The organism is Pseudonocardia asaccharolytica DSM 44247 = NBRC 16224, assembly GCF_000423625.1.
GTDB classification, from domain to species: Bacteria; Actinomycetota; Actinomycetes; order Mycobacteriales; family Pseudonocardiaceae; genus Pseudonocardia; species Pseudonocardia asaccharolytica.
In genome coordinates this window covers 1-47,977 of record NZ_AUII01000031.1, presented here as the reverse complement: position 1 = coordinate 47,977, position 47,977 = coordinate 1, and the positions used below count along the sequence as shown (strand labels likewise).

General features: G+C 72.1%; 42 protein-coding genes, 1 rRNA gene and 1 pseudogene. 38 read left to right on the top strand and 6 right to left on the bottom strand.

What is annotated here, in order from left to right; genetic code table 11:
* Positions 1–203 (bottom strand): annotated as a pseudogene (locus G567_RS0121495) (IS5/IS1182 family transposase); the annotation flags it as partial.
* A 675-nt stretch (positions 204–878) separates the two neighbouring features.
* A complete protein-coding gene (locus G567_RS0121485; protein ID WP_028931597.1) occupies positions 879–1,553 on the bottom strand; it encodes an MBL fold metallo-hydrolase in 675 nt (224 codons plus the stop codon).
* Between the two features lie 147 nt (positions 1,554–1,700).
* Here G567_RS0121485 and G567_RS30420 point away from each other — a divergent pair, with 147 nt between their 5' ends.
* From G567_RS30420 to uvrA, 8 genes are all read left to right on the top strand, one after another.
* On the top strand, positions 1,701–2,918 hold the full coding sequence (locus G567_RS30420; RefSeq protein WP_051233384.1) for an ABC transporter substrate-binding protein: 1,218 nt from the start codon (positions 1,701–1,703) through the stop codon (positions 2,916–2,918).
* 1 nt (position 2,919) lies between these two features.
* The gene (locus tag G567_RS33520; protein ID WP_028931596.1) at positions 2,920–3,816 is read left to right on the top strand and encodes a branched-chain amino acid ABC transporter permease; all 897 of its coding nucleotides are present in this window, start codon (positions 2,920–2,922) and stop codon (positions 3,814–3,816) included.
* The gene (locus G567_RS33515) at positions 3,813–4,820 is read left to right on the top strand and encodes a branched-chain amino acid ABC transporter permease (protein ID WP_084796335.1); all 1,008 of its coding nucleotides are present in this window, start codon (positions 3,813–3,815) and stop codon (positions 4,818–4,820) included. Before G567_RS33520 ends, G567_RS33515 begins: the two co-directional genes overlap by 4 nt.
* On the top strand, positions 4,817–5,620 hold the full coding sequence (locus G567_RS30410) for an ABC transporter ATP-binding protein (protein WP_084796334.1): 804 nt from the start codon (positions 4,817–4,819) through the stop codon (positions 5,618–5,620). Before G567_RS33515 ends, G567_RS30410 begins: the two co-directional genes overlap by 4 nt.
* Positions 5,601–6,302, top strand: coding sequence for an ABC transporter ATP-binding protein (locus G567_RS0121460; RefSeq protein WP_028931595.1), 702 nt, complete (start codon positions 5,601–5,603; stop codon positions 6,300–6,302). The genes G567_RS30410 and G567_RS0121460 overlap by 20 nt, the downstream gene beginning before the upstream one ends.
* Before the next feature lie 68 nt (positions 6,303–6,370).
* Positions 6,371–6,682, top strand: coding sequence for a TFIIB-type zinc ribbon-containing protein (locus tag G567_RS0121455; protein ID WP_261763887.1), 312 nt, complete (start codon positions 6,371–6,373; stop codon positions 6,680–6,682).
* A gap of 13 nt (positions 6,683–6,695) precedes the next feature.
* Positions 6,696–7,322: an AAA family ATPase gene (locus tag G567_RS0121450; RefSeq protein WP_028931593.1), complete on the top strand. Its 627-nt coding sequence runs from the start codon at positions 6,696–6,698 to the stop codon at positions 7,320–7,322.
* Between the two features lie 87 nt (positions 7,323–7,409).
* Positions 7,410–10,439, top strand: a complete 3,030-nt coding sequence (gene uvrA / locus G567_RS0121445) for an excinuclease ABC subunit UvrA (RefSeq protein ID WP_373865932.1) — start codon at positions 7,410–7,412, stop codon at positions 10,437–10,439.
* A gap of 112 nt (positions 10,440–10,551) precedes the next feature.
* On the opposite strand, the gene G567_RS0121440 is transcribed toward uvrA, so the two are convergent.
* A complete protein-coding gene (locus tag G567_RS0121440) occupies positions 10,552–11,664 on the bottom strand; it encodes a class I SAM-dependent methyltransferase (RefSeq protein ID WP_051233383.1) in 1,113 nt (370 codons plus the stop codon).
* A 181-nt stretch (positions 11,665–11,845) separates the two neighbouring features.
* On the opposite strand from G567_RS0121440, the gene G567_RS0121435 reads away from it, so the two are divergent.
* Positions 11,846–12,448, top strand: a complete 603-nt coding sequence (locus tag G567_RS0121435) for a GNAT family N-acetyltransferase (protein WP_028931590.1) — start codon at positions 11,846–11,848, stop codon at positions 12,446–12,448.
* Between the two features lie 63 nt (positions 12,449–12,511).
* The gene (locus G567_RS0121430; RefSeq protein ID WP_161631735.1) at positions 12,512–15,466 is read left to right on the top strand and encodes an AfsR/SARP family transcriptional regulator; all 2,955 of its coding nucleotides are present in this window, start codon (positions 12,512–12,514) and stop codon (positions 15,464–15,466) included.
* A gap of 30 nt (positions 15,467–15,496) precedes the next feature.
* Here G567_RS0121430 and G567_RS0121425 read toward each other — a convergent pair whose 3' ends face one another.
* Entirely contained in the window at positions 15,497–16,453 is a 957-nt protein-coding gene (locus tag G567_RS0121425; protein ID WP_028931588.1) for an anti-sigma factor RsbA family regulatory protein, read from the bottom strand.
* A 274-nt stretch (positions 16,454–16,727) separates the two neighbouring features.
* On the opposite strand from G567_RS0121425, the gene infC reads away from it, so the two are divergent.
* The 8 genes from infC (at position 16,728) to G567_RS0121385 (ending at position 24,377) form a co-directional block, all read left to right on the top strand.
* Positions 16,728–17,336, top strand: coding sequence for a translation initiation factor IF-3 (gene infC, locus G567_RS0121420; protein ID WP_084796331.1), 609 nt, complete (start codon positions 16,728–16,730; stop codon positions 17,334–17,336).
* Positions 17,337–17,383: 47 nt separating this feature from the next.
* Complete coding sequence (gene rpmI / locus G567_RS0121415; RefSeq protein WP_028931586.1) at positions 17,384–17,578, top strand: 50S ribosomal protein L35; 195 nt, start codon at positions 17,384–17,386, stop codon at positions 17,576–17,578.
* A 73-nt stretch (positions 17,579–17,651) separates the two neighbouring features.
* Positions 17,652–18,038, top strand: a complete 387-nt coding sequence (gene rplT / locus G567_RS0121410; RefSeq protein ID WP_028931585.1) for a 50S ribosomal protein L20 — start codon at positions 17,652–17,654, stop codon at positions 18,036–18,038.
* A gap of 14 nt (positions 18,039–18,052) precedes the next feature.
* Positions 18,053–18,904 carry a TrmH family RNA methyltransferase gene (locus G567_RS0121405; RefSeq protein WP_028931584.1) on the top strand — a complete coding sequence of 284 codons (852 nt, stop codon included), beginning with the start codon at positions 18,053–18,055 and terminating at the stop codon, positions 18,902–18,904.
* 4 nt (positions 18,905–18,908) lie between these two features.
* Positions 18,909–19,964 carry a phenylalanine--tRNA ligase subunit alpha gene (gene pheS / locus G567_RS0121400; RefSeq protein WP_028931583.1) on the top strand — a complete coding sequence of 352 codons (1,056 nt, stop codon included), beginning with the start codon at positions 18,909–18,911 and terminating at the stop codon, positions 19,962–19,964.
* A gap of 25 nt (positions 19,965–19,989) precedes the next feature.
* Entirely contained in the window at positions 19,990–22,494 is a 2,505-nt protein-coding gene (pheT, locus tag G567_RS0121395) for a phenylalanine--tRNA ligase subunit beta (protein ID WP_028931582.1), read from the top strand.
* 85 nt (positions 22,495–22,579) lie between these two features.
* Complete coding sequence (locus G567_RS0121390; protein WP_028931581.1) at positions 22,580–23,635, top strand: MBL fold metallo-hydrolase; 1,056 nt, start codon at positions 22,580–22,582, stop codon at positions 23,633–23,635.
* A 106-nt stretch (positions 23,636–23,741) separates the two neighbouring features.
* Positions 23,742–24,377 (top strand): winged helix DNA-binding protein, encoded by a 636-nt coding sequence (locus G567_RS0121385; protein ID WP_028931580.1) that lies wholly within the window; start codon positions 23,742–23,744, stop codon positions 24,375–24,377.
* Positions 24,378–24,390: 13 nt separating this feature from the next.
* Here the strand turns inward: G567_RS0121385 and G567_RS0121380 are convergent, their stop codons facing one another.
* A complete protein-coding gene (locus tag G567_RS0121380; protein WP_028931579.1) occupies positions 24,391–25,110 on the bottom strand; it encodes a FadR/GntR family transcriptional regulator in 720 nt (239 codons plus the stop codon).
* Between the two features lie 723 nt (positions 25,111–25,833).
* On the opposite strand from G567_RS0121380, the gene G567_RS0121375 reads away from it, so the two are divergent.
* Genes G567_RS0121375 through G567_RS0121340 form a run of 7 tightly spaced genes read left to right on the top strand, consistent with a single transcriptional unit; the run spans position 25,834 to position 34,486 of the window.
* Positions 25,834–27,021 carry a Rieske 2Fe-2S domain-containing protein gene (locus G567_RS0121375; RefSeq protein ID WP_028931578.1) on the top strand — a complete coding sequence of 396 codons (1,188 nt, stop codon included), beginning with the start codon at positions 25,834–25,836 and terminating at the stop codon, positions 27,019–27,021.
* A gap of 9 nt (positions 27,022–27,030) precedes the next feature.
* Positions 27,031–28,092 carry an FAD-binding oxidoreductase gene (locus tag G567_RS0121370; RefSeq protein ID WP_211224002.1) on the top strand — a complete coding sequence of 354 codons (1,062 nt, stop codon included), beginning with the start codon at positions 27,031–27,033 and terminating at the stop codon, positions 28,090–28,092.
* A gap of 32 nt (positions 28,093–28,124) precedes the next feature.
* Positions 28,125–28,997: a VOC family protein gene (locus G567_RS0121365; protein WP_028931576.1), complete on the top strand. Its 873-nt coding sequence runs from the start codon at positions 28,125–28,127 to the stop codon at positions 28,995–28,997.
* Between the two features lie 5 nt (positions 28,998–29,002).
* Entirely contained in the window at positions 29,003–30,277 is a 1,275-nt protein-coding gene (locus tag G567_RS30405; protein ID WP_051233381.1) for an amidase, read from the top strand.
* A complete protein-coding gene (locus tag G567_RS35685; RefSeq protein ID WP_211224001.1) occupies positions 30,277–32,373 on the top strand; it encodes an aspartate/glutamate racemase family protein in 2,097 nt (698 codons plus the stop codon). The genes G567_RS30405 and G567_RS35685 overlap by 1 nt, the downstream gene beginning before the upstream one ends.
* Positions 32,370–33,254 (top strand): alpha/beta fold hydrolase, encoded by an 885-nt coding sequence (locus G567_RS0121345; protein WP_037057827.1) that lies wholly within the window; start codon positions 32,370–32,372, stop codon positions 33,252–33,254. Before G567_RS35685 ends, G567_RS0121345 begins: the two co-directional genes overlap by 4 nt.
* On the top strand, positions 33,251–34,486 hold the full coding sequence (locus G567_RS0121340) for a CaiB/BaiF CoA transferase family protein (protein ID WP_037057826.1): 1,236 nt from the start codon (positions 33,251–33,253) through the stop codon (positions 34,484–34,486). Before G567_RS0121345 ends, G567_RS0121340 begins: the two co-directional genes overlap by 4 nt.
* 62 nt (positions 34,487–34,548) lie before the next feature.
* On the opposite strand, the gene rfbC is transcribed toward G567_RS0121340, so the two are convergent.
* Positions 34,549–35,124 (bottom strand): dTDP-4-dehydrorhamnose 3,5-epimerase, encoded by a 576-nt coding sequence (gene rfbC / locus G567_RS30395; RefSeq protein WP_037057825.1) that lies wholly within the window; start codon positions 35,122–35,124, stop codon positions 34,549–34,551.
* Between the two features lie 151 nt (positions 35,125–35,275).
* Here rfbC and G567_RS0121330 point away from each other — a divergent pair, with 151 nt between their 5' ends.
* From G567_RS0121330 to G567_RS0121270, 13 genes are all read left to right on the top strand, one after another.
* Positions 35,276–35,746, top strand: coding sequence for a MerR family transcriptional regulator (locus tag G567_RS0121330; RefSeq protein WP_307724159.1), 471 nt, complete (start codon positions 35,276–35,278; stop codon positions 35,744–35,746).
* A gap of 80 nt (positions 35,747–35,826) precedes the next feature.
* Positions 35,827–36,846, top strand: a complete 1,020-nt coding sequence (gene argC, locus G567_RS0121325) for an N-acetyl-gamma-glutamyl-phosphate reductase (RefSeq protein ID WP_037057824.1) — start codon at positions 35,827–35,829, stop codon at positions 36,844–36,846.
* Positions 36,843–38,006, top strand: coding sequence for a bifunctional glutamate N-acetyltransferase/amino-acid acetyltransferase ArgJ (argJ, locus tag G567_RS0121320; protein WP_028931570.1), 1,164 nt, complete (start codon positions 36,843–36,845; stop codon positions 38,004–38,006). The genes argC and argJ overlap by 4 nt, the downstream gene beginning before the upstream one ends.
* A gap of 28 nt (positions 38,007–38,034) precedes the next feature.
* Complete coding sequence (gene argB, locus G567_RS0121315) at positions 38,035–38,907, top strand: acetylglutamate kinase (protein WP_028931569.1); 873 nt, start codon at positions 38,035–38,037, stop codon at positions 38,905–38,907.
* Positions 38,908–38,988: 81 nt separating this feature from the next.
* Positions 38,989–40,143, top strand: a complete 1,155-nt coding sequence (locus G567_RS0121310) for an RNA-guided endonuclease InsQ/TnpB family protein (RefSeq protein WP_211224000.1) — start codon at positions 38,989–38,991, stop codon at positions 40,141–40,143.
* 85 nt (positions 40,144–40,228) lie between these two features.
* Positions 40,229–41,374, top strand: a complete 1,146-nt coding sequence (locus G567_RS0121305; RefSeq protein WP_028931567.1) for an acetylornithine transaminase — start codon at positions 40,229–40,231, stop codon at positions 41,372–41,374.
* A complete protein-coding gene (gene argF, locus G567_RS0121300; RefSeq protein ID WP_028931566.1) occupies positions 41,367–42,287 on the top strand; it encodes an ornithine carbamoyltransferase in 921 nt (306 codons plus the stop codon). The genes G567_RS0121305 and argF overlap by 8 nt, the downstream gene beginning before the upstream one ends.
* A complete protein-coding gene (locus G567_RS0121295) occupies positions 42,284–42,790 on the top strand; it encodes an arginine repressor (protein ID WP_028931565.1) in 507 nt (168 codons plus the stop codon). Before argF ends, G567_RS0121295 begins: the two co-directional genes overlap by 4 nt.
* 57 nt (positions 42,791–42,847) lie before the next feature.
* Positions 42,848–44,059 (top strand): argininosuccinate synthase, encoded by a 1,212-nt coding sequence (locus tag G567_RS0121290; RefSeq protein WP_028931564.1) that lies wholly within the window; start codon positions 42,848–42,850, stop codon positions 44,057–44,059.
* Positions 44,056–45,462 carry an argininosuccinate lyase gene (gene argH / locus G567_RS36355; RefSeq protein WP_028931563.1) on the top strand — a complete coding sequence of 469 codons (1,407 nt, stop codon included), beginning with the start codon at positions 44,056–44,058 and terminating at the stop codon, positions 45,460–45,462. Before G567_RS0121290 ends, argH begins: the two co-directional genes overlap by 4 nt.
* The gene (locus tag G567_RS0121280) at positions 45,462–46,064 is read left to right on the top strand and encodes a DNA-3-methyladenine glycosylase (protein ID WP_028931562.1); all 603 of its coding nucleotides are present in this window, start codon (positions 45,462–45,464) and stop codon (positions 46,062–46,064) included. Before argH ends, G567_RS0121280 begins: the two co-directional genes overlap by 1 nt.
* Before the next feature lie 44 nt (positions 46,065–46,108).
* Positions 46,109–47,389 carry a tyrosine--tRNA ligase gene (gene tyrS, locus G567_RS0121275; protein ID WP_028931561.1) on the top strand — a complete coding sequence of 427 codons (1,281 nt, stop codon included), beginning with the start codon at positions 46,109–46,111 and terminating at the stop codon, positions 47,387–47,389.
* Between the two features lie 404 nt (positions 47,390–47,793).
* Positions 47,794–47,977: ribosomal RNA gene (locus G567_RS0121270) — 16S ribosomal RNA — on the top strand; the annotation flags it as partial.

The following is a 47,977-nucleotide window of genomic DNA, read 5'->3' as shown; positions in this document are numbered from 1 at the left end:
TGGTTGTCGAGCGCGAGTGGCGCGACCCGGGTGCCGTCGAGAAACCAGCGCAGCACCAGCACGGCCTGGCGCCACGGGCCCAACGCGCGCCGGCCCGTGCGGGTGCGGCGGTCGCGGCGCGCACCAGCCAGAAGCTGGGCCAGGTGGACGGCGGTGTGCTCCCCGAGCGGGAGCGTGCCGGTGTAGGTGACAGGATCAGACACGCGGGACCCCAGGTGCGGCAGTCGATCTTTGAGCGGACCGACTCTTCTACCCGGGTCCCGCACCCGTTCGTGGTCATCTACGGATCTTCGGCGTGTCGCGGCCGCCGACCACTGCTACTGGCAAAGGCTCAGTGTCCCCAACGGTTGTATCGTCCCGTGAGCTCGCCGAAGCCATCGCCTCCCGGCTGCAGGGCGTAGCGCCCGAGGGGATCAGCATTCGGGCGAGTGGGGAGCAGATCAGGGTGATTCGGGGTGGTTCGGTCGTCGGCGGGTCGTCCGCGCCCGGTATCCTGGGCAGCAGGGATGACAGACCTGACGATCGGCAGGTCGAGACGGCTGCCCGCTCTGCGATCAGCGCGATCCAGGACGTCCTCGCCGAAGAGCTGCGGACGCCCTGGCCTGCACCGACTGGTTCGATGCCGGGTCCCTGCGCCCGCGTCGAGGGTACGACGCTCATCATCTGGTTCGGTGCCGAGGACGACCCTTACCTCGCCCTGCCTCCGATCGAGCTTCCGCAGCGGTAGCCGCGGATTTCGAGCGCCACCGGCTCAACGCGCTGAGCTTCCTCACCGAGGCGTCGCGGGTGTGTCTCCTGAACGGGCCACGTCGTGCTGCCCGCGACAGGCCCCGGGGCCGCCTACGAGTGCAGGCGGCCCCGGGGCGGGCAGGCTCGGCTCACCAGCCGCGGTCGCGCCACTCCGGCAGCGACCCGCGCTGCTCGCCGAGGGTCGAGTCGTCGCCGTGGCCCGGGTAGAACCAGGTCTCGTCGCCCAGCCGGTCGAAGATGCGCCGCTCGACGTCGTCGATGAGCTGGGTGAACTCCTCCGGGCCCGGGGTCTTGCCGACCCCGCCGGGGAACAGCGAGTCGCCGGTGAACAGGTGCGGGCGGTCGCCGCCGCGGTAGAGCAGCGCGATCGAGCCGGGCGTATGCCCGCGCAGGTGGATGACCTCGAGCTCGATCTCGCCGAAGCGCACCGTGTCGCCGTGCTCGACCAGCACGTCGGTCGGGATCGGCAGCTCGGGTGCGTCGATCGGGTGCGCGATCTGGCGGGTCTGGAACATTCCCGCCACCGCGCCGAGCGCCTGCCAGTGGTCGAAGTGACGGTGGGTGGTCACGATGTGCCGCAGCTCGGGGCGGTCGTCGCCGGAGCCGACCAGGTCGGCGATCCGGTCGGGCTCGTTCGCCGCGTCCACGAGCAGCGCCTCGTTGGTCGCCTTGCACACCAGCAGATAGGCGTTATTGTCCATCGGGCCGACGGACACCTTGGTGATCGTCAGCGCGTCCAGATCGCGGCGGATCGCGGCGCCGCCGGGGTCGGTGTGACCGGTGTACTCATCCAGGACGTCCACGCCGACAGCGTAGGCCAGCCACGGCGAGTCACAGTCGGGTTGCAAGGGCGCGTCCGGATCACCCGAATTGTTGACATTTGGATCTCCCCTCGACAACTATCTGTCGCACTCACGATCCGACCGGCCTGTTCGACGAGGAGCGGCGAGATGGCGGAACACCAGTTGATCACCCGTCGGCGACTTCTGGGCCTCTTCGGGGCCGCGGCGACGCTGCCGGTCCTTTCGGCCTGCGGAAGCAGCGTGGGCGGCGGAGGCGGCGGTGGCGGCGCCGGGGGCGGCACGGTGAAGATCGGCCTGGTCGTCCCGCAGTCAGGGGTGTATGCCGCGCTGGGCACCGACATGCAGCGCGGCTGGGAGCTGTGGCTGGAGCAGCACAACCAGAAGCTCGGGGACTACTCCGTGCAGACCGTGATCGCCGACGAGGGCGAGACCCCGCAGACCGGGGTGCCGGCCGTGCAGAAGGTGCTGCAGAGCGACGGGGTCGACGTCGTCGTCGGGATCGTCAACTCGGCCACCGCGCTGGGCGTGGCCAACCTGCTCGCCGAGTCCAAGAAGCTGCTCATCGTTGCGAACGCGGGCGCCGCCGACATCACCGGGAAGGCGCGCACCCCGCACATCTGGCGCACGTCGTTCACCAACGCCCAGATCTCGGCGGCCATGGGCACGCACCTCGCGCGGTCCGGATTCTCCGACGCCGTGTACGCGATCGCGCCCGACTACGCGGCGGGCACCGAGGTGATCACCGGGTTCACCAAGGCGTTCGAGACCGGTGGCGGCAAGGTCATCGGGCAGGCCAAGACCCCGTTCGGCAAGACCTCGGACTTCCAGCCCTTCCTGTCCGGCATCCAGGCCTCCGGCGCCAAGGCGACGTTCTGTTTCTACTCCGGGTCGGAGGCGATCACGTTCGTTCGACAGTACACCCAGTTCGGGTTGGCCTCGAGCATCCCGCTGTACGGATCCGGCTTCCTCACCGAGGGCAATGTGCTGCCGCAGCAGGGCGACGCGGCCCTGGGGGTGCAGACGACCCTGCACTACAGCGACCAGCTCGACACCCCGGTCAACAAGGACTTCGTACAGGCCTACCAGGCCAAGCACGGCGAGGCACCGAGCTGTTTCGCGGTCCAGACCTATGACGCCGGGAACGTGCTCAACAGGGCGCTGCGCACCGCGTCCGGGCTGGACGGGGACGCGGTCGCAGCCGCGCTCGAGGGGGTCGGGACGATCGACGACAGCCCGCGCGGCCCGTGGTCCTTCGACGGCCAGAGCCCGCGGCAGTCCATCTACCTGCGCAAGGTCGAGAAGGTCGACGGCACGCTCGTCAACGCCGTCGTCGAGGACCTCGGCCAGCAGAGTCAACCCGTCTGACATGTCCGCCGTACTCGAGGCCGGCCTGGTCAGCGTCCTGAACGGGTTCGCGATCGGGTTCCTGCTGTTCATCCTGGCGATCGGGCTGTCGCTCGTGTTCGGGATGATGGACGTGCTCAACCTCGCGCACGGCGCGCTGTTCCTCGGCGGGGCCTACCTGGGCACGGCGTTCGTCGGCGCCCGCCCGAGCTGGGGTGCCTTCCTCGCGGCACTGGCCGTCGCCGCGGTCGCCGGGCTGGCGGCGGGCGGGGCGCTCTCGCTGATGACCGAGCCCCTGCGCAAACGCTCGCACCTCGACCAGGCGCTGCTCACGCTCGGGGTGGCGCTGGTGGTGGCCGAGCTGCTGACCATCGTGTTCGGGGACGACCCGCTGACGATCGCCGCCCCGCCGGGGCTGAACGGGTCGATCGGCATCCTCGGCATCACCTATCCGGCCTACCGGCTCGCCCTGATCGGGGTCGGGGCAGTGCTCGCGCTCGTCGTGTACCTGGTGGTGGACCGGACCCGTGTCGGCGCGCTGATCCGCGCCACCGTCGCGGACCGGGAGATGGTGGCCACCCTCGGGGTGGACAACCGGCTGGTCAAGGCCGCGGTGTTCGCGGTCGGCTCGCTGCTGGCGACGACGGCGGGCGTGCTCGGCGGCCCGGTCTACGGCGCGCGGCCCGGCCTGGACGCCGCGGTGCTGATCCTCGCGCTCGTCGTGGTGGTGATCGGCGGGCTCGGCTCGGCACGCGGCGCCCTCGTCGGCGCGTTGATCATCGGCCAGGTCGACACCCTCGGGCGGGCCCTGCTGCCCGATCTGGCGTCGTTCATCCTGTTCGGTGCGCTGGCTCTGGTGCTGGTGCTGCGCCCGCAGGGGCTGTTCGGTGGCGCGCACGGGACGGTGCCGGCCCGATGAGAACGCTCAGCGCCTTGACCGCCGCCCCGACCCGGTCCGGCGGATCCGCGCCGACCGCGCGGCGCCCGCGCAGGTGGGGCGCACTGACCGGCGCGCTCGTGGTCGTCGTGCTGGCCACCGCGCCGCTGTTCCTGGCGCCGTTCGCCACCACGACCCTGACCCGGATCCTCGTTTTCGCGCTGTTCGCGGTGAGCCTCGACCTGCTCGTCGGGGTCACCGGGCTGCCCTCGCTCGGCCACGCGGGCTACTTCGGCGCCGGGGCCTACGCCGCGGGATGGGTGTCGCTGAACGTGACGGCCGAGATGCCGGTTCCGTTGCTGGCCGGCGCCGCGGTCGGGGCGCTCGCCGCCGCGCTCACCGGCTGGATCACCGTGCGCAGCCGGGGCGTCTTCTTCCTCATGCTCACCCTCGCCATCGGCGAGACACTGCAGCAGGTGGCCGAGACGTGGCAGTCGGTCACCGGCGGCGCCAACGGGCTCACCGGCATCCCCTCCACCCGCATCGCCGGGCAGCCGCTGACCAACGCGGGGTTCGTGCACTGGTACGTGCTGGTGTTCTTCCTCGCCGGGTTCGGGCTGGTGTGGATGGTGGCCCGGTCGCGGTTCGGCGCGGCGCTGCGCGGCATCCGGGACAACGAGCCGCGGATGCGCGCGCTGGGCTACCCGACGGCGCTGTACAAGTACGCGACGTTCGTGCTGGCCGGCGGGGTCGCCGGGATCGCCGGTGCGCTGCTCGTCGCTCAGCAGCGCCTGGTGACCCCGGCCGACCTCGGATTCACCACCGCGGCGTTCGCCCTGCTCGCCGTCATCATCGGGGGCGCCGGGTCGCTGTGGGGGGCATGCGTCGGCGCGGCGCTGGTGATCGTGATCCGGGACGCGCTCGGGCCCAGCCTCGGCGGGCACGGCACCCTGGTGCTCGGCATCGTGTTCGTGGTCGTCGTCTACGGGCTGCCCCGGGGGGTGGCCGGGTTGCGACGGCTGCGACGGAACGGGACGGACCGATGACCCCGGTTCTACGATGCGCCGGCCTCACCCGCTCGTTCGGTGCGCTGCGCGCCGTCGCGGGTGTGGACCTGACGATTGCCCCGGGCGCCCGGCACGCGCTGATCGGACCGAACGGAGCCGGCAAGTCCACCCTGTTCAAGCTGGTCACCGGCACGATGCAGGCGGACGAGGGCAGGGTCGAGCTGGCGGGCCGCGACGTCACCGGCCTCTCCGAGGTGCGGCGTTGCCGGATGGGGATGAGCCAGACGCTGCAGCACTCCAGCCTGTTCGGGTCGATGACCGCGGCCGAGACCGTCGAGCTGGCCGTGCAACGGCACAACGCCTCCCGGATCTCGCCGGTGCGCTCCACCCGGCCCGCGACCCGCGAACGGGCCGAGGCACTGCTCGCCGACGTAGGCCTCGGCGGGCGCGGTGGGGTGCTCGTGCCCGCGCTCTCGCACGGGGAACGCAAGCAGCTGGAGGTCGCGCTGGCCCTCGCGTGCCGTCCGCGGCTGCTGCTGCTCGACGAGCCCGCGGCGGGGATGTCGCCCGCGGAGAGCTCCCGGCTGGTCGAGCTGCTGGCCGGGCTGCCGTCGGAGATCACCGTGCTGTTCGTCGAGCACGATCTCGACCTGGTCTTCTCCCTCGCCGACGCCGTCACCGTGCTGCACCTCGGCCAGGTGCTGCTGTCCGGGACGCCGGACGAGGTGCGCGCCAGCGAGGCGGTCCGGGAGGCCTACCTGGGCACGGGCCGGCGCTCGGAGTTGTTCGGCCCGGCCGCCGAGACGTCCGGAGGAAGCGATGTTCCTGCAGGTTCGTGAGCTCGTCTCCGGCTACGACCGCAGCACGGTACTCAACGGGGTGGACCTCGAGTTGGCCGCGGGAGCGACGCTCGGGCTGCTGGGGCGCAACGGCGTGGGCAAGTCCACTCTGATCATGACCCTGATGGGGCTGGTGCCGGTGACGTCGGGCTCGATCCGGGTCGAGGGGACCGAGCTCGCGGGACGCCGCCCCGACGTCGTGGCCAAGGCCGGGGTCGCGCTGGTGCCGCAGGGGCGGCGGGTGTGGGCGAGCCTGACCGTCGACGAGCACCTCGCGCTCGCGAGCCGCGGCCGGCGCGGCGGCGCCTGGACCGTCGACGGCGTGTTCGACCTGCTGCCCCGGCTGGCCGAGCGGCGCCGCCAGTACGCCGGGCAGCTCTCCGGCGGGGAGCAGCAGATGCTGGCCGTGGCCAGGGCCGTGCTCACCAACCCGCGGCTCGTTCTGCTCGACGAGCCCTCCGACGGGCTGGCCCCGGCGATCGTCGACCAGGTCGCCGGCATGATCACGACGATGCGGGCGGCGGGGGTGGCGGTGCTGCTCGTCGAGCAGGACCTGCACCTCGCGTTCGCCGTGAGCGACGAGATCGCGGTGATGGAGAAGGGACGGATCGTGCACCGGGTGCCGACCGCGGAGTTCCGCCGCGACCCTGGTACCGCGCAGCGCCTGCTCGGCGTCGCCTGAACGGTCCGCCCATGCGCGGCGTCAACTGGATCTCGTCGGCGCGGCGCGGATCGGCCTATGCTGATGTGGTGATCTGTCCCAAGTGTCAGGGCCGGCTGCGGACCGTGGACCGGCAGGGAGTGCACATCGAGCAGTGCGAGCGCTGCCGGGGCATCTTCCTGGATCACGGTGAGCTGGAGCAGATGCTGCGGGCCGAGCAGCACTACTACGGAGCGCCGCCGTACCGGGGCCGGCCCGACTCGCCGCGGCCGTACCGCGGGCATGCCGACTCGCCCCCGCCCTACGGCGCCGGCCGGTCCGGCCGGTATCCGGACTCGCCAGGCCCGTACGGGCCCGGCGGCCATCGCCGGCACAGCTTCCTGGGCGACCTGTTCGGCTGACGACACCTGGACCGTGCACCCGCTGATCTGCGCCGCCTGCGGGGAACGCGCCGACGCGGTCCGGGTCGCCGAGCCGGGACTGCTGGTGTGCTCTCGATGCGGGCACGGTGAGCCGTTCGCGCGGCTGCCGTTGTTCTGCCTGACCGGACCGAGCGGCACGGGCAAGTCCACTATGGCCCGGTTACTCGTCCCGCGGCTCGCCGGGCGGGTCGTGCTGCTCGAGCAGGACCTGCTGTGGCAGCCCGGGCTGGACGACCCCACCGACGAGCACCGGCTGTTTCGCTCCACCTGGCTGCGGCTCGCCGCGGCGATCGGGCAGAGTGGCCGGCCGGTGCTGCTGTGCGGCACCGTGGTACCCCCCGAGCTGGAGGTGCTGCCCGAGCGCGCCCTGTTCACCCGGATCCACTACCTCGCGCTCACCTGCGAAGCCGGCGCGCTCGCCGCCCGGCTGTGGGCCCGGCCGGCATGGCGACGGTGGGACGAGCCGCGCATCGCGGAGATGCTGGACCACGCGGCCTGGCTCACCGCGACGGCGTCGCGGCTGGAACCGCCGGTCGAGCTGCTCGACACCACCGATCTCCCGCCTGCCGAGGTTGCCGAGCGGGTCGAGACCTGGCTGGGTTGCCTGTCGCTGCGGTGACGGGCGCACCCGGTCGCACCGGGTCGAACGTGTGTGCGATTCTGGTCGGCGGCGGCCCACCGGGTCCTGTCGGGGGGCGCGCCTAGCATGAACGCCGGGGTCGGGCCGCCCCGATCCCGTCCCGCCGAGTCCCAGGAGGCGCACACCGTGGCCGACCGCAGCGCCGATGGACGTTCCGCTGGCGCTTCCCGCCGAGCCGATGAGCGTTCCGCTGGCGCGTCACGCCTTGTGGTGCGTGGTGCCCGGGAGCACAACCTGCAGGGGGTCGATCTCGACCTGCCGCGCGACAGCCTGATCGTGTTCACCGGGCTGTCCGGTTCCGGCAAGTCCAGCCTGGCGTTCGACACGATCTTCGCCGAGGGTCAGCGGCGGTATGTCGAGTCGTTGTCGGCCTATGCCCGGCAGTTCCTCGGCCAGATGGACAAGCCCGACGTCGATTTCATCGAGGGGCTCTCGCCGGCGGTCTCGATCGACCAGAAGTCCACGAACCGCAACCCGCGCTCGACCGTCGGCACCATCACCGAGGTCTACGACTATCTCCGGTTGCTCTACGCGCGCGCCGGCGTCCCGCACTGTCCGGCGTGCGGGCACGTGATCGAGAGGCAGACGCCGCAGCAGATCGTCGACCAGGTGCTCGCGATGGCCCCGGGCAGCCGGTTCCAGGTACTGGCGCCGGTCGTGCGCACCCGCAAGGGCGAGTTCGCCGACCTGTTCGTCAACCTGCAGGCGCAGGGCTACTCGCGGGTGTTGGTCGACGGCTCGCTGCACCCGCTCACCGACCCGCCGAAGCTGCGCAAGCAGGAGAAGCACGACATCGCGGTCGTGGTCGACCGGCTCGCGGTCAAGGAGTCCGCCAAGCAGCGGCTCACCGATTCGGTGGAGACCGCGCTGCGGCTGGCCGACGGGCTCGTCGTGCTCGACTTCGTCGATCTCCCCGACGACGACCCGCACCGTGAACGGCGCTTCTCGGAGCGGATGGCCTGTCCCAACGGCCATCCGCTGAGCCTCGACGAGCTCGAGCCACGCACCTTCTCGTTCAACTCGCCCTACGGAGCGTGCCCGGAATGCCACGGCATCGGTATCAAGAAGGAGGTCGATCCGGAGCTGGTCGTCCCCGACCCCGAGCTGAGCCTGGCCGAGGGCGCCATCGCCCCGTGGTCGACCGGCCTGACCTCGGAGTACTTCGGCAGACTGCTGTCCGGGCTGGCCGGGGCGATCGGGTTCCGGATGGACACCCCGTGGCGCAAGCTCGGCGCAGTGGCCCAGAAGGCGGTGCTGCACGGGACGGACGACCAGGTCCACGTCCGCTACCGCAACCGGTACGGGCGCGAGCGCGCGTACTACGCCAACTTCGAGGGCGTCATCCCGTTCCTCGAACGGCGGCTCGACCAGACCGAGTCGGAGTCGCAGCGCGAGCGCTACGAGGGCTATATGCGCGACGTGCCGTGCCCCGCCTGCAAGGGTGCCCGCCTGCGGCCCGAGGTGCTGGCGGTGACCCTGGAGCACCGCGAACACGGCGCGCGCTCGATCGCCGAGGTGGCGGCGATGTCGGTGGCCGAATGTTCGACGTTCCTCGACGGCATGGTGCTCAACCCGCGGCAGGCGATGATCGCCGGGCGGGTGCTCAAGGAGGTGCAGGCCCGGCTGGGCTTCCTGCTCGACGTCGGGCTCGACTATCTCTCGCTCGACCGCGCTGCGGGCACGCTCTCCGGCGGCGAGGCGCAGCGGATCCGGCTTGCGACCCAGATCGGATCCGGCCTGGTCGGGGTGCTCTATGTGCTCGATGAGCCCTCGATCGGGCTGCACCAGCGCGACAACCGGCGGCTGGTCGACACCCTGACCCGGTTGCGGGACCTCGGCAATACGCTGATCGTCGTCGAGCACGACGAGGACACCATCCGCTCCGCCGACTGGGCGGTCGACATCGGCCCCGGGGCGGGGGAGCACGGCGGGCGGATCGTGCACAGCGGCCCGGTCGCCGGGCTCGAATCGCACGATACGTCGCTCACCGGGGCCTACTTGTCCGGGCGGCGCTCGATTCCGGTGCCCGCTCAGCGCCGGCCGGTCGACCCGAAGCGCCGGCTCTCGGTGGTCGGGGCGCGCGAGCACAACCTGCGCGGCATCGACGTCGACATTCCGCTCGGCGTGCTGGTCTCGGTGACCGGCGTGTCGGGGTCGGGCAAGTCCACGCTGATCAACGACATTCTCGCCACCGTGCTGGCGAACCGGCTCAACGGCGCGCGGCAGGTGCCCGGCAGGCACACCCGGATCAACGGGGTCGACAACCTGGACAAGCTGGTCAGGGTGGACCAGTCCCCGATCGGTCGCACGCCGCGTTCCAACCCGGCCACCTACACCGGGGTGTGGGACCACGTCCGGAAGCTCTTCGCGGCGACCACCGAGGCGAAGGTGCGCGGTTACCAGCCGGGCCGGTTCTCGTTCAACGTCAAGGGCGGGCGCTGCGAGGCGTGCTCCGGCGACGGCACGATCAAGATCGAGATGAACTTCCTGCCCGACGTCTACGTTCCGTGCGAGGTGTGCCGGGGCGCCCGGTACAACCGGGAGACCCTCGAGGTGCACTACAAGGGCAAAACGGTGGCCGACGTCCTGGACATGCCCATCGAGGAGGCGGCGGAGTTCTTCGGGCCGATCAACTCGATCAGCCGGTACCTGCGCACGCTCGTCGACGTGGGGCTCGGCTATGTGCGGCTCGGCCAGCCGGCGCCGACGCTCTCCGGCGGCGAGGCGCAGCGGGTCAAGCTGGCCAGCGAGCTGCAGAAGCGGTCGAACGGGCGGACGATCTACGTTCTCGACGAGCCGACCACCGGCCTGCACTTCGAGGACATCCGCAAACTGCTCGTGGTGATCAACGGGTTGGTCGACAAGGGCAACACGGTGGTCGTCATCGAGCACAACCTCGATGTGATCAAGACGTCCGACTGGGTCATCGACATGGGTCCGGAGGGCGGCTCGGGCGGTGGCACGGTCGTCGTCGAGGGCACGCCGGAGCAGGTCGCGGCGCACCCCACCAGCTACACCGGCCGGTTCCTGGAGCGCCTCGTCACCCCCACCGCGGCACCGGCACGGCCCGCCCCCAGGAGTAAGGCCGCGGGGTGATGCGCTCGCCCGCCGCACAAGCGTTCTCGCGCCCGCACATCCGTCCGGACGCGTGTGCCGACACCGGAACGCCTGTGCGGTGGCCGGCGGGCCGCCGGCGGGGGAGACCCGGTCAGCGGAGCCGGTAGAACCGGAAGAACTCGTCCTCGATGGGCAGTACCTCGATCCCGCCGAACCCGGCGTCGACTGCGTACCGGCGCAGGGTCTCCGGGCGCATCACAGTCCCCGTGCCGACCGACCCCTCGTGCGAGAGCCCGTCCGGGAGGCAGCAGGTGATGCTGTAGCCGTACATCACCTGCTCGACCTCGTTGCCGGGCGCGGTGAACGTCTCGGCCACGTTCTCGTCCATCACCAGCACGACGCCGTCCGGCGCGGCGAGGCGGTGCATGGTCGCGAGCACCGACACCGGATCGGGCATGTCGTGGACGCACTCGAACGCCGCGACCAGGTCGTAGCGGCCGGTGGCGGTGGCGGCGTCGGCGAGGTGGAAGCGCACGCGGTCGGCGACCCCGGCCTCGACGGCGTTCGCCCGGGCCGCCGCGACCGACGGCGCGTCCACGTCGTAGCCGTCGACGGTCACCCCGGGATGGGCCAGCGCGATCCCGATCGCCGACCAGCCGCGCCCGCACCCGATGTCGGCTACCCGGCCGCCGTCGCGCAGCGCGGCGGCGACGTCCGGCACCGACGGCAGGTACTCGCGCGGCATCGCCCCGAGGAACAGCGGACGGTTCGCAGCCGCCTGCCCCTCGCGGGCGTCCGCCCCGAACTCGCCCCAGCCGACCCCGCCGCCGCCGCGGTACGCGGCGACCAGCGCGTCGAGGTGCAGGCCCAGACCCGCCACGATGCGCGCGATCGGCAGCACGTGGGCCGGGCTCACGACGTCGGTGAGGACCTCGGCGGGCCCGGCGGGCAGGGTGAACCGCCGGGCCGCCGGCTCGGCCGTGACGTCGTCGACGGCGAGCACGCCGCAGACCGCCTGGTGCTCCAGCCACTCGCGGGCGTACCGCTCGGCGGTGCCGGTGCGCGTGGCGAGCTCGGTCGAGGTCAGCGCCCCGTCGCCGGCCAGCGCCCGGTAGTAGCCGAGCCGGTCGCCGAGGTAGGCGGCCTGGACGAACTGGGCCCCGAGAATGGCGCCGAACAGCCGCTCGGCGAACTCGTCCGCACTCGGGGCGGTCGCGGCGCCGCTGTCGGTGGTGGTGGTCGTCGTGGGGATCGGGGTGGGCATGGCTCCTCCTCCGGGGTGGACGGGTGCCGACGCTAGGGAGGCCCGCTGTCGGCTCGCCGTCGTCGCGCTGTCACGGGCCCGCCGGTGCTGACAGCGGGCCGCCAGCGCGCCGACCGCGGGACGGGCGAGGGTCGTCGTCGCCCGACCGCCGTCCGGCGGCACGGGGACGACTGGAGGCAGCATGACCACCACGACGACCATGCCCGTCCGCCCGGCGGACCCGGCCGACGTCGCCACGATCGCCGACGTCCTCAGCGCGGCGTTCTTCGACGACCCCGTGTTCCGGTGGATGTTTCCCGACCCGACCCGCCGTGCGCGGGCGCTCCCACCGAGCTTCGCGCTGTTCGCCCGGGCCTACCAGCCGCTGGGGGCGAGCCACGTCAGCCCGGCCGGGGGCGCCGCGCTCTGGGCCCCGCCCGGCGTCGAGGCCTTCCCCGACGAGGAGGAGCTCGCGGCGGACATCGGCGCGATCGCCGGACCCGATGCGGGGCGCGTGTTCATCGTTCTGGAGCTGCTCGGTGAGCGGCACCCGGCCGACCCGGCGCACTATCTGAACCTGCTCGGTGTCCGGCCCGACCGCCAGGGCCACGGCATCGGATCGAGCCTGCTGCGCGCCGCGACGCGCCGCTGCGACGAGGCCGGGGAACCCGCGTACCTCGAGGCGACCAGCGAGCGCAACCGCGCCCTGTACGAGCGGCACGGGTTCGTCGTCGTCGGGGAGATAGCCCTGCCCGACGGGCCCTCGTTGTGGCCCATGTGGCGGGAGGCCGCGACCGGCCGTTAACCCCGGCGGCCACGGCCGGCGTTCCGGCTACCGAGGGCGGTGACCCGCTGTCACGATGGCGTGGTGACGGCGATCGGTGTCCTCGGGCCGCTGGAGCTGCACGGCCCCGACGGGCCGATCCGGGCCGGGTCCGCGCGGCAACGACGGCTGTTGGCCGCCCTCGCCGCCCACGCCGATACCGCGGTGAGCACCGGTGTGCTCGCCGAGCTCGTGTGGGACGAGCCGCCCGCCCACCCTGTCGGGGGCGTGCAGACCGTCGTGGCCCGGCTGCGCCGGCTGCTGCCGCCGCAGGTCGGGATCGCCACCACACCCGAGGGCTACCGGCTCACGGCGGCGCGCGCCGACATCGACGCGACGGCGTTCGCCGATCATCTTGCGGCCGCCGCGGCGGCGGGCGACGCGACCGAGCGGCTGCGGCTGCTCGAGGCGGCGCTGCGACTCTGGCGCGGTCGGCCCTACCCCGAGCTGGACCACCCGTCGGTCGAGCCGGAGGTCGCGCGGCTCGCCGAGCTGCGGTCGGCGGCGGCCGAGCAGCACGTGGCGGCGTTGCTGTCGACCGGGCGCGCCGGGGAGGCCGTCGCCGCGGGCGAGGCGCTCGTCCGCGCCGAGCCCCTGCGCGAGTCGGCCGTGGCGCTGCTGGCGCGCGTACTGGTCGCGGCGGGCCGACAGAGCGACGCGCTGGCGTGCCTCACCCGGCTGCGCAGTCGGCTGGCCGAGGACTTGGGTCTGGACCCGGCACCCGAGCTGCGGTCGCTGGAGCAGCAGGTGCTCCGCCAGGAGCTCGAGCCGGTGGCCAGGGACGCGGCGCCGCAGGCCGGACGGCCGGTGCGGGTGCCGGCGAGCGCGTTCATCGGCCGCGACGACGACGTCGCACGCGTCGCCGCGCTGCTCGGCGACCGCCGGATCGTCACGCTCTGCGGCGCGGGCGGGGTGGGCAAGACGCGGCTCGCAACCCACGTCGCCGCGGAGGTGGCGGGCCGGTACGCGGACGGCGTCGTGGTCGTGGCGCTCGGGGACGGCGGCCCGAGCGATGTGGCGCCCGCCCTCGCCGCGGCGCTCCGCCTCGCCGACGACGGCGGCGCGGGTTCCGCGGTCGTCGACCGCGCGGTGCGGATGCTCGCCGTGCGCGCGCAGCTGCTCGTGCTGGACAACTGCGAGCACGTCGCCGACGAGGTGGCGGCACTCGTCGAAGCGGTGGTCACCGGCACCGACGGGGTGGACGTGCTCGCGACGAGCCGCGAGCCGCTGCGGGTCGACGCCGAGTTCGTGGTGCCGGTCCAGCCGCTGGATCCGCCCGCGGCGGCGGAGCTGCTGATCGACCGGATGCGCGCCGCCGGAGCGGGCGTCGACGGGCCGACGGAGCTGGTCACCGCGCTGTGCCGGCGCCTCGACGGCCTTCCGCTCGCGCTGGAGCTGGCCGCCGCGCGCGCCCCGGCCCTCGGGCTGGCGGGGCTGATGGAGGCCATGGACCGTCCGTTCGAGGTGCTCCGCGGCGGGCAGCGGACCGCGTCGGCGCGACATCGCTCGCTGCGCGACGTCGTCGCGTGGTCCTATGGCCTGCTCGACGACGTGCAGCGGCTGCTGTTCGACCGCCTCGCGGTGTTCGTTGGGCCGGTGGAGCACGCTGCGATCGCGGCCGTCTGCGGCCCGACCGATGCCCTGCCCGACCTGGTGGACCGCTCGCTGGTGGTCCGGGTGCCCGGGGAGCCCGCCCGGTTCGGGATGCTGGAGACGTTGCGCGCGTTCGGCCGGTCCCGGCTGGCCGCCGATCCGGCCGGGACCGAGCTGCGGGCCCGGCACGCCGCCTGGGCGCTGCGGCTGGTCGAGGAGGTGATGGCCGACCGTCAGGGCCGGGACGAGCCCGCCGCCGTCGGCCGGTTCGATGCGCACCTCGCCGACCTGCGCCGCGCGCACGCCTGGCTCTGCGAGTCCGGCCCGGTGGATGACCTGCTCCGGCTCACCGTGCCGTTCGGCCGGCTCGGCTACCTGCGCGCCCGGGCCGACCTGATGCTGGTGGTGGAGCGGACGCTCGACGAGGTGGGCGCGCTGGGACCGGCGCCGCCCGTGACCGCCCACCCGCTGGTGGCGCGGCTGCTCGGGCAGCTCGCCACGGCGCGGTGGCGGCGCGGCGACATGGCCGACGCCGAGGCCGTGGCGGGGCGGGCGGTCGCCGTCGCGGGGGCGGCTGGCAACCCGACCGCCGCCCGCGACGCCCACTGGGCGCTGAGCGAGGTCTGCAGCTTCCGCGGCGACCTCGCCGCGGGGCTCCGGCACGCGCGGCGGGCCTGCGAGCTCGCGGCGCGGGCCGGCGACCGCGAGACGCTGGTGATGGCGGCGGTCGATCCGGTGCTCGAGTCCGCGTACGCCGGCGACGACGCCGCCGCCGAGCACGAGTCCGCGCTCGCCGACCTCGCGGGCCACAGCGAGGCCCCGACGGTGCGGGCCTGGCTGGCGTACGCGCGGGGCGAGCGACGAGCTGCGACGGGGGACGCCCGGGCGGTGCGGTACCTGAAGGAGGCGGTCGCCCTCGCCGAGGAGGCCGGTTCGGACTTCGTCGCTGGGCTTGCGCGGCACACCCTGCTCACGACCGCCGCCCGCGCCGGGGACGATCCGGTCGCCGCGCTCACCGCGTTCGGTCCGCTGATCGACCACTGGCACGCGCACGGCGCGTGGGCCCAGCTGTGGATCGCGATGCGCGCGCTGGTGGAGGCGCTGTCCCGGCTGGGTCGACACCGCGACGTCGCGGTGCTCCTGGGCGCGAGCCGGGCGAGCCCGCTGGCCCCGCAGGCGTACGGGGCGGACTTCGCGCGGGTGCGCTCCGCGGAACGCGCGGCGCGCGCCGCGCTCGGCCCGGCGTTCACCGAGGCGGTGGCCGAGGGCGCCGCGCTCGGCGACGCGGGGGCGGTGACGTACGCGCGGCGGCTCACGGCCCCGATCAGGTCATCGACGGGCTGGTCGACAACGGCAAGGAGCAGGTCGCGGCGGCACTCGCCAGCTACACCGCCAGTTCCTCCGTGACCATCCGCCGCGGCGAGCTGACCGGGCGGCTCAGAGCCGCAGGTATGCCCGCGTCGTCGTGCCGTCCGGGCCGGTGTGCGTCCGGACGAGGTCGGCCAGGTGGTGGACCATGAGCAGCCCTCGCCCGCTGAGCTGCCGGGGGGTTGCCGGTCGCCGGCCCGCGAGGGGGTCCGCCAGCCGGCCCGCGTCCCGGACCTCGCCGACGAGCAGCCCGTGCTCGATCCACACCCGCAACCTCCCGCTCCCACCTCCGTGCCGGATGCTGTTGGCGGTCAGCTCGCCGATCGCCAGGGTGAAGTCGTCGGTGCGGGCCACGGTCAGCCCGGCGCGCCGGGCCGCGTCCGCGGCGAAGCGGCGCGCGAGGTGCAACCGCGGCAGGTCGAACGTGAACTCCTGCGCGGCGGCGGGTTCGGGCAGTGGTCTGTTCGTCCGGGCGATGGTGCGGGCGGGGGCGTAGCGGTGACTGTCGCGCCGTTGGCCCTCCTCGATCAGCACGGGATGGGTCTGCGCGGCGTCCGCCAGGTGCGCCGAGGGGAGGTTGGCCGCGTCGTAGGGGCACAGGATGGTGGCCCGGCGGCCCCGGAACGACAGATTGATCAGCGCCTCGTGCCGGGCGCAGGCGGGGCGTTCCAGCTCGGTCCGGCCGGGCCACACCGGCTCGCCGATGATGCGCACGTGCCGGCCCGGGTGGCGATCGGCCGCCGCGTGCAGCACCCCGACCAGGATCCGCCCGGGGTTGCGTCCCACCTCGGTCATGTCGAGCAGCCGCACCTGTTCGGCCGCGGAGCCGAGCTCGGCCCGCAGCAGCCTCAGGTTCCACCGGGGCACGGCCACCGTGACCGGCTCGCCGGCCGCAAGCCCGTCGAGGATGAACGGGACGGTCCCGCCGAGATAGTCCGCGTCGCCCCGGTAGAACAGGGCCGAATGCGCGAACAGGGACGGATGGGCGAACGGGCCGTCGGCCCGTTCGGCCACCATTCCGCTCATCGCCGCCGTCCTGCTCGGATTCCGTCCACCGGGTGAGGCTAGTGCAGCTGCGGCTTCCGGGCTGGGTGAGCGGACGCTGGGGCCACCAGCTGCCCGTACGGGTGTCACGGCCCGCGCGGAGACGACCGGCGATCGTGTACCCTGCGGAATGCGACCACCCTGTCGTGCGTTGTCCCTACGCCAGGGCGATCAAGTGGAGCCCCGCTCCCACCCGCAGCCACCAGCGGTGGCCGGGTCCGGTCCGACGTCGAGGCGATGCCTCGGCGCCGTATCAATGGGTCTCGCTTGTCGTCGCCGAAGACAGACGTCTATACGAGGAGACCCCATCAGCACTGAGACGCGCATCAACGACCGCATCCGCGTTCCCGAGGTCCGACTTGTCGGCCCGAACGGCGAGCAGGTCGGCATCGTGCGTATCGAGGACGCACTGCGGCTGGCGCAGGAAGCCGAGCTCGACCTCGTCGAGGTCGCCGCTGCGGCTCGCCCGCCCGTCTGCAAACTCATGGACTACGGCAAGTTCAAGTACGAGAGCGCGCAGAAGGCCCGCGAGTCCCGCCGGAACCAGCAGCTCACCGTGATCAAAGAGCAGAAGCTCCGGCCGAAGATCGACACCCACGACTACGAGACGAAGAAGCGCAATGTCGTGCGCTTCCTCGAGGGTGGTAACAAGGTCAAGGTCACGATCATGTTCCGCGGCCGCGAGCAGTCCCGGCCCGAACTCGGGTTCCGGTTGCTGCAGCGCCTCGCCGACGATGTGGCCGAGCTGGGTACGGTCGAGGCCGCACCGAAGCAGGACGGCCGCAACATGACGATGGTGCTCGCTCCGAACAAGAAGGCGGCCAAACCCCGTGCCGCGGCCCCCGCGCGGGAGCGGGAGGCCTGAGCCGGGTCCCAGCCCGGAACGTATCGCACGACACGAACGGATCAGTCATGCCCAAGAACAAAACCCACAGCGGGACCGCGAAGCGGGTCCGGATCACCGGCACCGGCAAGCTCCGCCGCCAACAGGCCGGTCTGCGCCACCGCCTCGAGGTGAAGTCCAGCAAGGAGAAGCGCGACCTGTCCGGCACCGTCCCGGTGGCGAAGGCGGACGTCAAGCGCGTGAAGAAGTTGCTCGGACGCTGAGCCCTCCCACCCGCTGACCCCGGCCGGTCGGTGACCGATCCGACGTGGCCGCACGAGAGACAGGATCACTGCCATGGCACGCGTGAAGCGCGCGGTCAACACCCACAAGAAGCGCCGGACCACCCTCGAGCTGGCGAGCGGCTACCGCGGCCAGCGGTCCCGGCTGTACCGCAAGGCGAAGGAGCAGGTGCTCCACTCGCTGAACTACGCCTACCGTGACCGCCGCGCGCGCAAGGGCGACTTCCGGCAGCTGTGGATCACTCGCATCAACGCCGCCGCCCGTGGCAACGGCATCACCTACAACCGCTTCATCCAGGGCCTCAAGGCCGCGGGTGTGGAGGTCGACCGCAAGAACCTCGCCGAGCTCGCGGTCTCCGACCCCGCCGCGTTCGCCGCGCTCGCCGAACTGGCCAAGGCCAACGTGCCCACCCAGGCGTCGCAGAACGGGAACGCTGCCTGACCGGCTCCGGCCGAATGCTCACTGTGCCCGTATCGGAACGAACGCCGCGCGTCGTGACAGCTCGAAAGCTGCTGCGGCGCGCGGGTCGTGAGCGAGCCGGTCGTTTCCTCGTCGAGGGGGCCCAGGCCGTCCGCGAGGCGCTCGTGTCGGGCAGGCCCGTACGCGAGCTGTTCGTCACCCCGGCCGCCGCGGCCCGCAACCCCGATCTCGTCGACCTGGCCGCCACCGCGGGCGCGCGGATCAGCGAGATCACCGACGGCGCGGCCGCGAGTCTCTCGGACACCGTGACCCCGCAGGGTCTCGTCGCGGTGTGCGACCTGCTCGACGTTCCTCTCGCCGCCGCGCTGGGCCGGGCGCCGGCGCTGGTGGCGGTGCTCGCCGGCATCGCCGACCCGGGAAACGCGGGCACCGTGACGCGGGCGGCCGACGCCGCGGGCGCCGAAGCCGTGCTCTTCGCGGGGGACACCGTCGACCCGCACAACCCGAAGGCGGTGCGGGCCTCCACCGGCAGCGTGTTCCACCTGCCGATCGCACGGGACCGGGACGCGCCCGCGGTGCTGTCCGCGTGCCGGGACGCCGGGCTGATGCTGCTGGCCGCCGACGCCCACGGCGAGCTCGACCTGCACGAGCCCGCCGCCGCCGACGCGCTCGCCCGGCCCGCGGCGTGGATATTCGGTGGCGAGGCGCACGGCCTGCCGGCGAGGGTGGCCGAGCAGGCCGACCGTCGCGTCCGGGTCCCGATCTACGGCCGGGCCGAAAGCCTGAACCTCGCCGCCGCCGCGGCGATCTGCCTGTACGCGAGCGCCGCGGCGCAGCGCTCTACGATCTCCACCAGTCCGATCCATCCGAAGGTGAAGGCCCGCTAAGGCGATGACCGAGACAGTCGACCTGCTGGATCCGTCGGCGCTGGAACGCGCCGTCGTCGCGGCGGAGAAGGCCTTCGCCGACGCCGCCGACCTGGCCGCACTGGCCGCGGTCAAGCCCGCCCACCTCGGCGACAAGGCCCCGCTGCAGCTCGCCCGCCGTCAGCTCGGCTCGCTGTCGCGCGACGAGCGCGCCGATGCGGGCCGCCGGGTCAACGCCGCCCGGACGCGGGCTCAGGATGCCTTCGACGGGCGCCGCGTCGCGCTCGTCGCCGAGCGCGACGCGCGGGTGCTGGCCGAGGAGTCCGTCGACGTCACACTGCCCTGGGGCCGGCACCCGCGGGGCGCCCGCCATCCCATCAGCCAGATCGCCGACCGGATCGCCGACGTGTTCGTCGCGATGGGCTACGAGGTGGCCGAGGGTCCGGAGGTCGAGGCGTCCTGGCTGAACTTCGACGCGCTGAACTTCGGCAAGGACCACCCGGCCCGCACCATGCAGGACACGTTCTACCTCGCCGGAACGGCCGGAGGGGACTCACCGGACTCAGGGATGGTGCTGCGCACCCACACCTCGCCGGTGCAGGTGCGGGCACTACTGGACCGCGAGCCTCCGGTGTATGTCGTGTGCCCGGGGCGGACGTTTCGCACCGACGAACTCGACGCCACCCACACCCCGGTGTTCCATCAGGTGGAGGGCCTCGCCGTCGACAAGGGCATCACGATGGCGCATCTGAAGGGGACCCTCGACGCGTTCGCCCGCGCGATGTTCGGCGCCGCGTCGCGGACCCGGCTGCGCCCGTCGTTCTTCCCGTTCACCGAGCCGTCCGCCGAAGTGGACGTGTGGTTCCCGGAGCGCAAGGGCGGCGCGGGCTGGGTCGAGTGGGGCGGCTGCGGCATGGTCGACCCGAACGTGCTGCGCGCCTGCGGCGTCGACCCCGGCGTCTATTCGGGCTTCGCGTTCGGCATGGGCCTCGAACGCACCCTGCAGTTCCGAAACGGCCTGCCCGACATGCGGGACATGGTCGAGGGCGACGTCCGGTTCAGCCGCGCCTTCGGCGTCTGACCACCTGCGCAGAAGAGGAGTTGGCGTGCGCGTTCCCGTGTCCTGGGTGGCTGACCACCTCGACCTGCCCTCGACCGACCCGGACGAGATCGCCGAGGCGTTCGTCCGGGTCGGCCTCGAGGTCGAGGACGTCCACCGCGCCCCGGAGCTGACCGGTCCGTTGGTCGTCGGCCGAGTCCAGGAGATCGAGGAGCTCACCGAGTTCAAGAAGCCGATCCGGTTCTGCCAGGTCGAGGTCGGCGCCACGGACGGTGGCGTGCGCGGCATCGTCTGCGGGGCCCGCAACTTCGTCGCGGGCGACCTCGTCGTCGTCGCGCTCCCGGGATCGGTGCTGCCCGGCGGCTTCGCGATCTCGGCGCGCAAGACCTACGGCCGCATCTCCGACGGCATGATCGCCTCGGCGCGGGAGCTGGGCATCGGCAGCGAGCACGCGGGCATCCTCGTGCTGCCGCCGGGGACCGCAGAGCCCGGTGCCGACGCGCAGGCGCTGCTCGGCCTCGACGACGCGGTGATCGAGCTCGCGGTCACTCCGGACCGGGGATACTGCTTCGCCATCCGCGGCCTGGCCCGCGAGCTCGCCGCCTCGTTCGACGTCGACGCCCCGGATTTCGCCGACCCGGCCGCCCGGGTCGAGGTGCCGCACGCAGACCGTCCGTCCTGGCCGGTGCGCATCGACGACGCGGCGGGCTGTCTGCGCTACGTCGCCCGGCGGGTGTCCGGGGTGGACCCGGCGGCACCGACCCCGTGGTGGATGCAGCGCAGGCTGCTCGCGGCGGGGATGCGGCCGATCTCGCTGACCGTCGACGTGACCAACTATGTGATGCTCGAGCTCGGCCAGCCGCTGCATGCCTTCGACGCCACCCGGCTCACCGGTGAGATCGCCGTGCGGCGGGCGGCGGCGGGGGAGAAGCTGCGCACGCTCGACGACGTCGAACGCGTCCTCGATCCCGACGACCTGCTCATCACCGACGACTCGGGTCCGATTGCGCTGGCCGGCGTGATGGGTGGGGCCTCGACGGAGATTCCCGAGACGCACGAACCCGGCAGCACGGCCGACGTGCTCATCGAGGCCGCGCACTTCGACCCGGCGACCATCGCGCGCGCCGCGCGCCGCCACCGGCTGCCCAGCGAGGCGTCGAAGCGGTTCGAGCGTTCCGTCGACCCGCAGCTGCCGCCGATCGCGGCCGAACGCGCGGCCGCGCTGCTCGTCGAGTACGGCGGCGGCATGATCGAGCCCGGCCGGACCGATGTCGGCACCGCGCCGGAGCCGCGGCCGGTCCGGATGCCGCTCGACCTGCCCGACCGCATCGCGGGCGTCCGCTACGAACGCGGCGTGACGGTGCGCAGGCTCCGGCAGATCGGCGCCACGGTGGAGCTGGAGACCGGGGACGACGGCAAGGGGCTCGTCGTCACCACCCCGCCGTCGTGGCGGCCGGACCTCGCCGCGCCCGCCGACCTGGTCGAGGAGGTGCTGCGGCTCGAGGGCTACGACGCGATCCCGTCGGTCCTGCCCGCGGCTCCCGCGGGCCGCGGGCTGACCGCGGCGCAGCGGCGGCGGCGGGCGGTGTCGCGGGCGCTGGCCGAGGCCGGGCACGTCGAGGTGCTGCCGTTCCCGTTCGTTGGTGACGAGGTGTGGGACGGTTTCGGGCTCGCCGCCGACGACGCGCGCAGGCGCACCGTGGGGGTGCTCAACCCGATCGACGCCGATCGCAACCGGCTCGCCACCACGCTGCTGCCGGGGCTGCTCGACGCGCTGGTGCGCAACCGGGCGCGGGGCCTGGAGGACGTCGCGCTCTATCACATCGGGCAGGTCGTGCTGCCGCATGCGGAGCCGGTCGCGATGCCCGAGGTCGGCGTGGCGCAGCGGCCGAGCGACGCGGAGATGGCGCAGATCGAGGCCGCGCTGCCGGCCCAGCCGGTGCATGTCGGCGTGGTGCTGGCCGGAGATCGCGAGCCGCGCGGCTGGTGGGGGCCGGGGCGCCCGGCGGGCTGGGCGGATGCGGTGGAGGCCGGGCGGCTGGTCGGGACGGCGTGCGGGGTCGAGCTGCGGGTGACCAAGGCCGAGCCGGCGCCGTTCCATCCGGGGCGGTGCGCGGCGCTGCGGGTCGGCGACTGGGTCGTCGGCCACGCCGGGGAGCTGCATCCCAAGGTCGTCGATGCGCTCGGGTTGCCGCCGCGCACGGTCGCCATGGAGCTGGATCTCGACGCGATCCCGCTGACCGAGGCGCGCCCGGTGCCGCGGGTGTCGCCGTACCCGCCGATCTCGGTCGACGTCGCGCTGGTGCTGGCCGAGGACGTGCCGGCCGCCGAGGTGGCCGAGGCGCTGATCGACGGCGGCGGCGAGCTGCTCGAGCAGGTCCGGCTGTTCGACGTCTACACCGGCGAGCAGGTCGAGGCGGGGCGCCGGTCGCTGGCGTTCTCGTTGCGGCTGCGCGCCGATGAGCGGACGCTGACCAACGAAGAGGCCAACGCCGCCCGCGACGCCGCCGTCGCCGTGGCCGCCGAACGCTTCGGTGCCGTCCTGCGCTGACGCGCCCGTGAGTGCGTAACAGTGTTCTAACACTGTTACGCACTCACGGGCCTTGCTGATCAGGGAATACGGCTACCGTGGCGCCATGTGCGACGCTGCTCCCGGCCCGGCCGATGTCGTTGCGGCGACGCCGCGCCCCGCGCCCGGCCCCGCCGTCGACCCGATCGCGCTCGAGCCGGTCGACGAGGTGATGGTCACGACCCTCGTCGACAACGTCTACGACGCGCTGCTGCCCGGTGACGAGCGCACCCGGCGCGCCGGGTTCGATACCGGCCACGCCGCCGCTCCCCAGTTCGAGGGCGGGAAGACGGCGACCGGGCTCGTCGCCGAGCACGGGTTCGCCGCGCTCGTCAGCGTGCGTCGCGGCGACACCACGACGACGCTGCTGTTCGACACCGGGCTGTCGCCGGACGCGATGATCACGAACGCCGACCGGCTCGGGGTGGATCTGAGCGGGATCCACGGCGTCGTGCTCAGCCACGGGCATTTCGACCACGTCGGTGGCCTCGCCGGGCTGGCCGGTCGTCGCGGCGCCCGGACCCTGCCGATGGTCGTGCACCCGCTGGTCTGGACGCGGCGGCGGCTCGCCGTCCCCGGCCAGGACATGTTCGAGTTGCCGACACTGAGCAAGCGGGCCCTGAACGGTGAGGGGTTCGAGGTCATCGAACGGCGCCATCCCTCGCTGCTGGTCGACGGCTGCGTTCTGATCACCGGCGAGATCGACCGGACCACGGAGTTCGAGCGCGGCATGCCACCCGCACACCAGGCGTGGACCGGATCGGGATGGGAGCATGACCCACTGGTGATCGACGACCAGGCCCTGGTCGTGCACGTCCGCGACCGCGGCCTGCTGGTGCTCACCGGATGCGGCCACGCCGGTGCGGTGAACATCGTCCGGCACGCTCAGCGGCTCACCGGGGTCGGCCGGCTGCTCGCGCTGCTCGGCGGGCTGCATCTGGGCGGACCGGCCTTCGAGCCGGTCATCCCGCCAACCATCGAGGCACTCACGGCCATGGCCCCCGAACTGGTCGTGCCGGGGCACTGCACCGGCTGGCGCGCGCAGCACGCGCTGGCCGCGGCGCTGCCCGAGGCGTGGGTCCAGGGCAGCAGCGGTACCACCTATCGGCTGAGCGCGGCGTAACCTCGCGGCGACGCCGTCGCGGCGGCTGGCATGATCGCGGGGCGCGACGCGGCCGCCGGTGCCGGGCGGCGGCCCCGCGAGATCCGAACGATGACACGGTTGGTGGATGACGGTGGCTGAGAACTCCTCGGACGAGACGTCGGAGCTGGATCCGACGCGTCGCTGGCATATGGCGCAGACCCCGCACGAGGAGGCCCTGACCGCGTTCGAGTTCACGCTGCTGCAGGTCGAGGAGGCCTTCCGGCGCTGGTGTGTCCAGGCGTCCCGGCTCGTGCACGGAACGGATCTCAGCTTCAACGAGATCATCGTGCTGCACGTCATCCGCATGCAGGAACGCCCCAAGGACACCGCGACGATCGCGAAGCTGGTCAACCGCGACGACGTCGCCAACGTCCAGTACAACCTGCGCAAGCTCGCCGGCGCCAGCCTGATCGAGAAGGGCAGGCTCGGGTCGACGACGGTCTTCGAGGTCACCGAGAAGGGCCGTGAGGTGACCGACCGCTACGCCGAGCTACGCCAGAGCCTGCTCATGTCGGCGACTCGCGAGCTGGTCGACATCGACACCAAGCTCGCGATGGGCACCCGTTTCATGAAGATGATGACGGGCATCTATGACGGTGCGGCGCGCGGCACGGCCACGATCAACCCGACGGCATTGTTCGCCGGTGAGGCCGGCCCGCCGGAGCCTGCGGATGGCGTCGCCGCCCCGCGGGCCAAGGCGAGCCGCTCCCGCAAGCGCTGAAACCCGGTCGATCCTACTCGTCGTCGACGTGCGGCGATCTCGACGGATCGGACGCCCAGATCAGGTCCCTGTGGTGCAGGACGAGGATCTTGTCCAGGGCGACCGCGTCCTGGTCACGGATCGCCGCGGCCATGTTGGCGTGGACCTCGAGGTTGTGCCGCATCATCTCCTCGTGCTGGTCCGAGGCGTAGGACGCCCGCACCAGCGTGGCCCCGAGAACGGTGATGATCGACTCGTAGAACCCGATCAGCACCTCGATCCGCGACGCGCGGGCGATCGCCAGGTGGAAGCGCATGGTCGCCTCCAGGAAGCTGCGCGGGTCGCCGGAGACCGCGCGCATCTCCTCGAGCGCCCACTGCATCGCGCGGATGTCCTCCGGGGTCGCCCGGGTGAGGGCGACCGTGGCGAAGAGGTCCTCGAGGTAGACCCGCGCCTCGAACAGGTGCTTCGGGTCGAGCCTCAGCTGCCGGAACCAGAGGTCGAGGTTGCCGAGGCGAACCTGCGCGGCGGGGTTGGCGACGAACACCCCGCCGTGGGCACCGGGTTTGACGGTGACCAGGTCGCGGTCGCGCAGGATCCGCAGCGCCTCGTTCATCACCGACGGGCTGACCTCGAAGCGGCGGATGAGCTCGGTGCGCAGCCCGATGCGGGCGCCGGCGGGAGCGCCGGAGGTCAGCAGCTCGTCCTCGATCTCGTCGGCCACCTGCTGCGCCCGTGAGCTGTTCGCTGCCACCTGTGGGAACCCTTCGTCGACCGGACTGCCGGAGGAGCCCCCACACGGGGCAAGCGGACCTCCGTTCCTAGCACCAAGATATCGCAGTTTGAACATCCAGACCGGCCGATACGACTACACATCACAACATTGACCTTGTATTGTTCATGAATAATCGACTAGTCTCCATCCTGCGGTGGTTCAGGACCGGCGTCGGGCTCGCCGCCGGTGCTTCATCCTCGACGACGGGGAGGTCGAGCGTGCCCTGATCCCCGGCGCGCCTCGTCGTGCCCCGCCCGGCCGCGGCGACTCGCCGTGTCCCGGCCCCGCGCCGCCACGGCGGGCGTCCCGTCGTCGCCGTTCAGTGTTTGCCGAACTCTTCAGTACTTTGCCGGCATACGCATCCGCGTTACAGGACGATGGATTCTCGAGATCGTCGATCTCCTGCCGCCGTCGCCCCTCTGGCCGGGCACGACCCCGGTCCTGCGCCGCCGCTGCGCCCGGTGCGCAGCCGTCGGCCGCGTCCGACCGCGCCCACGCGGTGCTGAGCAGTACATCGATAATTCATCGAATATCGATGGAAATTATATTGACTCTTCAGTGTGAGACGGCGTACCGTCCAGGCATCGGCGGGCAGGAGCTCCAGACCGGCCAGGCGGGTCCTCGCCCGCAGCGCCCGCCGATCGTCCGCGATGCGGTGCACGCAGACCCGAACTGTGCAGATCCCACCTGACGGGGTCATGGATGACCACGCAGAATGCTGTCGGCAACTCGTTCGCGGTTGTCCGGCAGTACGCCCCCTATGTCCAGGCGAACTGGGGCTACGCGAATCACTGGTACCCGGCGTTGTTCTCCGAAGAGCTGGCGGAGGACGGCGTCAAGGGTGTGACCATCGGCGGCCACGACCTCGCGCTGCGCCGGTCGCAGGGAAAGACATATGCGGTTTCCGACCGGTGCGTGCACCGGGGTGTGAAGCTCTCCGGAAAGCCGATGTGCCTGGCCGACGGCACCATCACCTGCTGGTACCACGGTTTCACCTACGACCTGTCGGACGGAAATCTGACGACGATCGTGGGCAACCCCGACGACGCGCTCATCGGGAATGTGCGCATCCGCACCTATCCCGTTCAGGAACGCAACGGGATGATCTACGTCTTCGTCGGGGACGAGGACTTCTCACCGGTGCCGGATCTGTCCACCGACCTGCCGATGAAGGTCACCGACGACGCGAACCCGGTCGCGCACCTGCTGGGTGAGCACACCGTCGTCAAGGGGATCCACCGCAGGCTCGTCGGCAACTGGCGGCTCGCCGCGGAGAACGGCCTCGACCCGGGTCATCTGCTGGTGCACTGGGACAACCAGCTCGTCGTCGCCCTCGACCGGGCGCTGCCGCTCGGGCTGCAGGCGCTCAGCGAGGACGCCACCGAGATGATCGACATCCCGGACGGGCCCAAGGGCGTCATGAACCGCTACGACAAGCCCGAGCTCTACCGTCCGGTGCTGGAGAACCCGAAGGTCAACATGACCGCGCGGGGCACCGTCCCGCACTATTTCCGGGTCTCGCTGTGGGTCCCGGGCGTGCTGATGGTCGAGCACTGGCCGATCTCGAACTTCGTGCAGTACGAGTTCTACGTGCCGATCGACGACCATCACCACGAGTACTGGGAGGTCATCGCCTACCGCGCGGAGACCGAGGAGGAGCGCAAAGAGTTCGAGTTCAAGTTCGACAACTTCCTGCTCCCGCTCGGCCTGTTGGACTTCAACAACCGCGACGTATTCGCCCGGGAGGCCACCGAGGAGCACTACACACGCTTCGACGGCTGGACCAACGAGGTCCTCTGTGATATGGACTTCTCGGTCGTCTCATGGCGTAAGCAGGCCTCCCGCCACCTGCGCGGCTACTTCTCCTCGCCGTACCACGACGAGGACTGACGAGCTCCGGTGACCACAGTGATGCCCGAGCCGTCGTCGCAGACCGTGGCCGCCGAGCCGGCCGCGGTCCGGCGGATCCAGCTCCGGTTCGCCGACGGAGCGACCCGCGAGATCCTCGTTCCCGACGACTCGACGGTCCTGGACGCGGCTCGTGCGGCCGGTGTCGACCTGGTCAGCCAGTGCCAGGTCGGCACCTGCTGTTCGTGCGTGGGACGAGTCGTCTCCGGCGGACTGGAGATGCCCGTCGCCCGCACCTACCCGCTGCGTCGCGAGGAGCTGGCCGAGGGACAACGGCTGCTCTGCCAGTCGTCGGCCACCGCCGACAGCGAGGTCGCGCTCGACTACCCGGTGAGCGTGATCGAGGGGCGGACCCCCGTCCGCACGACGGCCAAGGTGATGGCGGTGCACCGGCTCGGCGCCACCGCCGTCCAGCTCGATCTGCGGCTGCCCAAGGGACAGGATCTCGCTTTCACTCCTGGCCAGTACGCCCGTCTGCGGGTGCCCGGCACCGAGGAATGGCGGTCCTACTCGATGGCCTCGGGCGAACGCTCCCGCCGGAAGCTGTCCTTCCTCGTGCGGCTGCTGCCGGGCGGGGCGATGTCGACCTACCTGACCCGGGCCCGGCCCGGCGACGGGGTGGAGATCGAGGCGCCGTTCGGCGGGTTCGTCCTGCAGCCGCGGAGCGAGCCGCACGTCCTCGTGGCCGGTGGCACCGGGCTGGCCCCGATGCTCTCGATGCTGGAGACGCTGCAGCTGCACCGGCCGGCCCCGCCGATCCTGCTGGTGTTCGGCTGCCGCCGCGGCGAGGACCTGTTCCACCTCGACGAGCTGGCCGCCCGCGCCTCGTTCATGCCCACCCTCACGGTGCGCGTCACCTGCGACGAGGAGTGCGCCGAACCCGGTGTCCTGCACTCCGATCCAGTTGCCGCGCTTCGTCCCGAGGACGTCTCGGCGGCGACCGTCGGCTACCTGTGCGGCCCGCCCGGAATGGTCGACGCGGCCCGCGCCCGGCTCACCGAGCTCGAGGTGCCCGCGGCACGCATCCACTCCGAACAGTTTCTGGCCAGCTGAGCTGGCCCACCCAGTCCCTGGAGTTGACCACAATGGGAATCTCCCGTCTCGGATCCGTCGCGTTCGACTGCGTCGATGTCGCCGCCGTCGCCCACGTCCTCGTCGACCTGTTCGGCCTGGAGCCGTTGCCGCGCAACGATGCCGCCGACCCGCTGTACCTCAGGCTCGACGAGCACCACCACCGCATCGCCCTGCACCCCGCACCCACCGACGGCATCCACGCGATCGCCTGGGAGGTCGACACCCCCGAGGAGCTCGGGCGCCTGCGGGCCCGCCTTCTCGATCGCGGGATCGCCGTCGAGGAGGTTCCGCAACCGGACGCCGAGCAGCGGCACGTCGTCGCGGCGATCCGGTTCCACGACCCCGAAGGGTTCCCGACCGAGATCGTCTACGGCCCCACCATCGACCACCGGCCGGTGCGGCTCACCGGTCCGATCGGCGGCTTCGTCACCGGCGAGCTCGGCCTCGGCCACGTGGTGTACATGTGCAAGGACTATCCGGACGCGGTGGACTTCTACGTCCACACGCTCGGGTTCTCCCTGTCCGACTACATCGTGTGGGCCGGCGCGGACGCCACCTTCCTGCACTGCAATCCGCGCCATCACAGCCTGGCACTGATGAACGAGTGCTTCGACTTCACCGGCGGCGACTTCAACCACCTCATGCTCGAGGTCCGCGACATCGACGACGTGGGACGCGCCTACGAGATCGCCAAGGCCGAGGGGCTGCCGTTCATCATGGATTACGGCCGACACACCAACGACGAGGTGACCAGCTTCTACGTCACGCTGCCCGGTGGTTTCGGCCTGGAGATCGGGGCCGGCGGGCTGCTCGTCGACGAGGAGAAGTGGCAGGTCCGTTCGTACACCTCACCCTCGCGGTGGGGTCACCAGCTGGTCGGATGAGCGGCATGACGGCACCCGGTCCGGCCACCCGCGCCGTCGAGCGCTGCGCCCGGCGCATCGCCGCCCGCGACGACGACGTACGGGCCTGGGCGCATCTCGATCTCGACGGTGCGCGGGCGCAGGCGGCGCGGCTCGACGCGGTCGCCGGCCCCGCGGCACCGCTGCACGGGGTGACGCTCGGGGTGAAGGACATCATCGACACCGCCGGCCTGCCCACCACCTACGGGTCGGCCGCCTTCGCCGACCGCCGGCCCACCGAGGAAGCCCACGTCGTCGCCGCGTTGCGGACGGCGGGCGCGGTGCTGCTCGGCAAGACGGTCACCACCGAGCTGGCGACCTACGAGCCCGGGGTGACGTGCAACCCGCGCAACACCGGGCACACCCCGGGCGGGTCCTCCAGCGGGTCGGCGGCCGCCGTCGCCGACGGGCAGGTCGACCTTGCGCTGGGCACCCAGACCGCGGGCTCGGCGATCCGGCCCGCGTCGTTCTGCGGGGTGTTCGCGCTCAAGCCGACCTACGCCCGCTGGAGCGTGCACGGGGTCCTGCCGGTGGCCCTGACCTTCGACACCGTCGGCGCGCTGAGCCGTGACCCCGCCCTGCTGCGAGTGACCGACGAGGTCCTGGCCGGTCCGGACGAGCCGCAGCGGGGGCTGCCCCCGCTGTCCGCGCTGCGGGTCGGGGTGCTGCGCGGCCCCTGGTGGGAGCGGGCCACGCCGTCGATACGCCAACTCGTCGAGACGGCTGCCGGCGAGCTGGGCGCGCACGTCGCCCGCGTCGTCGACCTGGACGCCCCGTCGTGGCTGGCCGACACCGAGGAGGCGCATCGACTGCTCATGGCCATCGAGGCCGCGACGGCGCTGCGGCCGCACGCCGAACTGGCCGGGGACATGATCAGCGAGCGGCTGCGGACCATGCTCGCCGAGGGCGCGGCGGCGGGCACCGTCCGGACCCAGTGGTGCCGTCGGGTCCTGAGCCGGGCGACCGATCAGGTCCGGCGGTGGTTCGACGAGGTCGATGTGCTGCTGGCACCCGCGGCGCCGGGTGAGGCGCCCGAGGGGCTCGACTCGACCGGCGATCCCGTCTTCACCCGGCTGTTCAGCGCGGCTGGCACGCCCGAGGTGGCGCTGCCGGTCGGGCTGGGCGACCACGGCCTGCCGCTCGGCCTGCAACTGGTCGGACCACCCGACAGCGACCGGGCGCTGGTCGATCACGGCGTCGCGGTGGCCGGCCTGCTCGGCTGTACCGCGACGGTCATCCCGCTGACGAAGGAGGTGAGCTGATGCGCCCCCCGGCAGACCCGACCATCGCGGCGCCGCTGAGCGCCGAGCAGCAGAAGTGGTATGACGCCGCCGCCAGGCTCGACCCCGACCGGATGCGCGAGCTGCTCGTGCGGCTGGTGAACATCCCCAGCCCCACCGGCGGCGAGCGCGCCGCCGCCGAGTTCCTCGCCGACCACCTGTGCGAGCGGGTCGGGCTGGCCGCGGCCTACCAGCCGGTCTCCGGGCTCACCGGCAACGCCCACGGCGTCCACCGCGGCGACGGGGACGGGGCGAACCTGCTGCTGTACGCCCCGCTGGACACCCATATCGAGCCCGACCGGGACCGGCGCTGGGTCGGGCGCGAGCTGCGTCCCGATATGGTCGCCGAGGCTCACATCGACGGCGACCTCGTCATTGGGCTCGGCGCGTCGAACCCGAAGTGCATGATCGCCGGGCTGGTCGAGGTGGCCCACGCGACCGTGGAGGCCGGCGTTCCGCTGCGTGGCGATCTCGCGCTCGGCTTCGCCGGCGGCGGAATGCCGGTGATCACCCCGCACCGCGACCACTACGGCTGCGGGACCGGCGTCCACCACCTGCTGAACCGGGGGCTCTACCCGGACATGGCGGTGATCATGAAGCCGTGGTTCGAGGTGTTCCCGGAGGAGCCGGGAATGGCCTGGTTCACGGTGACGGTGCGCGGCACCTACGGCTATGCCGGCACCCCGGGCTTCCGCTCCTCGATCGTGCCGGCGGCCACCGTCATCCAGGCGATCGAGGCCTGGCTGCCGCGCTACGCCGAGGCCAACACCAGCGGCTGGGTCCGGCCGGACGGCTGGATCTCCGCGGTGCGGGCCGGCGACCCCGGCACCCCCGCCTTCCCCTCCGCCGCCACCGAGATCTACCTGGACTGCCGCATCAACCCGCGCACGACGCCGGGGGAGGTGCGCCACCAGTTCGCCCGGCTGATCGCGGCGATCCGGGCCCGGCACCCCGAGATCGAGCTGGACTGGGAGATGTACGGCTCCATGCCGGGCGGCGCCACCGACCCCCGGCACTGGATCGTCCAGTCCTGCCGGCGCGGCTGGGAGCAGGTCGCGGGCCGTCCCTACGTCCCCGGCCAGCTGCTCGGCGGGCAGACCGACGGAACGGTGCTGCGCCAGGCTCGGCGTCCCGACCGCGCGCATCGGCTACCCGTGGCCGCCCGAGAACGCCCCCGCGGAGCTTCGCGAGGGCCTCGGCGGCATGGGCGTGGCGTCGATCCCCGACGTGATGCTCGCCGTGCGGGCCGTCCTCTACGCCGCCATCGACACCCTCACCCGTCCCCGATCGGAGCTCGGTCTGTGATGCGCATCCTCAACATCGTCCCGGTGCCGATGCCGCCCGCAGCGCTCGCCGCGTTCGAGGCCCAGCTCGACGGCGGCGTGCTGACTCCGGGCGTGCAGACCCGGTTCCTCGCGGCCCGCGCGGGCGCCACCACCATCGACAGCCCGTACGAGCAGACCCTCGCCGACGCATTCGTCCTCGACGCGGGATGCCGCGCCGAGGACGAGGGCTACGACGCCGTCTGCATCAACTCGGTCAGCGACTCCGCGCTCGCCGCGCTGCGCTCGCGGCTGAGCATCCCTGTCGTCGGGGCCGGTCAGGCCGCCATGCTGCTGGCCTGCCAACTGGGCAGCCGATTCTCGGTCGTCACCATGTGGCCGCAGTGGCACGCCCTCTACACCAAGACCGTCACCGAACACGGCCTGGCGCATCGGCTGGCCTCGATCCACGATATCGGGGTCCGCCCCGACACCGCGGAGCTGCTCGCCGGCAAGGAGGAGGTCGTCTTCGCCGCGCTCGAGCGCGCGGCTCGCGCCGCGATCGACGAGGACGGCGCCGACGTGATCGTCCTGGGCTCCACGACGATGCACCAGAGCCACGCCCATCTCGCCGAGCGGCTCGACGTTCCGGTCATCAACCCGGGGGTTGTCGCCAACACGCTGTGCGAGCTGCTGGTGCGGACCGGGCTCAGCCACAGCAAACGCGCCTACCCCGCACCCGAACGCCCGCAGGACGACCTGCTCTCCGCCGTCCCCACCGTTTTCGACCCGATCGAGGAAATCGCGACCCGATGACCGATACGACCGTGACCAGCCCGTCCACCGCCGGCAACGCCGAGATCGGGCAGTTCGTCCAGACCGGTGGCTACCGCACCAACGTCCACGATGTCGGTTCCGGTGCGCCGGTACTGCTCCTCCACGGCTCCGGGGCGGGGGTGTCGGGCTGGGCCAACTGGCGCGGCCTGCTGCCGGTGCTCGCCGAGCGGTTCCGCGTCCTGGTCCCCGACCTGGTCGGCTTCGGCTATACCGAGGTGCCCGACGGGCTGGAGTTCCGCATCTTCGACACCTGGATCGACCAGGTGCTGGCGCTGCTCGACGCCGTGGGCCTGGAGCGGGTGAACCTGGTGGGCAACTCGTTCGGTGGCGGCCTCTCGCTGCATCTGGCCACCAGGCATCCCGACCGGGTCGGCCGGATCGTGCTGATGGGCGCGGGTGGCGTGCAGATGCCCGTCTCGCCGGAGCTGGAGGAGCTGTGGGGTTACACCCCGTCGGTGGCGAACATGAAGCGGGTCATGGACATCATGGCCTACGACCGGTCGCTGGTGACCGACGAACTGGCCGCGCTGCGCTACCAGGCGACGATCCGCCCCGGCGCTCAGGAGGTCTTCGAGAAGATCTTCCCGCCGCCGCGGCAGCGCTGGCTGGATGCCCAGGTGGTGCCCGACGACGTGCTGGCCCGGATGCCGCACCACACGCTGATCCTGCACGGCCGGGAGGATCGCGTCGTCCCGATGGACGCCTCGCTGCACATGTTCCGCACGATCCCCGACGCGCAACTGCACGTCTTCGGCAAATGCGGGCACTGGACGCAGATCGAGCACGCCGCGCGCTTCCACCGCCTCGTCGAGGACTTCTTCCTCGAGGACGTCCTCGATGACCTGCGGAACCCGGCATGACCGGGGAGCGCAACGGCCATTCCGCCACCGTGGCGGGGCCGCTGGCCGGCTACCTCGTCGTCGACCTATCCCGCGCGCTGGCGGGCCCGCACGCGGCGATGATGCTCGGCGACCTCGGCGCCCGGGTGGTGAAGCTGGAGCAGCCCGGCACCGGCGACGAGTCCCGCACCTGGGGTCCGCCGTTCGTCGGGGAGCGGGACTCGACGTACTTCCTCGCCTGCAACCGCAACAAGGAATCGGTCGTCCTGGATCTGAAGTCCGCGCAGGACCGTGACACCCTCGACGCCCTCGTCGCCCGCGCCGATGTGCTCATCGAGAACTTCCGCCCCGGGGTGCTCGACCGCCTCGGCTTCGGGACCGAGGAGCTGCGCGTGCTCAACCCCGGCCTCGTCGTGCTGTCCATCAGCGGGTTCGGGCACGACGGCCCGGAGCGCGCCAGGCCCGGCTACGACCAGATCGCCCAGGGCGAGGCGGGGCTGATGAGCCTCACCGGCCCGCCCGACCGGCCGATGCGGGTCGGGGTGCCGATCGGTGACCTGCTCGCCGGCATCTACGGGGCCTTCGGCGTCGTCGCCGCCCTCGCCGAGCGGGAACGCACCGGCGAGGGCCGGATGGTGCGGACGTCGCTGCTGTCGGGGATCGTCGGGGCCCACGCTTTCCAGGGCACCCGCGCCACGGTGGCGGGCGAGGTGCCGTCCGGCAGCGGCAACCACCATCCGACGATCGCGCCCTACGGGGCCTTCCAGTGCGCCGACGGCTACGTCCAGGTCGCCGTCGGCAACGAGGGGCAGTGGCGGGTGTTCGCCTCGGCTGTCGGGCTCGACCCCGACGACGAGCGATTCGCCGGCAACGCCGACCGGCTCGCCAACCACGACCTGCTCGTCGACGCGGTGGAGCGGGCCTGGTCGGACCTGACCCGCGACGCCTGTCTGGAGCGGCTCACCGAGCTGGGCGTTCCCAGCGGCCGGGTCCGCACCCTCGACGAGGTGTACGCGTGGGCGCAGACCCGCAGCCAGGGGCTGCTGCTGGAGCTCACCCACCGCACGGCGGGGCCGATCACCCTGCCCGGGCCCGCCGTGCGCATGGAGGACCTGCACGAACGCAACGTCCTGCGCCGCGAGCACCTGCCGCCGCCCACACTGGGCGAGCACACCGGGCGGGTGCTGGAATGGCTCAGCGATCCGACCGCGGATCGCCGGTGTGCGGTTCCCGCTGACTTTACCTCAACGTAAGAGTTTGGCCGACCGGTCACCGCATTCGGAGGCCTTGATCGCAGCCGCGTCCGGCCGGTCGACTACACCGGGCCCGACACTGTCGCGGAGGCATCGCGAAGTTGTGCGCGCAGCGCGGACCAGCTTGCCGCCCGGCGGTCCTTGTCGCTGACGAGGGTCACCTCCAGCGGCCACCGGATGCCGAGCTCGGGGTCGTCGAAGCGCACCGCGACGTCCTGGGTCGGGTCGTGGTGCGCGTCGATGCGATAGCAGGTGTCGGCGATGCTGGTCAGCGCCTGGAAGCCGTGGAGGCAGCCGCGTGGGATGTAGAGCGAAGCCAGGTTCGTGTCGTCGAGTGTGAAGGCCTCCCAACGCCCGAAGGTCGGTGAGTCCGGGCGGGCGTCGACCACCACGTCGTGGATGGCGCCGTGCGCGCACCGGACGAGCTTGGCCTCGCCGGTGCCGCGGCGTCCGTGGAGGCCACGGATCACGCCGAGCAGGCTGCGCGACTGCGAATCCTGCACGAAGCCGGTGGGGTCGATCCCGGCGTCGGCGACCGACGCCGCGTCGAACGTGCGGCTGAACCAGCCACGCTCGTCGGTGTGGGGTGTGGGTTCGAAGAGCAGGACTCCGGAAAGCCGGGTCTGGCGAACATGCATGCTGGTCCTCCCAGCGCGTCGTGCGAGGCGATATCTTACCGAGAGAACTCTACATTGACGATAGAGTAGAGTTGCCGGCGATAGGACGGACCGCGAAACGGCGGGGGTGTCAGGACGAGGCTTCCGTGAAGGACGCACCGAATAGACTCCGGTGATCGAGACGCGATCCACGGCGGCGATCGTCGACAGGGCGTGGGGATGGTTGTTGACGTTGATGCAGATCGGTGAGGTCGCCAACCGGGTCGGGTTGTCGCTGCGGACGATCCGGCACTACCACGAGGTCGGATTGGTCGTGCCCTCGGAGCGCTCGGCAGGCGGGTTTCGCCTGTACACCGAGGCCGATGTGGAGCGGCTGGCCCTGATCAAGACGCTCAAGCCCCTCGACTTCACGCTCGAGCAGATGCGTGAACTGCTGGCCACCGTGGACGCGGTGCGCGGCGACCCGGGCGATGACGAGGAGCGGACCGCGGCGCTGCTGGGCCGGTTGGCGATGTTCCGGGCCGCGGCCGACGGCCGCATCGACGCGCTGCGCGCCCAGGTTCACGGATTGGAGACCCTGTCCCGGGAACTCAAGTCACTCGCGGCGAACAGCAGACGGCGCACGTCCGGGCAGAACAGGTGAGCGGGCCACTGGACGCCCACCGCTGCGGTGGATGCCGAGGATTGTTGCATTGGATTTCGTGACAGTGCATAATCATTCACGTGTTGACGGCAGCGGTGGCAGGAGCGAGCGGGTACGCCGGTGGAGAGCTGCTACGGCTGCTCCTGGCGCACCCCGACGTCGAGATCGGTGCGGTGACCGCCGGGGGGAACGCGGGGACGAGGCTGGGTGAACACCAGCCCCATCTGCTCCCGTTGGCCGACCGGGTGCTGCAGAACACCACCCCGGAGGTGCTCGCCGGGCACGACGTGGTCTTCCTGGCGCTGCCGCACGGCAAGTCCGCGGAGCTCGCCGCCGGGCTCGGCGAGCAGACCCTCGTCATCGACTGCGGCGCCGACCACCGGCTGTCCGACGCGGCGGCGTGGGAGCGCTGGTACGGCGGCGGGCACGCGGGCCACTGGCCCTACGGGCTGCCCGAGCTGCCCGGCGCCCGCGACGCGCTACGCGGAGCCAAGCGGGTCGCCGTCCCCGGCTGCTATCCGACGGCGGCGAGCCTGGCGCTGTTCCCGGCGCTGGCCGCGGGCCTGGCCGGCCCGGAGGTGGTGATCACGGCGGTCACCGGAACCTCCGGCGCCGGCAAGTCGCTCAAGCCGCATCTGCTGGGTGCCGAGGTCATGGGATCGCTGTCGGCCTATGGGGTCGGCGGCGTCCACCGGCACACCCCCGAGATCGTGCAGAACCTGTCGAAGGCCTGCGGGACACCGGTGAACGTGAGTTTCACGCCGGTGCTGGCGCCGCTGCCGCGGGGGATCCTCGCCTCCTGCTCGGCGCCGCTGTCCGGTGACGCCGCCGCGCTGCGCGAGGCCTACGCCAAGGCCTACGCCGACGAGCCGTTCGTGCAGCTGCTGCCGGAGGGCAGCTGGCCCACCACCGCGGCTACGCTCGGTTCGAACACCGCGCACCTGCAGGTCACGGTCGATCCGGACGCCCGGCGGCTGATCGCGATCGCCGCGATCGACAATCTCACCAAGGGCACTTCGGGCGGTGCCGTGCAGTGCATGAACCTCGCGCTGGGGCTGCCCGAGACCGCCGGCCTGCCGTTCACCGGGGTGGCGCCGTGACGACCGTCGTGACCCCGAAGGGTTTCCGGGCGGCCGGCCTCGCCGCGGGGATCAAGGCCAACGGCAATCCCGATCTCGCGCTCGTCGTCAACGACGGACCGGAGTACGGCGCGGCCGGGGTGTTCACCCGCAACAAGGTCAAGGCCGCGCCGGTGCTGTGGTCGCAGCAGGTGTTGACCACCGGCCGGTTGCGCGCCGTCGTGCTCAACTCCGGTGGCGCCAACGCCTGTACCGGCCCCGAGGGCTTCCAGACCGCGCACGCCACCGCTGAGAAGGCGGCGCAGCTGCTGGGCTGCGGGGCGATCGAGGTCGCGGTGTGCTCCACCGGACTGATCGGGGCGCAGCTGCCGCGCGAGATCGTCCTGGCCGGGGTGGAGAAGGCCGTCGCGGCGCTGGACGCGAGCCCGCAGGCCGGGCTCGCCGCCGCCACCGCGATCATGACCACCGACACCGTCGCCAAACAGGCCGCGCACACCGATGCGGCGGGCTGGTGCATCGGCGGGCTCACCAAGGGCGCCGGCATGATCGCGCCGTCGATGGCGACGATGCTCGCGGTGCTCACCACCGACGCCGTGCTCGACCCGGTTCTGCTCGAACCCGCCCTGCGGGCGGCTGTGCGGGTCAGCTTCGACCGGCTGGACATCGACGGCTCGATGTCCACCAACGACACCGTGCTGCTGCTGTCCTCCGGCGCGTCGGGCGTGACGCCCCAGCCCGAGGTGTTCACCGCCGCGCTCCGGGAGGTCTGCACCGATCTCGCGGGGCAGATGCAGGCCGACGCCGAGGGCGTCACCAAACGGATCGTCGTGCGGGTCAGCGGCGCGGTGAGCGAGGACGAGGCGGTGACCGTCGCCCGGACCGTCGCCCGCGACAGCCTGGTCAAGACGGCGATCTTCGGCGCCGACGCCAACTGGGGCCGGATCGCGGCCGCCGTCGGCTACTCCGACGCCACCGTCGAGCCCGACCGGCTGGACATCGCGATCAACGGAGTGCCGCTGTGCCGCGGCGGCGTCGCGGCGGGCGGCCGGACCGACGCCGATCTGTCCGGCCCGGACGTCCTGATCGCGATCGGCCTCGGCCTCAGCGACGGGGCCGCGGAGATCCGCACGACCGACCTCTCGCTCGCCTACGTGGAGGAGAACAGTGCCTACCCCTCGTGAGAGCGCCCCCCGGGAGAACGCCGGTCCGGTGCGGCTCAAGCGGGCGAGCGAGAAGGCGGGCGTGCTCGCCGAGGCGCTGCCCTGGCTGCAGCGCTTCCACTCGAAGGTCGTCGTCGTCAAGTACGGCGGCAACGCCATGATCGACGAAGGGCTCAAACAGGCGTTCGCGCAGGACATGGTGTTCCTGCGGCTGGCCGGCATCCACCCCGTCGTGGTGCACGGCGGCGGCCCGCAGATCACCGCGATGCTCGATCGGCTCGGGCTGCCCGGGGAGTTCCGCGGCGGGCTGCGGGTCACCACGCCCGAGACCATCGACGTGATCCGGATGGTGCTGGTCGGGCAGGTCGGCCGCGAGCTGGTCGGGTTGATCAACCAGCACGGGCCGTACGCGGTCGGGCTCTCCGGCGAGGACGCGCACCTGTTCACCGCGGAGAAGCGCACCGCGCTGGTCGGCGGCGAGCAGGTCGACATCGGCCTGGTCGGCGACGTCGTCACCGTCAACCCGGACGCGGTGCTCGACATCGTGCGCGCCGGGCGCATCCCGGTCGTCGCCGGGGTCGCCCCCGACCTCGACGGCACCGTCTACAACATCAACGCCGACAGCGCCGCCGCCGCACTGGCGGGCGCCCTCGACGCCGCGAAGCTCGTGGTGCTCACCGACGTCGAGGGCTTGCACGCGAACTACCCCGACCCCGATTCGGTGATCAGCGAGCTGACCGCCGACCAGCTGGAGCTCATGCTGCCGGAGCTGGAGAGCGGGATGGCACCGAAGATGGAGGCCTGCCTGCGGGCGGTGCGCGCCGGGGTCGGCCAGGCACATGTGATCGACGGGCGGATGCCGCACTCGGTGCTGCTCGAGGTGTTCACGTCCGAGGGAGTCGGAACGATGGTGATCCCGTGACCGTGAGACGTAGCGCGCAGGCTCCGGCCTTCGGGCCGGTGAGAGCGCATCAACACCTGCGGAACAGGATCACCTGCTACCATGTCGAACATAGGTTCGAAGATGGTGTGGCGGGCGTACCGCTACCGCTTCTACCCCACCGACGAGCAGGCACAGCAGCTCGCCCGCACCTTCGGCTGCGTCCGCTACGTCGACAACCGCGCCCTGGCCGAACGGTCCCGGGCCCGGATCCAGGAACACCGGCGGGTCACCCACGCCGAGACCGACAGGTGGCTCACCGGCTGGAAGCGCGACCCGGCCACGGTATGGCTGGCCGAGCCGTCCAAGGGGCCCTTGCAGGCTGCGCTGCGGCACCTGCAGGCCGCCTACGTCAGCTTCTGGGCCAAACGGGCCAAGTACCCGACGTTCAAGAAGAAGGGCAGGACGACCGAGTCGGCCACCTACTTCCGCAACTGCTTCTCCTATCGGGACGGCCGGCTCACCCTGGCCAAGCAGGACGCCCCGCTGCGGATCGTGTGGTCTCGTCCGCTGCCCGAGGGTGCGGTGCCCTCGCAGGTCACCGTCTCACGGAACGCCCGCGGGCAGTTCCATGTGTCGATCCTGGTCGAGGAGATCGTGTCAGATGGTCCGCCGAGCGACGCGATCGTGGGGGTCGATGCCGGGATCACCAGCCTGGTCACCCTGTCCACCGGGGAGAAGGTCCTCAACCCGCTGCACGAGCGCCGGGACCGGGCGAAGCTGGCCCGCGCGCAACGCAGGCTGTCCCGGAAGGCGAGGGGCTCGGCGAACCGGGCCAAGGCCCGCGCCCGGGTGGCAAAGATCCACGGTCGTATCCGCGACCGCAGGCGGGACCATCTGCACAAGCTGTCCACGAGGATCCTCCGCGAGAACCAAACGGTGGTCCTCGAGGACCTGGCCGTCCGCAACCTGGTGCGCAACCACTCTCTCGCGCGTGCGATCTCCGACGCGGCCTGGGCGGAACTGCGCCGGATGCTGGAGTACAAGGCGGCCTGGTACGGCCGCACCGTGATCGCGATCGACCGCCGGTACCCGAGCAGCAAGACCTGCTCGGGGTGCGGCCGGATCGCCGACGCGCTGCCGCTTGCTGTCCGGTCGTGGTCCTGCTCCGGGTGCGGGGTGGTGCACGACCGGGACGTGAACGCGGCGAAGGTCATTCTGGCGGCCGGGCTGGCCGTGTCTGCCTGTGGAGACGGAGTGAGACCGCCTCGCTCCTGAAGCGAGGAGGCATCCGTTGGTGAAGCAGGAATCTCCCGCCGTCAGGCGGGAGAGCGTCAAATACCCGACGCGGTGGCAGGCCGCGATGATGAACAACTACGGCACCCCGCCGCTCACGCTGGTGCGCGGCCGCGGGGCCGAGGTCTGGGACGCCGACGGCCGCCGCTACCTCGACCTGCTCGGCGGGATCGCGGTCAACGCGCTCGGCCACGCGCACCCGGCGGTCGTCGAGGCCGTCACCGGCCAGATCTCCACGCTGGGCCACACCTCGAACCTCTACATCACCGAGCCGCCGCTGGCACTGGCCGAGAAGCTGCTCGAACTGCTGGCGGCCCCGGACGCGCGGGTGCTGTTCTGCAACTCCGGCGCCGAGGCCAACGAGGCTGCGTTCAAGATCGCCCGCCGGACGGGACGGCCGCACGTGGTCGCGTGCGAGAACGCCTTCCACGGCCGCACGATGGGCGCGCTGGCGCTCACCGGCCAGCCGGGCAAGCGGACCCCGTTCGAACCGCTCGTCCCGGGCGTGACACACGTGCCGTTCGGCGACGTCGACGCGCTCGACGCGGCGGTCACCGAGCAGACCGCGGCGGTGTTCCTCGAGCCGATCCTCGGCGAGGCCGGCGTGATCGTGCCGCCGGAGGGCTACCTGCGGGCGGCCAGACAGATCACGGCGGCGCGCGGCGCGCTGCTGGTCCTCGACGAGATCCAGACCGGCATCGGGCGGACCGGCGCATGGTTCGCCCACCAGGCGTCCGGGATCGTCCCGGACGTCGTGACGCTGGCCAAGGGACTGGGCGGCGGGCTGCCCATCGGCGCCTGCATCGGGATCGGCGCGGCGGCCTCGCTGCTCGAACCGGGCCAGCACGGCACGACGTTCGGCGGCAATCCGGTGGCCTGCGCGGCCGCGCTCGCGGTGCTGCGCACGATCGCCGACGACGGGCTGCTGGCCCACGTCACACAGGTCGGCAAGGAGATCGTCACCGCGGTCGAGGCGCTGGGCCACCCGCTCATCTCGGGGATCAGCGGGATCGGGCTGCACATCGGGGTCGGGCTGACCAAGCCGGTGTCGGCCGCGGTCGCCGCCGTCGCCCGCGACCGAGGGTTCCTGGTCAACAACGCCGTCCCGGACCGGGTGCGGCTCGCGCCCCCGTTGGTGCTCACCTCCGCGCAGGCCGAGGAGTTCGCGACCGGGCTTCCGGGCATCCTCGACGAGGTGTCCGTCGATGGTTAGGCACCTGCTCCGCGACGACGACCTCACCCCCGACGAGCAGCGCGAGGTCCTCGATCTCGCCGACGCGATGAAGGCCGACCGGTTCGCCCACCGCCCGCTGGCCGGCCCGAAGTCCGTCGCGGTGATCTTCGACAAGGCCTCGACGAGGACCCGGGTCTCGTTCGAGGTCGGCATCACCGAGCTCGGCGGCAACCCGTTGATCATCGACGGGTCGGCGAGCCAGCTCGGGCGCGGCGAGACGATCGGCGACACCGCGCGCGTGCTGTCCCGGTTCGTCGACGCCGTGGTGTGGCGGACCGGCGCGCAGGACCGGATCGCAGAGATGGCCGCGGCGGCCTCCGTTCCGGTGATCAACGCGCTCACCGACGAGTTCCATCCCTGTCAGGTGCTCGCCGATCTGCAGACCATCCGGGAGCGGTTCGGGCGGCTGGCCGGGCTCACCCTGACCTACCTCGGCGACGGCGCGAACAACATGGCGCATTCGCTGCTGCTCGGCGGTGCGACGGCCGGGCTGCAGGTGCGGGTGGCCGCGCCGGAGGGCTTCACCCCAGACCCTGACGTGCTCGCCACCGCCACCAAGCGCGCCGCGGACACCGGTGGCGGCGTCGAACTGATCGCCGACCCGCACGCCGCCGTCGACGGCGCCGACGTGCTGGTCACCGACACCTGGATCTCGATGGGGCAGGAGAGTGACGGTCTCGACCGGGTGGCGCCGTTCCGGCCGCTCCAGCTCAACGCCGAGCTGCTGGCCATGGCAGGCAGCGACGCGATCGTGCTGCACTGCCTTCCCGCGCACCGGGGCGACGAGATCACCGACGAGGTGATCGACGGGCCGGCCAGCGCGGTATGGGACGAGGCGGAGAACCGGCTGCACGCCCAGAAGGCGCTGCTGGCCTGGCTCCTGGACCGATGACGGGCTCCCGATCCGACGGTACGGCCCGCAACGGGGCGGCGAGCCGGGTGGCTCGGCAGGCCCGGATCGTCGAGATCATCACCCGCCGGGCGGTGCGCAGCCAGGGCGAGCTGCTGGCCCTGCTCGAGGCCGAAGGGATCGAGACCACCCAGGCCACGCTCTCGCGCGACCTCGACGAGCTGGGGGCGGTCAAGCTGCGCGGAGCCGACGGCGGCGCCCCGGTCTATGTCATCCCGGAGGACGGCAGCCCGGTCCGCGGCATGGAGGGCGGCACGGCCCGGCTGTCGCGGTTGCTGGGGGAGCTGCTCGTGTCCGCGGACGCGAGTGGGAACCTTGCCGTGCTCCGAACCCCGCCCGGTGCGGCGCACTATCTGGCCAGTGCGCTGGACCGGGCCGCGCTGCACGACGTCGTCGGCACCATCGCCGGCGACGACACGATCTTCGTGGTCGCCCGCGAGCCGCTCGACGGGGCGGCGCTCGCGGAGCGGCTGCGCCGCCTGTGAGCGCCGAGTAACGCCGGAGCGGTACTCGCCACTCACGGGTCCGACGAAGGAGGACACATGACGGACCGGGTCGTACTGGCCTACTCGGGTGGGTTGGACACCTCGGTGGGCATCGGATGGATCGCCGAGGAGACCGGCGTCGAGGTGGTGGCCGTGGCCGTGGACGTCGGCCAGGGCGGCGAGGACCTCGAGGAGATCCGCAAGCGCGCGCTGGCGTGCGGGGCGGTCGAGGCGGTCGTCGCCGACGCCCGCGACGAGTACGCCGAGCAGTACTGCCTCCCGGCGCTGCAGGCCAACGCGCTCTACATGGACCGCTACCCGCTGGTGTCCGCCCTGTCCCGGCCGCTGATCGTCAAGCACCTGGTCGAGGCGGCGAAGTACCACGGCGCCTCGACGGTCGCGCACGGCTGCACCGGGAAGGGCAACGACCAGGTGCGGTTCGAGGTCGGGATCGGCGCCCTCGCCCCCGACCTGAAGGTCATCGCCCCGGTGCGTGACTTCGCCTGGACCCGGGAGAAGGCCATCGCCTGGGCCGAGGACCGCCACCTCCCGATCGACGTCACCAAGAAGTCTCCGTACTCGATCGACCAGAACGTCTGGGGCCGCGCCGTGGAGACCGGCTTCCTCGAGGACATCTGGAACGGGCCGATCGAGGACGTCTACGCCTACACCGCCGACCCGGCGCAGCCGCGTGCGGCCGACGAGGTGATCATCACCTTCGAGAAGGGTGTCCCGGTCGCCATCGACGGCCGGCCGGTCAGCGTCCTGCAGGCGGTCGAGGAGCTCAACCGCAGGGCGGGCGCACAGGGTGTCGGGCGGCTGGACATGGTCGAGGACCGGCTCGTCGGCATCAAGAGCCGCGAGGTCTACGAGGCGCCCGGCGCCATCGCGCTGATCACCGCGCACCAGGAGCTGGAGAACGTCACCGTCGAACGCGACCTGGCCCGCTTCAAGCGGACCGTCGAGCAGCGCTGGAGCGAGCTCGTTTACGACGGGCTGTGGTTCTCCCCGCTCAAGGACGCCCTCGACGCCTTCGTCGCCAAGACGCAGGAGCATGTCTCCGGTGAGGTCCGGATGACGCTGCACGGCGGCCGCGCGGTGCCGACCGGGCGTCGCTCCGCGGCGTCGCTCTACGACTTCAACCTCGCGACCTACGACGAGGGCGACGCGTTCGACCAGTCGCTGGCCAAGGGCTTCGTGCAGCTCTGGGGCCTGCCGAGCAAGATCGCCGCGCGTCGGGAGCAGCAGCTGCGGAGCGCCGGGCAGTGACCTCGTCCGGGGGGCTGTGGGGTGGCCGGTTCGCCTCGGGGCCGGCCGATGCGCTGGCGGCACTGTCGAAGTCCACGCACTTCGACTGGCGGCTGGCCCCCTACGACATCCGCGGTTCCCGGGCGCACGCCCGGGTGCTGCACCGCGCCGGGCTGCTCACCGACACCGAGCTCACCGGGATGCTCGATGCGCTCGCCGAGCTGGACTCGGACGTCGCCGCCGGCGCGTTCGGCCCCGCGCCGGACGACGAGGACGTCCACACCGCGCTGGAACGCGGCCTGATCGAGCGGGCCGGGGCCGAGCTGGGCGGGAAGCTGCGGGCCGGGCGGTCGCGCAACGACCAGGTGGCCACCCTGTTCCGGATGTGGCTGCGGGACGCGGCCCGGCGGATCGGCGCCGGCGTGCTCGACGTCGCCGACGCCCTGGTCGCGCAGGCCAGCGCGCATCCGGACGCCCCGATGCCGGGACGGACCCACCTGCAGCACGCCCAGCCCGTCCTGCTGGCCCACCACCTGGCGGCGCACGCCCAGGCCCTGCTGCGCGACGTCGACCGGCTGCGGGACTGGGATGTCCGGGCGGCGGTGTCGCCGTACGGGTCGGGCGCGCTCGCCGGGTCGTCGCTGGGACTGGACCCGGAGGCGGTCGCGGACGAGCTGGGCTTCGACGCGTCGGCGGCGAACTCGATCGACGGTACGGCGGCCCGCGATTTCGCCGCCGAGGCCGCGTTCGTGCTGGCCATGGTCGCGGTGGACCTGTCCCGGCTCGCCGAGGAGGTGATCATCTGGGCGACCGCGGAGTTCTCCTACGTCACCCTGGACGACGCCTTCTCCACCGGCAGCTCGATCATGCCGCAGAAGAAGAACCCGGACGTCGCGGAGCTGGCCCGCGGCAAGGCCGGGCGGTTGATCGGCAACCTGACCGGGCTGCTGGCCACGCTCAAGGCGCAGCCGCTGGCCTACAACCGGGACCTGCAGGAGGACAAGGAGCCGCTGTTCGACTCCGCCGAGCAGCTCGAACTGCTGCTGCCCGCGGTGGCCGGCATGGTCGCGACGCTCGTCTTCCACACCGATCGGCTCGCCGAGCTGGCCCCGGCCGGGTTCACTCTGGCGACCGACGTCGCCGAATGGCTTGTCCGCCAGGGCATTCCGTTCCGGGTGGCGCACGAGGCGGCGGGCGGCTGCGTCCGCGCGGCCGAGGCGCGGGGCGTCGGGCTCGCCGAGCTGACCGACGACGAGCTCGCGGCGGTGCATCCCGCGGTGACCCCGGCGGTCCGCGGCGTGCTGAGCGTCGCCGGCTCGATCGCCTCGCGCAACGCGCGCGGCGGGACGGCGGGGGAGCGGGTCGCCGAGCAGCTCGACGGCCTGCGCGCGGCGATCACGGAGGCCCGGTCCTGGCTGAGCTGATCGATCGCGCGGAGCTGTCCGACGACGTCGTGGCGGCCGCGGAACGCCTGCTCGGCTGCACCGTCGAGGGCGATACCCCCGAGGGGCTCGTCGCCGTGCGGCTGGTGGAGGTGGAGGCCTACCGCGGCGCCGACGACCCGGCGTCGCACAGCTTCCGCGGGCGCACCGCCCGCAATGCCGTGATGTTCGGCCCGGCCGGGCACCTCTACGTCTACTTCATCTACGGCATGCACTTCTGCGTCAACGTCTCCTGCCTCGCCGAGGGGGAGGCGGCCGCGGTGCTGCTGCGGGCCGGCGAGGTGGTCTCCGATCGCGCGGTCGCGCGGGCCCGCCGCCCGACCGCGCGCCGCGACGCCGACCTGGCCCGCGGGCCGGCCAGGCTGGCCTCGCTACTGGGGCTGCACCGTGAGCACAACGGCGTCGATGTGACCGATCCGACGTCGCCGGTGCGGGTGCTCGCGGGCCCGCCGGTGGACCCAGGGCTGGTGCGCCGCGGCCCGCGGGTCGGCGTCGCGGCAGCCCACGAGACGCCGTGGCGGTTCTGGCTGGACGGCTCGCCCGCGGTCAGCCCGTACCGTCCGGGCCGCATCCGGAGCGGCTGAGGGCCGCGGCGGACGGCCGTCGCGGTTGGGGGAGGATCGAGGTCGTGAGCACGCACATCCTCGACGAGCTGGAGTGGCGCGGCCTGATCGCGCAGAGCACCGATCTCGACGCGCTGCGCAAGGACCTCTCCGCGGACGAACCGCTGACGCTCTACTGCGGGTTCGACCCGACGGCCCCCAGCCTGCACGCCGGCAATCTCGTGCCGCTGCTCACCCTGCGCCGGTTTCAGCAGGCGGGCGCGCGGCCGATCATGCTGGCGGGCGGCGCCACCGGGATGATCGGTGACCCGCGCGACACCGGCGAGCGGACCCTGCAGACGACCGATGTCGTCGCGGAATGGGCGGGCCGGATCCGCGGCCAGCTGGAGCGGTTCGTCGAGTTCGACGGCTCGTCGACCGGCGCGCTCATCGTCAACAACCTGGACTGGACCGGCGGCCAGACCGTCCTGGAGTTCCTGCGCGAGGTCGGCAAGTATTTCTCGGTCAACGTGATGCTCGCGAGGGACACGGTGAAGCGCCGACTGGCGGCAGACGGGATGTCCTACACGGAGTTCAGTTACCTGCTGTTGCAGTCCCAGGACTACCTGCGGCTGTACCGCGAGCATGGGTGCCGGCTGCAGATCGGCGGCTCCGACCAGTGGGGCAACATCGTCGGCGGGGTGGAGCTCGTCCGCAGGGTGGAGGGGGCGAGCGTGCATGCGCTCACCACGCCGCTGGTCACCGACTCCGAGGGTCGCAAGTTCGGCAAGTCCACCGGCGGCGGCAACATCTGGCTCGATCCGGAGCTGACCTCGCCGTACGCCTGGTTCCAGTACTTCGTCAACGTCACCGACGCCGATGTGGGGCGCTACCTGCGGCTGTTCACCTTTCTGCCGCCCGAGGAGATCGTCGAGCTCGAGAAGGACGTCGCCGACCGGCCGCAGCTGCGCGCCGGGCAGCGACGGCTGGCCGAGGAGCTCACGACCCTGGTGCACGGCGAGCACCAGACCCGGCAGGTGGTCGCGGCAAGCCAGGCCCTGTTCGGCCGCGGCGAACTGGCCGAGCTCGACGCCGCCACGCTCGATGCGGCGATGGCCGAGGTCCCGACGGCCACCGTCCGCATCGGCGAGCGGCCGACGATCGTCGATCTCCTGGTGGAGACCGGTCTTACCGACAGCCGGGGGGCCGCTCGGCGCACGGTGAAGGAGGGCGGTGCCTACGTGAACAACGCGAAGGTGGCCGACGAGGCATGGCTGCCGGGCGAGGCGGACCTGCTGCACGGGCGGTGGCTCGTGGTGCGGCGAGGTAAGCGGAACATGGCCGGCGTTCGGGTCGCGCGGGACTGACACAAGCCCACTGAGCTGTGAGAACACCGGAACCGGCCCCCCGGATTGGCCAGTCTCGCGACGTCTGGTGTATGTTGTTGATGTCGCCACGGCGGGCAGCACGACAGACCGGGACGGATCTCCGGCCCAGAGTCAGCCCAGATGATGGCGATCCCTCCGGTAGGGCTTTCACCCAAGGGTGTAGCCTTGTCGGAAGTGGGCCGAGCGGGGGTTGACTCCGCGCCCCGGACCACGTAACATGATAAAGTTACTCCAGATCCAGTCTGGAGTAGCGTGATACTGCCTCCTGGGTGCCGTGTGGTGGTGGGTGTGCGGGTGTCTTTTGAGAACTCAACAGTGTGTCGAGCTTTGTTTGGTGGATTGGTTTGTTTGTGCCAGTTGGTTTGTGGTGTTGTGCCAGGTTTTTGTTGGAGAGTTTGATCCTGGCTCAGGACGAACGCTGGCGGCGTGCTTAACACATGCAAGTCGGGCGGTAAGGCCTCTTCGGGGGTACACGAGCGGCGAACGGGTGAGTAACACGTGGGTGACCTGCCCTCAGCTTCGGGATAAGCCTGGGAAACCGGGTCTAATACCGGATAGGACCGCCTG

Excerpts from the sequence above, each read along its gene's own strand:
- G567_RS33520 (WP_028931596.1), top strand. The coding sequence starts at position 2,920 with ATGTCCGCCGTACTCGAGGCCGGCCTGGTCAGCGTCCTGAACGGGTTC.
- rpmI (WP_028931586.1), top strand. The coding sequence starts at position 17,384 with ATGCCCAAGAACAAAACCCACAGCGGGACCGCGAAGCGGGTCCGGATC.
- G567_RS0121440 (WP_051233383.1), bottom strand. The coding sequence starts at position 11,664 with ATGCCCACCCCGATCCCCACGACGACCACCACCACCGACAGCGGCGCC.
- G567_RS0121425 (WP_028931588.1), bottom strand. The coding sequence starts at position 16,453 with ATGAGCGGAATGGTGGCCGAACGGGCCGACGGCCCGTTCGCCCATCCG.
- G567_RS0121365 (WP_028931576.1), top strand. The coding sequence starts at position 28,125 with ATGGGAATCTCCCGTCTCGGATCCGTCGCGTTCGACTGCGTCGATGTC.
- G567_RS0121405 (WP_028931584.1), top strand. The coding sequence starts at position 18,053 with ATGCTCACTGTGCCCGTATCGGAACGAACGCCGCGCGTCGTGACAGCT.
- pheS (WP_028931583.1), top strand. The coding sequence starts at position 18,909 with ATGACCGAGACAGTCGACCTGCTGGATCCGTCGGCGCTGGAACGCGCC.
- G567_RS0121290 (WP_028931564.1), top strand. The coding sequence starts at position 42,848 with ATGACGGACCGGGTCGTACTGGCCTACTCGGGTGGGTTGGACACCTCG.
- infC (WP_084796331.1), top strand. The coding sequence starts at position 16,728 with ATGGGTCTCGCTTGTCGTCGCCGAAGACAGACGTCTATACGAGGAGAC.
- rplT (WP_028931585.1), top strand. The coding sequence starts at position 17,652 with ATGGCACGCGTGAAGCGCGCGGTCAACACCCACAAGAAGCGCCGGACC.
- G567_RS35685 (WP_211224001.1), top strand. The coding sequence starts at position 30,277 with ATGCGCCCCCCGGCAGACCCGACCATCGCGGCGCCGCTGAGCGCCGAG.
- uvrA (WP_373865932.1), top strand. The coding sequence starts at position 7,410 with ATGAACGCCGGGGTCGGGCCGCCCCGATCCCGTCCCGCCGAGTCCCAG.
- G567_RS30410 (WP_084796334.1), top strand. The coding sequence starts at position 4,817 with ATGACCCCGGTTCTACGATGCGCCGGCCTCACCCGCTCGTTCGGTGCG.
- G567_RS33515 (WP_084796335.1), top strand. The coding sequence starts at position 3,813 with ATGAGAACGCTCAGCGCCTTGACCGCCGCCCCGACCCGGTCCGGCGGA.
- G567_RS0121310 (WP_211224000.1), top strand. The coding sequence starts at position 38,989 with ATGTCGAACATAGGTTCGAAGATGGTGTGGCGGGCGTACCGCTACCGC.
- G567_RS0121305 (WP_028931567.1), top strand. The coding sequence starts at position 40,229 with ATGATGAACAACTACGGCACCCCGCCGCTCACGCTGGTGCGCGGCCGC.
- G567_RS30420 (WP_051233384.1), top strand. The coding sequence starts at position 1,701 with ATGGCGGAACACCAGTTGATCACCCGTCGGCGACTTCTGGGCCTCTTC.
- G567_RS0121460 (WP_028931595.1), top strand. The coding sequence starts at position 5,601 with ATGTTCCTGCAGGTTCGTGAGCTCGTCTCCGGCTACGACCGCAGCACG.
- G567_RS0121435 (WP_028931590.1), top strand. The coding sequence starts at position 11,846 with ATGACCACCACGACGACCATGCCCGTCCGCCCGGCGGACCCGGCCGAC.
- G567_RS0121390 (WP_028931581.1), top strand. The coding sequence starts at position 22,580 with ATGTGCGACGCTGCTCCCGGCCCGGCCGATGTCGTTGCGGCGACGCCG.
- argF (WP_028931566.1), top strand. The coding sequence starts at position 41,367 with ATGGTTAGGCACCTGCTCCGCGACGACGACCTCACCCCCGACGAGCAG.
- G567_RS30405 (WP_051233381.1), top strand. The coding sequence starts at position 29,003 with ATGACGGCACCCGGTCCGGCCACCCGCGCCGTCGAGCGCTGCGCCCGG.
- rfbC (WP_037057825.1), bottom strand. The coding sequence starts at position 35,124 with ATGCATGTTCGCCAGACCCGGCTTTCCGGAGTCCTGCTCTTCGAACCC.
- G567_RS0121295 (WP_028931565.1), top strand. The coding sequence starts at position 42,284 with ATGACGGGCTCCCGATCCGACGGTACGGCCCGCAACGGGGCGGCGAGC.
- G567_RS0121345 (WP_037057827.1), top strand. The coding sequence starts at position 32,370 with ATGACCGATACGACCGTGACCAGCCCGTCCACCGCCGGCAACGCCGAG.
- G567_RS0121375 (WP_028931578.1), top strand. The coding sequence starts at position 25,834 with ATGACCACGCAGAATGCTGTCGGCAACTCGTTCGCGGTTGTCCGGCAG.
- G567_RS0121340 (WP_037057826.1), top strand. The coding sequence starts at position 33,251 with ATGACCGGGGAGCGCAACGGCCATTCCGCCACCGTGGCGGGGCCGCTG.
- G567_RS0121385 (WP_028931580.1), top strand. The coding sequence starts at position 23,742 with ATGACGGTGGCTGAGAACTCCTCGGACGAGACGTCGGAGCTGGATCCG.